General features: G+C 27.9%; 69 protein-coding genes and 1 other RNA gene (2 of these 70 running past the window's edge). 8 read left to right on the plus strand and 62 right to left on the minus strand.

Annotated elements, in window-relative coordinates:
* The 10 genes from ASO20_RS00510 to ASO20_RS00555 form a co-directional block, all read right to left on the minus strand.
* Positions 1–763 carry the 5' portion of a TIGR00282 family metallophosphoesterase gene (locus tag ASO20_RS00510; RefSeq protein WP_085055968.1) on the minus strand. Its footprint begins 29 nt before the window's first position, so only the first 763 of its 792 coding nucleotides appear in the window; the start codon lies at positions 761–763; the stop codon falls past the left edge of the window.
* Positions 764–827: 64 nt separating this feature from the next.
* A complete protein-coding gene (gene recA / locus ASO20_RS00515; RefSeq protein ID WP_232297032.1) occupies positions 828–1,817 on the minus strand; it encodes a recombinase RecA in 990 nt (329 codons plus the stop codon).
* 32 nt (positions 1,818–1,849) lie between these two features.
* Positions 1,850–2,314 carry a CinA family protein gene (locus ASO20_RS00520; protein WP_085056489.1) on the minus strand — a complete coding sequence of 155 codons (465 nt, stop codon included), beginning with the start codon at positions 2,312–2,314 and terminating at the stop codon, positions 1,850–1,852.
* A 7-nt stretch (positions 2,315–2,321) separates the two neighbouring features.
* The gene (gene pgsA, locus ASO20_RS00525; protein ID WP_198140237.1) at positions 2,322–3,023 is read right to left on the minus strand and encodes a CDP-diacylglycerol--glycerol-3-phosphate 3-phosphatidyltransferase; all 702 of its coding nucleotides are present in this window, start codon (positions 3,021–3,023) and stop codon (positions 2,322–2,324) included.
* A 6-nt stretch (positions 3,024–3,029) separates the two neighbouring features.
* Positions 3,030–3,629 (minus strand): DJ-1/PfpI family protein, encoded by a 600-nt coding sequence (locus ASO20_RS00530; RefSeq protein WP_232297034.1) that lies wholly within the window; start codon positions 3,627–3,629, stop codon positions 3,030–3,032.
* A gap of 75 nt (positions 3,630–3,704) precedes the next feature.
* Positions 3,705–4,025 (minus strand): HPF/RaiA family ribosome-associated protein, encoded by a 321-nt coding sequence (locus ASO20_RS00535; protein ID WP_085055971.1) that lies wholly within the window; start codon positions 4,023–4,025, stop codon positions 3,705–3,707.
* Between the two features lie 86 nt (positions 4,026–4,111).
* Entirely contained in the window at positions 4,112–4,606 is a 495-nt protein-coding gene (locus ASO20_RS00540) for a hypothetical protein (RefSeq protein ID WP_085055972.1), read from the minus strand.
* 13 nt (positions 4,607–4,619) lie between these two features.
* Complete coding sequence (locus ASO20_RS00545; RefSeq protein WP_232297035.1) at positions 4,620–5,453, minus strand: hypothetical protein; 834 nt, start codon at positions 5,451–5,453, stop codon at positions 4,620–4,622.
* Positions 5,454–5,566: 113 nt separating this feature from the next.
* Positions 5,567–5,903: RNase P RNA component class B (rnpB, locus tag ASO20_RS00550), an RNA gene on the minus strand.
* A gap of 36 nt (positions 5,904–5,939) precedes the next feature.
* On the minus strand, positions 5,940–6,308 hold the full coding sequence (locus ASO20_RS00555; RefSeq protein WP_085055974.1) for a DivIVA domain-containing protein: 369 nt from the start codon (positions 6,306–6,308) through the stop codon (positions 5,940–5,942).
* Between the two features lie 46 nt (positions 6,309–6,354).
* Here ASO20_RS00555 and ASO20_RS00560 point away from each other — a divergent pair, with 46 nt between their 5' ends.
* A complete protein-coding gene (locus ASO20_RS00560) occupies positions 6,355–6,882 on the plus strand; it encodes a Holliday junction resolvase RecU (protein WP_085055975.1) in 528 nt (175 codons plus the stop codon).
* Here ASO20_RS00560 and ASO20_RS00565 read toward each other — a convergent pair.
* From ASO20_RS00565 to ASO20_RS00710, 31 genes are all read right to left on the minus strand, one after another.
* Positions 6,829–7,575, minus strand: a complete 747-nt coding sequence (locus ASO20_RS00565) for a type III pantothenate kinase (RefSeq protein ID WP_085055976.1) — start codon at positions 7,573–7,575, stop codon at positions 6,829–6,831. The two genes, ASO20_RS00560 and ASO20_RS00565, sit on opposite strands and share 54 nt — an antisense overlap.
* On the minus strand, positions 7,575–7,862 hold the full coding sequence (locus ASO20_RS00570) for a flavoprotein (RefSeq protein ID WP_085055977.1): 288 nt from the start codon (positions 7,860–7,862) through the stop codon (positions 7,575–7,577). The genes ASO20_RS00565 and ASO20_RS00570 overlap by 1 nt, the downstream gene beginning before the upstream one ends.
* Positions 7,863–7,898: 36 nt before the next feature.
* The gene (locus ASO20_RS00575) at positions 7,899–8,621 is read right to left on the minus strand and encodes a zinc metallopeptidase (RefSeq protein WP_085055978.1); all 723 of its coding nucleotides are present in this window, start codon (positions 8,619–8,621) and stop codon (positions 7,899–7,901) included.
* 79 nt (positions 8,622–8,700) lie between these two features.
* The gene (locus ASO20_RS00580) at positions 8,701–8,982 is read right to left on the minus strand and encodes an HU family DNA-binding protein (RefSeq protein WP_085055979.1); all 282 of its coding nucleotides are present in this window, start codon (positions 8,980–8,982) and stop codon (positions 8,701–8,703) included.
* Complete coding sequence (locus ASO20_RS00585; RefSeq protein ID WP_085055980.1) at positions 8,909–10,060, minus strand: NAD(P)H-dependent glycerol-3-phosphate dehydrogenase; 1,152 nt, start codon at positions 10,058–10,060, stop codon at positions 8,909–8,911. The genes ASO20_RS00580 and ASO20_RS00585 overlap by 74 nt, the downstream gene beginning before the upstream one ends.
* A 4-nt stretch (positions 10,061–10,064) precedes the next feature.
* Positions 10,065–10,337: a hypothetical protein gene (locus ASO20_RS00590; RefSeq protein WP_198140238.1), complete on the minus strand. Its 273-nt coding sequence runs from the start codon at positions 10,335–10,337 to the stop codon at positions 10,065–10,067.
* The gene (der, locus tag ASO20_RS00595; RefSeq protein ID WP_085055982.1) at positions 10,313–11,389 is read right to left on the minus strand and encodes a ribosome biogenesis GTPase Der; all 1,077 of its coding nucleotides are present in this window, start codon (positions 11,387–11,389) and stop codon (positions 10,313–10,315) included. Before der ends, ASO20_RS00590 begins: the two co-directional genes overlap by 25 nt.
* 86 nt (positions 11,390–11,475) lie before the next feature.
* Entirely contained in the window at positions 11,476–12,189 is a 714-nt protein-coding gene (locus tag ASO20_RS00600) for a hypothetical protein (RefSeq protein ID WP_085055983.1), read from the minus strand.
* A gap of 64 nt (positions 12,190–12,253) precedes the next feature.
* The gene (ylqF, locus tag ASO20_RS00605) at positions 12,254–13,102 is read right to left on the minus strand and encodes a ribosome biogenesis GTPase YlqF (protein ID WP_085055984.1); all 849 of its coding nucleotides are present in this window, start codon (positions 13,100–13,102) and stop codon (positions 12,254–12,256) included.
* A 2-nt stretch (positions 13,103–13,104) separates the two neighbouring features.
* The gene (locus ASO20_RS00610; protein WP_085055985.1) at positions 13,105–14,994 is read right to left on the minus strand and encodes an NAD(P)-binding protein; all 1,890 of its coding nucleotides are present in this window, start codon (positions 14,992–14,994) and stop codon (positions 13,105–13,107) included.
* Positions 14,994–16,316 carry a tRNA (N(6)-L-threonylcarbamoyladenosine(37)-C(2))-methylthiotransferase MtaB gene (mtaB, locus tag ASO20_RS00615; RefSeq protein WP_085055986.1) on the minus strand — a complete coding sequence of 441 codons (1,323 nt, stop codon included), beginning with the start codon at positions 16,314–16,316 and terminating at the stop codon, positions 14,994–14,996. Before mtaB ends, ASO20_RS00610 begins: the two co-directional genes overlap by 1 nt.
* Positions 16,317–16,349: 33 nt before the next feature.
* A complete protein-coding gene (locus ASO20_RS00620) occupies positions 16,350–17,738 on the minus strand; it encodes a nicotinamide mononucleotide transporter (RefSeq protein ID WP_085055987.1) in 1,389 nt (462 codons plus the stop codon).
* On the minus strand, positions 17,739–18,149 hold the full coding sequence (locus tag ASO20_RS00625; RefSeq protein WP_085055988.1) for a hypothetical protein: 411 nt from the start codon (positions 18,147–18,149) through the stop codon (positions 17,739–17,741).
* A 40-nt stretch (positions 18,150–18,189) separates the two neighbouring features.
* Positions 18,190–18,411: a hypothetical protein gene (locus ASO20_RS03015; protein ID WP_232297036.1), complete on the minus strand. Its 222-nt coding sequence runs from the start codon at positions 18,409–18,411 to the stop codon at positions 18,190–18,192.
* 324 nt (positions 18,412–18,735) lie between these two features.
* Complete coding sequence (locus tag ASO20_RS00630) at positions 18,736–19,908, minus strand: NAD(P)/FAD-dependent oxidoreductase (RefSeq protein ID WP_157061693.1); 1,173 nt, start codon at positions 19,906–19,908, stop codon at positions 18,736–18,738.
* 10 nt (positions 19,909–19,918) lie between these two features.
* Entirely contained in the window at positions 19,919–21,238 is a 1,320-nt protein-coding gene (locus ASO20_RS00635) for an FprA family A-type flavoprotein (protein WP_085055990.1), read from the minus strand.
* Positions 21,239–21,325: 87 nt separating this feature from the next.
* On the minus strand, positions 21,326–21,682 hold the full coding sequence (rplS, locus tag ASO20_RS00640; protein WP_085055991.1) for a 50S ribosomal protein L19: 357 nt from the start codon (positions 21,680–21,682) through the stop codon (positions 21,326–21,328).
* Entirely contained in the window at positions 21,672–22,430 is a 759-nt protein-coding gene (trmD, locus tag ASO20_RS00645) for a tRNA (guanosine(37)-N1)-methyltransferase TrmD (RefSeq protein ID WP_232297037.1), read from the minus strand. Before trmD ends, rplS begins: the two co-directional genes overlap by 11 nt.
* Positions 22,408–22,671 (minus strand): 30S ribosomal protein S16, encoded by a 264-nt coding sequence (gene rpsP, locus ASO20_RS00650; RefSeq protein ID WP_085055992.1) that lies wholly within the window; start codon positions 22,669–22,671, stop codon positions 22,408–22,410. Before rpsP ends, trmD begins: the two co-directional genes overlap by 23 nt.
* A gap of 113 nt (positions 22,672–22,784) precedes the next feature.
* Positions 22,785–23,531 carry a hypothetical protein gene (locus ASO20_RS00655; RefSeq protein WP_085055993.1) on the minus strand — a complete coding sequence of 249 codons (747 nt, stop codon included), beginning with the start codon at positions 23,529–23,531 and terminating at the stop codon, positions 22,785–22,787.
* Between the two features lie 92 nt (positions 23,532–23,623).
* Positions 23,624–24,463 carry a hypothetical protein gene (locus ASO20_RS00660; RefSeq protein ID WP_085055994.1) on the minus strand — a complete coding sequence of 280 codons (840 nt, stop codon included), beginning with the start codon at positions 24,461–24,463 and terminating at the stop codon, positions 23,624–23,626.
* A 74-nt stretch (positions 24,464–24,537) separates the two neighbouring features.
* Positions 24,538–25,863 carry a signal recognition particle protein gene (ffh, locus tag ASO20_RS00665; protein WP_085055995.1) on the minus strand — a complete coding sequence of 442 codons (1,326 nt, stop codon included), beginning with the start codon at positions 25,861–25,863 and terminating at the stop codon, positions 24,538–24,540.
* 45 nt (positions 25,864–25,908) lie between these two features.
* Entirely contained in the window at positions 25,909–26,235 is a 327-nt protein-coding gene (gene ylxM, locus ASO20_RS00670) for a YlxM family DNA-binding protein (RefSeq protein WP_085055996.1), read from the minus strand.
* Entirely contained in the window at positions 26,228–27,214 is a 987-nt protein-coding gene (ftsY, locus tag ASO20_RS00675) for a signal recognition particle-docking protein FtsY (protein WP_085055997.1), read from the minus strand. The genes ylxM and ftsY overlap by 8 nt, the downstream gene beginning before the upstream one ends.
* 41 nt (positions 27,215–27,255) lie before the next feature.
* Positions 27,256–30,096 carry an AAA family ATPase gene (locus tag ASO20_RS00680; RefSeq protein ID WP_085055998.1) on the minus strand — a complete coding sequence of 947 codons (2,841 nt, stop codon included), beginning with the start codon at positions 30,094–30,096 and terminating at the stop codon, positions 27,256–27,258.
* Between the two features lie 65 nt (positions 30,097–30,161).
* Positions 30,162–32,171: a heavy metal translocating P-type ATPase gene (locus tag ASO20_RS00685; RefSeq protein ID WP_085055999.1), complete on the minus strand. Its 2,010-nt coding sequence runs from the start codon at positions 32,169–32,171 to the stop codon at positions 30,162–30,164.
* Positions 32,140–32,883 carry a ribonuclease III gene (rnc, locus tag ASO20_RS00690; RefSeq protein WP_085056000.1) on the minus strand — a complete coding sequence of 248 codons (744 nt, stop codon included), beginning with the start codon at positions 32,881–32,883 and terminating at the stop codon, positions 32,140–32,142. Before rnc ends, ASO20_RS00685 begins: the two co-directional genes overlap by 32 nt.
* The gene (gene plsX, locus ASO20_RS00695) at positions 32,884–33,873 is read right to left on the minus strand and encodes a phosphate acyltransferase PlsX (protein ID WP_085056001.1); all 990 of its coding nucleotides are present in this window, start codon (positions 33,871–33,873) and stop codon (positions 32,884–32,886) included.
* Entirely contained in the window at positions 33,866–35,047 is a 1,182-nt protein-coding gene (locus ASO20_RS00700; protein WP_085056002.1) for a DAK2 domain-containing protein, read from the minus strand. Before ASO20_RS00700 ends, plsX begins: the two co-directional genes overlap by 8 nt.
* Positions 35,048–35,055: 8 nt before the next feature.
* Positions 35,056–35,514 (minus strand): DAK2 domain-containing protein, encoded by a 459-nt coding sequence (locus ASO20_RS00705; RefSeq protein WP_085056003.1) that lies wholly within the window; start codon positions 35,512–35,514, stop codon positions 35,056–35,058.
* Between the two features lies 1 nt (position 35,515).
* A complete protein-coding gene (locus ASO20_RS00710) occupies positions 35,516–35,896 on the minus strand; it encodes an Asp23/Gls24 family envelope stress response protein (RefSeq protein ID WP_085056004.1) in 381 nt (126 codons plus the stop codon).
* Between the two features lie 167 nt (positions 35,897–36,063).
* Between ASO20_RS00710 and rpmB the strand changes: the two genes are divergently transcribed.
* Positions 36,064–36,255: a 50S ribosomal protein L28 gene (gene rpmB / locus ASO20_RS00715; protein WP_085056005.1), complete on the plus strand. Its 192-nt coding sequence runs from the start codon at positions 36,064–36,066 to the stop codon at positions 36,253–36,255.
* Here the strand turns inward: rpmB and ASO20_RS00720 are convergent.
* The 8 genes from ASO20_RS00720 to rsmD all read right to left on the minus strand — a co-directional run bounded on the left by ASO20_RS00720 (position 36,252) and on the right by rsmD (position 42,159).
* Positions 36,252–36,878 carry a thiamine diphosphokinase gene (locus ASO20_RS00720; RefSeq protein ID WP_085056006.1) on the minus strand — a complete coding sequence of 209 codons (627 nt, stop codon included), beginning with the start codon at positions 36,876–36,878 and terminating at the stop codon, positions 36,252–36,254. The genes rpmB and ASO20_RS00720 overlap by 4 nt on opposite strands.
* The gene (locus ASO20_RS00725; protein ID WP_085056007.1) at positions 36,878–37,531 is read right to left on the minus strand and encodes a ribulose-phosphate 3-epimerase; all 654 of its coding nucleotides are present in this window, start codon (positions 37,529–37,531) and stop codon (positions 36,878–36,880) included. The genes ASO20_RS00720 and ASO20_RS00725 overlap by 1 nt, the downstream gene beginning before the upstream one ends.
* 4 nt (positions 37,532–37,535) lie before the next feature.
* Positions 37,536–38,438 carry a ribosome small subunit-dependent GTPase A gene (rsgA, locus tag ASO20_RS00730; RefSeq protein ID WP_085056008.1) on the minus strand — a complete coding sequence of 301 codons (903 nt, stop codon included), beginning with the start codon at positions 38,436–38,438 and terminating at the stop codon, positions 37,536–37,538.
* 3 nt (positions 38,439–38,441) lie between these two features.
* On the minus strand, positions 38,442–39,470 hold the full coding sequence (locus ASO20_RS00735; RefSeq protein ID WP_085056009.1) for a serine/threonine protein kinase: 1,029 nt from the start codon (positions 39,468–39,470) through the stop codon (positions 38,442–38,444).
* A complete protein-coding gene (locus tag ASO20_RS00740; protein WP_085056010.1) occupies positions 39,470–40,201 on the minus strand; it encodes a PP2C family protein-serine/threonine phosphatase in 732 nt (243 codons plus the stop codon). The genes ASO20_RS00735 and ASO20_RS00740 overlap by 1 nt, the downstream gene beginning before the upstream one ends.
* A 294-nt stretch (positions 40,202–40,495) precedes the next feature.
* Complete coding sequence (gmk, locus tag ASO20_RS00745; protein WP_085056011.1) at positions 40,496–41,068, minus strand: guanylate kinase; 573 nt, start codon at positions 41,066–41,068, stop codon at positions 40,496–40,498.
* Entirely contained in the window at positions 41,055–41,564 is a 510-nt protein-coding gene (gene coaD, locus ASO20_RS00750; protein ID WP_085056012.1) for a pantetheine-phosphate adenylyltransferase, read from the minus strand. Before coaD ends, gmk begins: the two co-directional genes overlap by 14 nt.
* 37 nt (positions 41,565–41,601) lie before the next feature.
* Positions 41,602–42,159: a 16S rRNA (guanine(966)-N(2))-methyltransferase RsmD gene (gene rsmD, locus ASO20_RS00755; RefSeq protein ID WP_085056013.1), complete on the minus strand. Its 558-nt coding sequence runs from the start codon at positions 42,157–42,159 to the stop codon at positions 41,602–41,604.
* Positions 42,160–42,206: 47 nt separating this feature from the next.
* Here rsmD and def point away from each other — a divergent pair, with 47 nt between their 5' ends.
* Together def and ASO20_RS00765 are read left to right on the plus strand one after the other, a co-directional pair.
* Positions 42,207–42,749, plus strand: a complete 543-nt coding sequence (gene def / locus ASO20_RS00760) for a peptide deformylase (RefSeq protein WP_085056014.1) — start codon at positions 42,207–42,209, stop codon at positions 42,747–42,749.
* A gap of 8 nt (positions 42,750–42,757) precedes the next feature.
* Complete coding sequence (locus tag ASO20_RS00765) at positions 42,758–44,566, plus strand: ribonuclease J (protein WP_085056015.1); 1,809 nt, start codon at positions 42,758–42,760, stop codon at positions 44,564–44,566.
* Here ASO20_RS00765 and ASO20_RS00770 read toward each other — a convergent pair.
* From ASO20_RS00770 to ASO20_RS00780, 3 genes are read right to left on the minus strand one after another with little or no spacing between them, the layout of a single operon-like run.
* Positions 44,563–44,934, minus strand: coding sequence for a hypothetical protein (locus tag ASO20_RS00770; RefSeq protein WP_085056016.1), 372 nt, complete (start codon positions 44,932–44,934; stop codon positions 44,563–44,565). The genes ASO20_RS00765 and ASO20_RS00770 overlap by 4 nt on opposite strands.
* Positions 44,934–45,719, minus strand: coding sequence for a hypothetical protein (locus ASO20_RS00775; protein ID WP_085056017.1), 786 nt, complete (start codon positions 45,717–45,719; stop codon positions 44,934–44,936). Before ASO20_RS00775 ends, ASO20_RS00770 begins: the two co-directional genes overlap by 1 nt.
* 2 nt (positions 45,720–45,721) lie before the next feature.
* The gene (locus ASO20_RS00780; RefSeq protein ID WP_198140240.1) at positions 45,722–46,096 is read right to left on the minus strand and encodes a Spx/MgsR family RNA polymerase-binding regulatory protein; all 375 of its coding nucleotides are present in this window, start codon (positions 46,094–46,096) and stop codon (positions 45,722–45,724) included.
* A gap of 153 nt (positions 46,097–46,249) precedes the next feature.
* On the opposite strand from ASO20_RS00780, the gene trpS reads away from it, so the two are divergent.
* Positions 46,250–47,266, plus strand: coding sequence for a tryptophan--tRNA ligase (gene trpS / locus ASO20_RS00785; protein ID WP_085056019.1), 1,017 nt, complete (start codon positions 46,250–46,252; stop codon positions 47,264–47,266).
* Complete coding sequence (locus tag ASO20_RS00790) at positions 47,259–48,110, plus strand: Cof-type HAD-IIB family hydrolase (protein ID WP_085056020.1); 852 nt, start codon at positions 47,259–47,261, stop codon at positions 48,108–48,110. The genes trpS and ASO20_RS00790 overlap by 8 nt, the downstream gene beginning before the upstream one ends.
* Before the next feature lie 26 nt (positions 48,111–48,136).
* On the opposite strand, the gene ASO20_RS00795 is transcribed toward ASO20_RS00790, so the two are convergent.
* The 4 genes from ASO20_RS00795 to ASO20_RS00810 are packed head-to-tail and all read right to left on the minus strand — an operon-like array spanning position 48,137 to position 52,239.
* Positions 48,137–49,201, minus strand: coding sequence for a YitT family protein (locus ASO20_RS00795; RefSeq protein WP_085056022.1), 1,065 nt, complete (start codon positions 49,199–49,201; stop codon positions 48,137–48,139).
* Positions 49,202–49,238: 37 nt separating this feature from the next.
* A complete protein-coding gene (gene rmuC / locus ASO20_RS00800; RefSeq protein WP_085056024.1) occupies positions 49,239–50,213 on the minus strand; it encodes a DNA recombination protein RmuC in 975 nt (324 codons plus the stop codon).
* Positions 50,214–50,242: 29 nt separating this feature from the next.
* Positions 50,243–51,505 (minus strand): CNNM domain-containing protein, encoded by a 1,263-nt coding sequence (locus ASO20_RS00805; RefSeq protein ID WP_085056025.1) that lies wholly within the window; start codon positions 51,503–51,505, stop codon positions 50,243–50,245.
* A gap of 38 nt (positions 51,506–51,543) precedes the next feature.
* Positions 51,544–52,239, minus strand: coding sequence for a non-canonical purine NTP pyrophosphatase (locus ASO20_RS00810; RefSeq protein WP_085056027.1), 696 nt, complete (start codon positions 52,237–52,239; stop codon positions 51,544–51,546).
* 93 nt (positions 52,240–52,332) lie between these two features.
* Here ASO20_RS00810 and ASO20_RS00815 point away from each other — a divergent pair, with 93 nt between their 5' ends.
* Positions 52,333–53,337, plus strand: a complete 1,005-nt coding sequence (locus ASO20_RS00815) for a hypothetical protein (protein ID WP_085056029.1) — start codon at positions 52,333–52,335, stop codon at positions 53,335–53,337.
* Here the strand turns inward: ASO20_RS00815 and ASO20_RS00820 are convergent.
* Positions 53,334–53,807 (minus strand): cysteine-rich small domain-containing protein, encoded by a 474-nt coding sequence (locus ASO20_RS00820; RefSeq protein ID WP_085056031.1) that lies wholly within the window; start codon positions 53,805–53,807, stop codon positions 53,334–53,336. The two genes, ASO20_RS00815 and ASO20_RS00820, sit on opposite strands and share 4 nt — an antisense overlap.
* 172 nt (positions 53,808–53,979) lie before the next feature.
* Between ASO20_RS00820 and ASO20_RS00825 the strand changes: the two genes are divergently transcribed.
* A complete protein-coding gene (locus tag ASO20_RS00825; RefSeq protein ID WP_198140241.1) occupies positions 53,980–54,639 on the plus strand; it encodes a phosphotransferase in 660 nt (219 codons plus the stop codon).
* Here ASO20_RS00825 and ASO20_RS00830 read toward each other — a convergent pair.
* The 5 genes in view from ASO20_RS00830 to ASO20_RS00850 are tightly spaced (at most 13 nt apart) and all read right to left on the minus strand, a layout consistent with a single transcriptional unit that may run on beyond the window.
* On the minus strand, positions 54,614–55,012 hold the full coding sequence (locus ASO20_RS00830) for a hypothetical protein (RefSeq protein WP_085056034.1): 399 nt from the start codon (positions 55,010–55,012) through the stop codon (positions 54,614–54,616). The two genes, ASO20_RS00825 and ASO20_RS00830, sit on opposite strands and share 26 nt — an antisense overlap.
* A complete protein-coding gene (locus ASO20_RS00835; RefSeq protein WP_085056036.1) occupies positions 55,006–55,917 on the minus strand; it encodes an ABC transporter permease in 912 nt (303 codons plus the stop codon). Before ASO20_RS00835 ends, ASO20_RS00830 begins: the two co-directional genes overlap by 7 nt.
* Positions 55,918–55,928: 11 nt before the next feature.
* Positions 55,929–56,714: an ABC transporter ATP-binding protein gene (locus ASO20_RS00840; RefSeq protein ID WP_198140242.1), complete on the minus strand. Its 786-nt coding sequence runs from the start codon at positions 56,712–56,714 to the stop codon at positions 55,929–55,931.
* A gap of 13 nt (positions 56,715–56,727) precedes the next feature.
* A complete protein-coding gene (locus ASO20_RS00845; RefSeq protein ID WP_085056039.1) occupies positions 56,728–57,579 on the minus strand; it encodes an ABC transporter permease in 852 nt (283 codons plus the stop codon).
* A 1-nt stretch (position 57,580) separates the two neighbouring features.
* Positions 57,581–57,671, minus strand: the final stretch of a protein-coding gene (locus ASO20_RS00850) for an ABC transporter ATP-binding protein (protein WP_232297038.1). Its footprint extends 767 nt past the window's final position; only the last 91 of its 858 coding nucleotides appear in the window; the start codon falls outside the window, past its right edge; its stop codon occupies positions 57,581–57,583.

The following is a 57,671-nucleotide window of genomic DNA, read 5'->3' on the forward strand; positions in this document are numbered from 1 at the left end:
TAATTAATATTCGTTTAATTTTGATAACTTGGTTTGTTTTATTATCAACACACAATATAATGCAACCCATGATACCCTCACCTATTGCATTCTTAAAACGAATTGGAATGTTAGTTCTTTGTAGACTAATAACTTCATCAGGATTTACACCAATAATTGAATTATATGGTCCTGTCATTCCGATATCAGTAATAAAGGCTGTCCCATTTGGTAAAAGTCTCTCATCCGCTGTTTGAACATGCGTATGAGTCCCATACAATGCTGTTATTTTACCGTCTAAAAATCACGCTAGTGAAATTTTTTCACTTGTGGCTTCTGCATGGAAGTCGATAATATGTAAATCTGAATTATCATTTTTTATTACTTCTTCTATGTAATGATATGGATTATCTGATTTATCAATAAAAGTTTTCCCCAGCAAATTAGAAACACGAATCGATTTATCTTTTCATTTAAAAACTTCTGTTCCTTTACCTAGATAATGAGGACCCATATTTAAAGGGCGAAGGATATTATTTTTTGTGCTTAATAATTCATTGACTTCACGATTCGCTAATATATGATTTCCTGATGTCAAAACATCAAATTTCTTTTCACAACATCATTGGTAATCTTTTTTATCAATACTTTTACCATTCGTCAAATTTTCAATGTTTGCTATTGTAAAATCTATATTATTGTCTTTGCGAATTATGTCTAAGTATTTTTCAATTGTTTCTTTTCCGACATTTCCAAAGATATCGCCAATAATTAATATATTCATAGTGAGTTCATTTCTATTTTATTCTTAATGTAATTATATACACTAGGTAATAAAAAAAATGCGATTAATCGCATTTAATTTCTTGATTTATTTTATTTTTAAATTCCTGGTCATTATTTAAATATTCTTTCAAGCGATCAATACCTTGAGCAATATTCTTATCCATATAAGAAAATCAAGAGCCTTTTTTAACAAGAATTTTCTTAGTAACCGCTTCATTAATAATATCTTCTAAAATATCTACTCCTTCGCCATAATTCACACGCAATGTTGTTGACAAAAACGGAATCCCTACTTTATTTTTTACAATTTTAGCTTTAATATAGTTTCCTGTTACTAATTCAACATCCTTAATCGATTTATCTTTTCTCACATCAATTCGTAGCGAAGAATAATATTTTAAAGCCTTACCTCCAGAAGTAACTTCTGGATTTCCAAACATAATTCCAATCTTATCGCGAAGTTGATTTATAAATATCACAATTGTTTTTGAATTAGCAAGAGCAGCATTAATTTTTCTCAAACCACGAGACATTAAACGCGCTTGAGCTCCCATTTGTTGGTCTTCCATGTTTGATTCTAATTCAACGACCGGTACAAGTGCAGCTACTGAATCAATAATTACTAGATCAACTTGATTATTTTTAACCAAATGTTCAACGATATCTAGAGCTTGTTCTCCACTATTTGGTTGAGCAATAATCATATTTTGTAAATCGACACCAATTGCTTGAGCATATTTTGGGTCTAGGGCATTTTCAAGATCAATGTATGCAACAACTTTATCTTCTTTTTGCGCTTGCGTTACAGCATGTAAAGCGATAGTTGTTTTGCCAGATGATTCTGGACCGTAAATTTCCACAATTCTTCCTTTAGGATAACCTTTTACTCCAATAATATTATCTAGACTTGGAATCCCTGTTGAAACACTTTCAACACTATTATTAGATTTAGCGCCAAGAAAGACAGCCGATCCTTTGCCGTATTTTTTTTCCATCTCTAAAATTACATTATTTAAACTATCCTGATTATTTGTCATATTTGTATTTATCATTTTATCACCAATCAAAATTAGCGAAAAATTGATTAAATTACTTTTTCAAGTCAAATCAAAAAATCATTTAAAATGTTTTCAATAGCATCATTAATTATTGATTCGCGATTGTTCTTATAACTTTTTCGTTCGAAAGAGTTCATTTGGTTCTTATTGCGATCATAAAAAGCGTAGTAATATTTGCCAATCTCGTTGTTTTTTTCACTAATTGGCCCAGCATTTCCGGTCGTTGAAATGTAAAAACGACAATTTACTTGGTTCGCTATTTCTTTAATTATTGTTTGCGCATACTCTTGTGAATAAACATTAATTGATTGATTGTTTAATGTTGTGTTTTTAAAATTCTTTTGATAGATGCACATCGACCCATAAAAAGTTTTTGATGAACCAGGAACTATTCCAATACAATAACCTAGTTTACCGAGTGTAAATGATTCGCATGTAAATACATTTTCATTATGAGTATTTAAAATGTCAAAAATTTTTTGATTAATCATATTAGAATTATTTTTTATTTTTTGCAACTTGTTTTTTAGGTTTTTTCTTTACATTGGTCAAAATATATTTAAAAACTTCTTGCCCGTAATGAAATCCACTAATGATACTAAATAATGCTGAAATGAATAGTGGAATTTGAGTAATATAAATCGCTAATTCAGCATCTTTTCTTGCACCGTCAGGTTTAATTGGTAGTACTTCAACAATGAAAGGTGTCACAAAAAATAAGATTAAAATAGCTATCATTTGTCACACTGTTTTTAATTTCCCAGAGAAATGAGCTGGTAAAATGATTCCTTTTGACGCTAGAAACATTCTTGACGCATCAACAATAGTGTCACGCATGATAAAAATAACAACAATGTAAATCGGCACCATTCTTGGAAAATAATATGCCATCACAATTAATGTTAAATTAATTAATAATTTATCAGCAATTGGATCAAAAAATTTACCAAACGTAGAAACAACATTTCACTTGCGTGCTAAATATCCATCAAGAAAATCGGTAACAGCTGAGAAAGTAAATATTGCGCCTGCCACTATTCAAAAAGTAAATCCATTATCGCCGCTTTTAATGTAATGAAATTCTTCCAATCTTGCAATATCGCTAGCCGCAATAGCTAGGAAAATAATTACTAACAAGAAAGAAATCATTCTTAGAACTGTTAATGCATTCGGAAATACTTGTTTAAAATTGTTCATCATTTAACACTATTCAATAAAATTATCTAAATCGATTTTACCCACTCCAAATAACATTGATCTACCAACTTCATGAGCAACATCTTTGCTTGTCAATAATTCAAGAATCGCTAATCCAAAAACAGTTGCTGAAGCCGGCCCTTTTGCTGTTATGATTTTCTTTTGTTCATTAATAGCTAAATGGTCCTTTGTTATTTTAGCGTTTTTTATGCTGCTAGTAATTGATTCACTAGGATAACATGAAATAGTTATTTCATCAATAATACCGGCACGTGATAAAGCAATTGGTCCTGCGCATATAGCAGCAGTTCATTTACCTAACTCATTATGTTTTTTAATTAAGTTCGTTGCGGCTGGTGACTTAGCAACTATATTAGCTGATTTTCCCCCAGGAACAATAACAATGTCATATATCGAATCAACATTCGCTGTTAGTGTTTCCGTCACAATCGTTACTTTTGAAGCACTAGTAGTCGTTACTTCATCATTAACATTAATTATTGAACATTTAACTCCCCCACGAGTTAATATATCTAATGTCATTATGCACTCGATATCTTCAAAACCATCCCCTACCAAGAATAAAGCATTTAAATTATTTTTAACCATAGATCAACCTTCCATTGAAATTAATACCTATTATTAGTTTAAATGATGAAAGTTTAAAATTTACAAAAAGAAAAATTAATTTTTAAATTTGTTTTTATAGTTTTTATCAATATAGTGTGTGACTTGTGTTTCTGTTTTATTGATAGCATCTAATATAGCCGTACTTAGAACTTGATGATGCCCTACTGAATTAAAATTGTGGTGATTTGCTCTTGTTAGTCATAAACTCATTTTTACTTCGAAATTGTTCTCTTTTAATAATTCGATTTCTACATTTACTTTGTCATCTTCACAAGTAATTTCGTGTTCATCTAATACTTTTTTAACTTTTTCTTTGATGAAATTTGTAGTATCGTTTTGTAAGTTATAGTTTTTTGAATGAATATTAAAAATCATATATACCCCTTTTAATAATCTAATTATACTTAAAAAGGTTTTTGATAAATAAATATTAAATTTTTAACCTAAATAATCACTGATTATTACTGTGATTTTAAAGAAAGTTTCTCGCTCAATCCGCGGTGATAAACCTGCTCGAAAACATGATCAGTTAATCAAAGAATAATTAGTAAACTAATTTCGGTAAAATATAAAGCAATTAGTGTTACATTTAATTCTCAACTAAAATCGTGTTTAATAAGTTTATTATGGAAATCATGGTTTTCAATAACAATGAAAGCTGTTGAAGCGCATGCAATGATAACAAGTATTAGTATGACAAGATAATAAATATTTGACGATAGTTTAGCGCAACGATGTAAACGCATTATCATCACAATAATTCAAAATGTGCCAATGATGGTAAAAATACCACCAGAGATTACATATGATAAAAATCAATGAAAATCTTGAGTGTGAATTTCTTTAAAAAAATTAAACTGCGTAATTGCTTGAATGGTATAAATAATAATGTTTGTAATAAATAATCCAAGTAAAATGATTAAGAATACTTGGTAAATTTTTTTACTATGACCCATGCTTATATTTTAACTAAAAAGTAAAGTTGATTTCATTTTCATTATTAATATCAACTTCTTTCCCAATCAATTCTGTTAAATAAGTTGGAACATTTAACTTAGTTACGTTTAAAATAAATTTATTTAAATCACCATTTGTTAAATTAATTTGAAAATGTTCATTAATTTCAGCAATGTTATTTTGATCAATAATAATCGCTTTTTCTTCTTTAAAAGAATAAATTTTTTGAATAGTTTTGTTGTTTAAAACGATTAAATACTGACAACTTGATAATTTATCAATTGGTACAACTTTAGCAATAATGGCAGCTAGATAAATTTGACTATATTTACTTGGATATAAATTTTTAATTTCGATGAATAAAATGCGTTCAGTAAAATTGTGAACTTGTATTTTTGATTTCTTCGCTAAACGAACGGACGTTGTTTTTTTCATTTCATTTTTAATTGCCATTTTCATAATTTTATGACCGTGCTTTAATAAAAAAATGAAAGTAGCGGTTGCCAATAAAAACAAACCTGTTACAGAAATGGCAGCGATTGCAGCAATTTTATAAATAATATGACCACCCATGTCACTTATTTGAAATAGTGTTGATGCACTAATGTAAGTTGAATATATTGAAAAGAAAACATCTATTGCTAAAAAAATGAAGTTAAATCTCATCATAAAATTATTTTGATTTAAATTCATATATGAAAAACATCACATTACATAAAAAATTATTAAGATAATAAATTGTATTTGTGAAAATTGTACACCAACAGCTTGTGAGCCAATGTAAGTTAAGATTAAACAAACTAGTCCAACAATTGATCAAATAACTCCTGCTCATTTTAATATCATGTAGCCGTTCAATAATTTGTGGATATTTAATTTCATCTTTCACTCCAAAATGTTTTTTAATTATATCACTTGCATAAAAAATAAAAAAACACCCGAATGGGTGTTTTTTTTGCAAACGTAAGCCAGATTCTGTTTTGTTCATCATTTATCTTGTATTGCTACCAACAAACATCGTTAAATTCCTAGTTTGCCTGCCCCTACCATTAATTTGGGTTGCTCGCTTATGGGGTTTACAACGTTCCACCTTAATCATTTCTAATTAAGCTCGTCTCTTTTGCACTTTTATAGACTACTAATGCATAGATATAAATCCTTAGCATATTCGTCAGCCGTCTAAATTACTTTAGCCTAGGTTTATTCTTTAACCTAGCATAAAAACTACTACCATCTCAGGTTGTGCGAGTCTGGACTTTCCTCTGCCTAGTTAAAAGACAGCGATGAACCTTTGCTATACTATTATACTATTTTTGAGTTTTTAGACCAAACCTACTTCTTTGGAATAGGTTTAGTATGAGAAAAAACTATCTCTTCTAATTTTGATAAACGTTTAATTAAATCTAGATTTCCATAATTTCCACTTTGGATGTTTTGTGTGTGATCCATGATAGTATTATTCTCATGAGTCAATTGATTTAAACGTTCACGTAATTCACGGTTATATTTTTCTGCTGTTGCTAATTGCATTTTTAATGAATGATTCAATTCATTCATAATGTGATAATCGTTAATAACGATATCCAAAAAGGCATTAACTTCGCGAACATTATACCCTTTTAGTTCAATAGAAAATTCTTTATTCGTTATATCATCAATTGATAAGTTAGAAACTTGGTCATCTTTAATTGGCACTGACATAATAATCTTCTTTCTATATATTAATAATAATCAACTAATAATAATTATGTTACAAAATGGTAAAAAAATTGAAAAAATGTTTATTAAATTTAAAAATAATGGATTTAAAACTTTAGCTTTATTTAGAGTTAGAGATTACTATGAATCAAATAAAAACCATGAAAATTTCTCAAATGAAATATCTTGTGATTTTATAGGTGTAATGAATGGTATTTTTATTGCTATAGAATTAAAAAGCACTAGTAACCCGATTGGTTTTAATAAATATAAAATTTCTAAAAATCAGCACTCCTTTTTACGGAAAACAGTTGAGTCAAATGGATTAAGTTGTGTATTTATATATTTCGAAAATAAAGATGTATTGTTTTACACAAATTATAATTTTTTTAAAGATTTTAAGGTTCCCCAAAAACTAAACTTTGAGTATTGTTCTAATAACTTTAAACAAATTAATAATGTATCAACTAATCCAACCACTACTTGAGAGTTGGAAAGAGTTATTAAAAAGGAAGTTGTTAAATTAATTTGAAATTTTTTGAATGTTATTTTCGTCAATTGTTTTCATACCATTTAATGTAGCTTGCTCTACATAAATATATTGAGGTAATAATTTTCTAACATAAAAAGCATTTCCACCTGATAAATATACTGGAACATCACTAGCAATATTATCAACTAACGCTTTTATCATCAAAGCGTGTCCATTAATAACACCAATTGAAACAGATTCAATAGTATTCTTTCCAATAAATTTTTCACACGTAGATATATCAATTTTTTTAAGTTGTGAAGCATTCTTAGTTAACGCTTCTAACGACATCATCAATCCAGGAGCAATCACTGTCCCATAAAATTCCTTATCCTTAATAAATGAAATAGTTGTAGTTGTCCCCATATTTACAATTATGCCGCTATTTACTTGATGGGCCACAAAAAATCCTAAAACAAGTAAATCAGTTCCAACTTGATGAGGATTATCTGTGCAAATTCTTATATTAATATTTTCCCTATTTAAATTAACAATTTCTAAAATATTGGAAATTTTTTTAGTTTCTAAAATAATTTTGCTATAAATCTCTGGAACAACTGAACAAATTACTAATCTAATTTCTTGATCATTAGTTAGTCAACTAGGTAAATTATTTCAAAAACCGTTTTTGAAATACTTTTTGTCTTTTGTAGGGATAATGTGATAACTAATTTTCTTATCATTACATGCCATAAATTTAATATTAGTATTTCCAATATCACAATATATTGTTTTCATTAATTTAATTCCTTACAAATCAATTTAGCTAATTCTAATTTCTTTGCTATGGCTGGAACGACTAGTATTAAATCTGCTCATTTAGCATTTTCAATATGTGATTGTGGGTATGATTCTAGATTTGAAATTTCTTTAATTGAGTTTAAGGAAGAATAATTTTTGTAGTTATTTTTAACGCAATCTGTTGTTATTACTCTAATTTCATACCTTGTTTTAAGTAGTTGAATAAGAGTAGGTGTTTTTACTAGAGCAACACTCCCGCTAGCAATAATTAATATTTTTTTCATACTTTATAAAACAACAAAATGCCCTTTGGCCATAAATTATCTACGTGCCAAGGCTGTAAATCTTATTATATAAGCAGCGATTGTTAATATAGTAGAAATAAAAGCGATTACATAAGTCATAGCTGCTCTGTTTAAAACAATTTTTGCCCCTTGAAATTCTTCTTGAGTTAAAAAATTGTTTTGTTTTAAATATTCTTTAGCTCTCTTAGATGCATCAAATTCAATCGGTAAGGTAACTAATTGAAAAATAGCTATACAACCTAACGCAATAACGATTCCCATAATAATAGTTATCATTCCGCTAAAACTAACAAAATTTAAAAAAATTCCTAAAAATAATAAAATAAATAAAAATCATAATACTTTTGAGGCAAAATTAGCTATTGGTAAAATAAGATTTCTGATTGATATTGCTTCATAACCTTTGTGTCATTGAACTGCATGACCAACTTCATGACAAGCAACAGCTTGAGCCATAATACTGTTACCATGATAAACATCAGGTGATAAAGTAATTGTTTTATTTTTTGGGTTATAACAATCTGATAAAAAATTTGTTCCTTGAATTATTTGAACATCATAAATTCCATGTTTTTGCAGCATCTCTATTGCCATTGAATAACCTGTTCTTCCGTTTCTTGCAGTCATTTTTGAATATTTATTAACTGCATTTTTAAACCAAAAGTGAACAAAAATTTGTAGGACAAATGTTGTTAATAATAAAAGCATCGATAACATTTGAGATGATTGTAAATCCATATCGCTTCTCCTTGAATTAAATTAGTAATATTTTACAACATACCGCTATAAAAAAGAAAAATACCGTTTCCGGTATTTTCTAGTTTAATTTTGTTTTAATTGTTTTTGAGAAACTAAACCCTGGAACAATTTTTGACGGAATTGATATCTTTGTTTGTGTTAAAGGATTAATTCCTTCTCTAGCAGCACTTCTTCTTGTTTTAAAGTAACCTAAACCGCCAAAAACAACTTTTGATCCTTCTGTTAAGTGTTTTGATACACTATTTTCTAATGCATCCAAAACTTCTTTAACATCTTTTTTTGTTAAACCAGTAGCTTCTGCTACTTCAGCAATAATTTGATTTGTTTGTATTTTTTTCATTATTTATAACCCTTTTCACTCTTTTTTGATTATAAAATAAAAAAATAGGATTTTTAAATAATGAATGCATTATTTCATGAGGATTTTGATTGTTATATAGGACTTCGTAAATCGCCTCTAAGATTGGAAATTTCTTTAAATGTTTTTTCCCTATCTTTTCTACAATAATTTTACATGCAGTGTAACCTTCAACCGTATTTTGAGTAGCTCATTCGTGGATACTAGTTGAATCGTTTAGTTTACCAAGTTCATATCCTGAACTAAAATTCCGAGATTTTTTGTTAGTTGCTGTTACTAACATATCACCCAACCCAACTAATCCATGTGTTAGTTTTGTCATTAACCCAAAATGTTTTAAAATTGATTTCATTTCGTTTAATGAAAATGTAATAAAAATGGCATTGGTATTATACTCATAATTTAAGCCTCACAAAGTTCCGGAAAATATTGCATAAATGTTTTTTAAAGCGCTTAGCATTAAACAAGCATCAATATCTTTTTCAACAGTCACGTGAAAGTATTTATTATTTGTAAAGGTATTAGCGGTCATTACGGCAAGTTTTGGTGATTCAGACGCAGCACTAATACATGTTAGTTTCTCATCTAGAACTTCTTGTGCTAATGATGGACCAACTAGTGAGACTAAGTTTGCTGTTACATTTTTTGGAGAAACCTCTTTAATATAATGAGAAATCAACGTTCCTGTAGGACTAAAACCTTTAGAAATTATTATAAATGTTAGTTTTTTATCCAACTTATAATTCATTGATCCAATAGCTTCACTTAGTTTTTCTATAACTTCCTTAATAACTTTTGTAGGAACAGCGATAATGATAACATTAGAAAATTTTAAAACATCTACTAATGATGTTGTTGCTGATATATTTTTTGGCAATTTGATGTTTTTTGCAAATTTTTCATTAGTGTTTTGATTGTTAATTTCATTTTTTTGAACTTCATCTAATGTTCACAATAAACATTCGCTTCCATTTTCAGCCGCTACTTTTGCTAATGCTGTTGCTCAAATTCCGGCTCCCAAAAAACTTATTTTGGAAAATTTATTTACGCGTTGACCCATTTAATTACCTTTTATAATTTTTTAACTTCATGTATATCGGAATATACTTAATATCAAAACCTACTCTTATCTTATTTAAAACGAATCGTTCATATGATTCTGGCATTAGTGTCGTATCGTTAACGTAAAGCAAAAATATAGGTGGCATTAATTCTTTTTTAATTACCTTAATTTGATGAATTTTAACAGTTCTTCCCTTAACTTTTGGTGGAGCTTGTAAAAATCCCAAATTCAAAACTAAATGTGATAACTCTAATTCCGAAATTGGTATATTCAAGTTTTGTTTAATGTTATATAACCCTTCAAATATTTTATGAAGATTTTTTTATTGATGGCAGAAGTAAAAAAAACTTGCGCTCAATCGACATAATTTAATTTTACCTTCAATTCTTTTTTAATTTTTTCGATTTCAGCTTCATTCAACATATCAGATTTGTTAACGATAATTAAAAAAGGTTTTTCAGATTCATTAAGTGTTGCTGCTATATCTAGATCCATTTTTGACAATGATTGAGAACCATCAATTACAAAAACTGCAAAATTAGATCTTTCAATTGCTAACTTAGTCTTTAGTATACTGATTTCCTCAATTGAATCTAGTGCTCGGTTCATTCTTTTAATCCCGGCTGTATCAACAAGGGTAAAATGTTTTTTGTCATACACTAAGTCAATATATACACTATCTCTTGTTGTTCCAGCAATTTCCGATACTATTGAACGTTGCTCTTTTACTAATGCATTAGCAATACTACTTTTTCCAACATTTGGTTTTCCAATCAAACAAAAACTAAATTCTGATGTTGGATTCGGTTTTGCTTCATGCTCTTCTAAATAACTTGTAATAGCGTTTAATAGATCTCCAACATTAATTCCGTGAGATGAACTTACAAAAAAAGGTTTGCCAAATCCTAGTTTTTCTCATAAGTATTCTTGTTCTGGATTTTGATCATTTCCATCAAATTTATTAGCAACAATAAAAACTTTTTTATTTGGATATTTTTTTAATAATTTAGCAACGTATTCATCATCGTATACAATTTGATCTTCATATGATGTTAAAAAAATAATAATATCAGCTTCATCAATGGCAAATTGTGCTTGAATATTAATTTCTTTTTGAAAATTCAAATGTTCTTTTAATTGAATACCACCAGTATCGATTAAAATAAAATCTTTATTTTTCCAATTAACTTCACCATAGATTCTATCTCTAGTGACTCCAGGTTCGTCATGGGTAATACTATCTCTTGTTTGAGTTAGTCTATTAAATAATGTACTTTTCCCAACATTTGGTCTTCCTACAATCGCTACTATATTATTAATCATCATTGATTATCTAATCATAGAAATAGCTACAGTTGCAACAACTAAAATTATTCCTAGTGTTGATCATAGATATATTCTGCCGGTATGGTCTAATTTTTTTGGTTTATTTTATCACTCAAAATATTATTTATATCCGCTTTTATATTCATAAATTCTCTAGCAAGTTCATTTGATACATTTTTACTTGTCTGAATTTTACGTTCAGTGCTTCGAACAAGTATACGAACTTTGTCTTCAGTTTCTTTTATTGCTTCTAAAGAAAATTGTTTTGTGCTATCCATTTTGTGAGATGTTAATTCTTGATATAACTTTTTAAGTTCATCTATAGATTTTTGAATTAATAACTCTTCTGAAATAACTTGTGTTTTATTTATATTATCAATTAAAACATCCATTTCGTGATTGCTATCATGTATATTATCTGCAATTCTAATATCACTATCTTCTAGATTTTCTTTTTCTGCTGCAAAATCATAATTTGAATCATCTAGAATTGTTTCATATTTAGAGACAACATTTACTTTATTTGCCTCATCACTTTTACAATCCGTTAAGAATTCTTTTAAATTTGGTAATGCATTATTCAGGTGACCCAATGATTTGTGACATTTCAAGGTGTTAAGTGGTACACTTGTTCCTAAGGCAGCTTTCCCGGTTGGACTAGTGCATTCGTATATTACACCATCATTTTTCGTTAATTCTTCCTCTAATTTATCGTCTAAAGAAACAAAATTATTGTTTTCGCCGTCAAGCGATGCTGCTAACTTAGAAAATTTCTCGCTTCTTGAAACTTTTATCGCCATATTATCTCCTTATATTTCTATACTTTAATATTAAAAAATATTATTTTTTTTATGGAAAATAAAATTATTTAATTGGGGATTCTAAAGAAAAACGAATTTTTTTACCATCCTGTAAAACATTAAAAACATGATTATACAGTCGATCATAATTAATTTCTTGACCTTTTAAATAAAAACCAAATTTTTGTGCAGCAATATTCAATCATTTTAAATAATCATCAAGATCACTAGTCTCACATTTAAAAGTTGCGGCAAATTCTTTTGGGTATTTTTCCTTAAAGAAATTAAATATTTGCTCAACAACTTCTTCAAGCGGTAAAACTTGACGTTTAATAGAATTAATAATGGATAAATTTAGACTAATTTTATCGTTTTCAAATTTCGGTCATAATAAACCAGGTGTGTCACAAATTTCAAAATTGTCATCAATTTTAATATTTTGAAAAGCTTGCGTTAAACCAGGTCTATTTTGAACTCTAGCTGATTTTTTATTAGATAAATTATTTATCAAACTACTTTTCCCAACATTCGGTACCCCGACAACCATAATTTTGTGGTAAGAAAAACGATGTTCTAATTTAATTTTTTTAAGAATTAAAGAACGAACATCAGGTCATATTTTGCGATTCTTTAAGTTAGCAAATAAGTATTGATTAGGGTAATTTTTGTCAAAATATTCTCGTCATAATTTAGTTATTTTCGGATCTGCTAAGTCATCTTTAACAATAACGTAAATTACATGCTTATTTTTTAAAATTTTCTTTAAATCAGGATGAATACTTGATAAAGGGCATCTAGCATCTAAAACAAATAAAAAAACATTAAAAGAGTTAACATTTCTTTTTGTTAGGTCAAAGTGTTTTTTCATGTGACCTGGATATCAATTAATTAAGGTTTTTTTAATATCTTCCAAAATTAGTCCTTAGTTGTTTTTTTTGTTTTTTTAGAGTTTAAAAAGGCTTTACCAAAACATTCTCTCAATACTTTAGAAAAATAAACGGCTCCACCTTTTACACGTATTTTATTACTAGCAACTTGTACTTTCATTGTACTTCTTCCTGTCAATAAATCTTTTAAAACGGCAGAAAACGCTCAAACAAAATATGTTGATTGCAAAATGCTATCAAATGGCATTTCGCGCACAACAGCCGCATTTCTAGTCAATTTAATCTGATAATGATATCTTTCATCTAAAGTAAAACCTATTGTTTTATTTAAATGTTTTTCAACAAATTGATAATTTTTGGCAATGTAGTCAACTAATTGTTTTGGACTATAGTGATCAATCGCTGTATAGCTATCACGCTTACGTAAAGTTACATTAATAGCTGAACATGAAAATGCTGAAGTCAAGATGGCAGAGTTTCCTCTCCCACCAGGAAATCCATCTATATTTGAAGCAATTAAATTTTGCATTGGTGTTGCGAATGGACGTTTATTTCAACCAAATTCATGAGTATGATTTTTCCCGAAAGTTGTATCATTATCGTCGCCAATACGCGATTTAATGTCATTTTGAGATAAAACTTCAATAAATTCGATATTACCTTTTATCAATGGGAAGTAACGAATTAATTGTTTTTCAATTCAAAGACTAATTTCTTCTTTATTAAAGAATTGATTATTCATTTTACAAATTTTAATAAACAATGCTCCTGTTTTTTTATTAGCATCATGAGGATAAATCTCATTTTGATTAAAAATTAAAATCGGACTCTCTTGGTAACCACGTTCCTCTAAAAAATTCCAATTAGACTTTGAACCCAAAGAAAGCATAATGTTATAAACTGGACTAAAAATTTTAAATACTTTAGGATGGTTTTTTAAACCAACTAAGATATAATTTTCGACTAATGCTTTCTCATCATTATTAGCAAAATTACGGTAATTATTTACCCTAGTTGTTTTATTTGTCGATAATAAACTATTTGCAATATTTTTCATACTTGTTCCAGCAACAAAACGACTAGCGTTTATTTTCTTTGGTGAATTATTCATCAATACCAGAAGACTTTTAACTTCATCACCTTTTGTGTTTAATTGCAATGCTTTGGAAGATTTTTTAACGTTGCTGCCTAAAGAAATCATTTGTTCTTCTAAAACACCAATAAATTTTCTAGAATAACCTTCAACAAAATGAAAACCCCCAATTAAATAATGGGTCATATTGTATATGAATATTTTGGCATCTAGTTCGCTATATGGTAAGTAAAAGAAAATTCAAAATGATTCAAAGAAATAACAAATATTATTATCGCGAATAAAATATTTATCAATTACATCTTTTGCTGTTTTAAATTGCTGTGAGTATTCTTGAAAATAATCATATGATTCGTGACATTTTTTTAATTCTTGAAAAAATTCTTCAATCTCTCTTGATGATAATGAATACAGTTGCTTTAATTGAGCAACATTATTTTTTCAATTATTTTGAAAAATAATAGGCGTTTTAGAAGGTAATATTAATTCAAATTTTACTTTAGGTAAGATTGTTTTAATTTTTGTTCCAACTTCTAAATTGTTAAGAAGTTGTTTTGTTTCGGATGACTCACTTAAATCAAGAGGTCAAAAACAATCAAAATTGTACTCATTTTTTTGATGAATCCTTGTATAAGTTTGATAATAGCCACCAAGTGAATCATTTTTGTCAACAATCAACGTTTTTGTTCCCCTTGTAGCGATAATCAAAGCAGTAATTAAACCAGTTAATCCACCACCGATAACAATTGTGTTAAATTTAGTAGTTTCTCTAACTTTTTTAACTTTCTTTTGAACTTGTGATTCATTTTTTAATTCATAAATCATTAATTAATCCTTTCTCCAATTAAATATGGATAGTGTACTCTATTAATTTTCACATTAATAAATTCTCGTTGTTTATTATTTTCACTTCTCGGAATTAAAATCTTTAAGTATTGCGATGAATGACCGAATTGATAATGTTGACCTTCAATAATGATATCTTTATTTTCTAAAATAATCTCAACTGTTTTACCAACAAATTTAACGAAAAAACTATTTTTAAGTTCATCATTTAGTTTATGCAATTCTTTAACACGATTTAATTTAAATTTCTCAGCAATATCATGAAGTTTAGCTGCTGGAGTAAAACGACGTTTAGAAAATGGAAAAATATGCATTTCAAAAAAACCTATTTCTTTTATTTTTTCGATCGATTGCACATGTTGTTGTTCTGTTTCAGTTGGAAAACCAGTTATATAATCCGTTGTAATCGCCACGTCTGGTATGTAATTTCTTATTTTTTTAATTAATTTAATAAATTCTTCAATTGTATAGTGACGGTTCATCGGTTTTAAGACCTCGTTTGAACAAGATTGAACTGGAATGTGGAAATGCTTTGCAATAATCTTACTATTCTTTATAAATTCTAAAACTTCCTCTGTAATTTGAGTTGGTTCAATTGAAGATATTCGTAATCTCTTTAAACCAATAACTTGATTTTCAATATCTGTTAAAAGATTAGCAAAATTGTACGTTTTTAAATCTTCCCCGTAGCCCCCTGTATTTATCCCGGTTAAAACAATTTCGTAAAATCCCTTATTAACTAAATTTTGACATTCACGAATAATTGCTTGAGCATTTTTTGATCGCATGCCACCTCTTGAATAAGGGATGATGCAATATGAACAAAAATTGTTACAACCGTCTTGAATTTTTACAAAAGCTCTTGTGTGATCAGTATAATAATCAACTAGCATTGGTTCAAAGTGTTTTTCGAATAAAATGTTTTTTACTTTGTTTAACTGCATTTCATTCTTAGCATATTTTTCCAAGTACTCTTGAAGAATTAGATAAAAATCACCTTTTAAATGGTTTCCTAAAATAATATCTACTCCATCAATTGCTGCTACTTCTTCATTAGCAACTTGAGTGTAGCAACCTACAGCGCAAATTATTGCTTGTGGATTTTTTTTAATTGCTTGACGAATATATTTACGACTTTTAACATCGCTTTCATTTGTAACTGTGCATGTATTGATAATGTATAAGTCAGCAACATCATTAAAATTAACCTCTTTTAGGTTATTTTTTAATAGATCATTACGGATTAATTCACTTTCGTAAGTATTAACCTTACAACCAAGTGTGTGAATAGCAAATTTCATATTATTGAAATTTTACCAAAATAATGTTTTAGTCTAAAACCAATTTGGTATTTTAATTTTATTCCCTACAAATCAAAATAATACAAATAGTAAAATTGTTGAAGATAATAGGATATTAGCAACGACTGGTTGTAACGGTAGAACAATCAAAGATATTTCTAAAAAAATTAAAAATAATCAATTAATAATTTTATATTTTGAGTGCACATACTCATTTTCTGCCAATCCAAATAGACTTAAAAATAATAGCGAAGTAATTAGGGAAATTATGATAAATGGTAAATATCTCGCATTATAATCAGCAACAATAAAATACCCAATTCATAACATCAGAGCAAGATCTAAAAACAAATATAAAATTAAACGAGTATCTCTAGCAATAAATTCCTTTTTATAACCAGACGCATGGATAACATCTTTCGCTAATTTATTTTTGGAATTTATAATAGGCTTTAACAAGAAAATAGCAAACTTGTGTAAAACAATTAAATAATTTTTACTCAAAATGAAATTAGAAATTCTTTGTTTAAATTTAATTCATTTTTCGGAAAATCCAAAAATATTGTATCAATTTAAAATTCCTAATAATGCAACTCAAATAGAAAAAATCCACGTTATTACTTCATTAATATTAATTGGCAAAGTTCCAGCAAAATCCCTTCAAACTATTGTAAATTTTAGAACTTCTAATGTGTTTGTAAATAAATAAATTATATATTGTTCCGGGATAGCAATAATGTATAGCACTTCACTTACCATTCCCAAAGTTGTATTAAAAGTATCGCTTCCGATTCTTAAAAACGAATTTTCTTCTGGTAAATAATTTCCATTTCCATCCATAAATGGTTTAAAACTATGATCAAGTCAGTTAATTTCATAATAAAAAGGAACTAATAATATTAAAATAAGTCCTAAAATTATTAATTTTCATTTGCGATTAATTTTTAAAATTTTTTCATGTGAAAATGATAAATTATAATTTCGTTTTCAATATCAAAAAGCAACAACAACTGTGGTTGTTGTTAAAATTGCGTATTGCGTATCTCCCATAAAACCAGTGGCATAACTCGTCGGAATGAAGGATAAACATGCAAAGAAGTATCAAAAAAATGATGATATTTTTCCTTTCATCGCTAAAAACATTCCAAAAACGCTTGTAATAGAGGAAATTGCACTTATTGCGTAATACAAATTCAACGACATACTAAATGGCGTGGTTTGTGAAGTTACTTCTTGTAAATTAATAACTAATCCTCAAATAGCTACGCATAAGTATGTTCCTAAAAACAAAAGCATTGCTTTTGATAGCGATAAAATATCTTTAATAAGATAATTAATTCCTAAAAATCAAATATCACCTAAGAAAATATTTTTTAAAATATTACAAGTTATTTTTGGATTAACATATCCAATACACAGCATTTATTTTTTTCCTTTTTTTTTGGATGCTTCTAGAACACTTAGTGTAAAAAAAATCTCAAAAACTACTAAAAAAATAACATAAACAGCACAAAAAATGCATAAGTATCGAACACTTAAATAATCAAATCCAGCATACATACAAAGTCCTGTCATCACTAACATAATTATATGTCCCAGTCATCAATATTTTACTCCAATAGTCATTCATACTAATCATAAAATAACGATTGATAAATAAAATCATCAAAATGAAAAAATGTTTCCTCCATCATAATTTTTTTGCCCTTTTTCTAAAGCAATTAAGATAAAAACCGCAAGAATTATAAACGGAGAAATATATTTAAGCATTCTTAATGTATGTCATATTTTGTTAAATGATGAAACTTTAAACATTTTTGTTAATAATTTCATTCTCTTTAATTTTACATTTTATAAAAAAACAAATTAATTATTATGCTTTTACTTTACACATTCTAAATTTACAAACTAATTCAAAAAACGAAATTCTTCTAAAAACTAAAAAAACAATTTCAATTATTACAAAGACTACTCCAATAATATTGAAAATCAAGGCAGAAATAATAAATTGTAATACTCAATAGGATAATATTTCTGTACGATGGGCTAATCTTCGTTCATCTTGTTTTACCATTTTGATGCCAAATTGTGTCATTCAAAAAGTATTACGGATTAATGATAAGAATACTAAATCAAGAATGATCAAGAAAAATCCAGCAGTAATTAAACATATACAGGCAAAAGGTTTAATTAATATTACATGAGACGTGATGTATCAAAGTGGATTATAATGTAGCAGTTCCAAAAGCCCAATAAGGAAACAACACATTCCAATTTGTGTGAATAAAAAACATGAAAATTTCTTAAAATTTGAAGCATTTGACATTTGCATAACTTTATTAATATACATAAAAACAGAATTAAATGGCGGTAAAAGAACAAAATTTTATTTAAAAATAAAAAAATAAGCAAAATTTGCTTATTTTTTGTAATCATTAATATTAACTTTTTTAGTTATTAATGCTTGGGATAATTTTTGATTATTACATGCTAATCCATATATTACGTTATCATTCTCATCGAAAATTAAGTGATAACCATTATTAATGGTTGGTAAAATAAATTCTTTTGATTTATCATTTTTATTTTGATATCTACCTACAATTGTTATATTGCTCCCGAATATATATGTCATAATCGGCAAAGTTAATGAAATGTATGATTCATCTTTTCCACAAATATGTGATCCTGCAATTTTCCCATGAAGTCTAGCTTCAGCCCACAATTTGCGTAAAGGTTTATTTTCGATATTAGCAACATCGCCAATTGCGTAAATATCTGGTAAATTAGTTTGCATTTTTTCGTTAACAATAATTCCGTTCGACCCGATCTTCAAATCAGTATTTTTAAATAAATCAACATTTGGAACTGTTCTTGAAGAGATTAACATACAATCCGCTTCTAATTTTCTTCCGTCTTGTAGAATCAATTTTTTAAATTCTCCGCGGTTATTTTTAACAACTTCTTTTATGCGGACTTCTGTTACGAATTCAACATTTTTCTTTTTTAAATCTTCAATAATGACTGGTAAAAATTGTTCTGAAAAATTATTAACAAGTGGTCGTGACATATACTCTAAAAGCGTTATTTTTATTCCGTGCTCACCAAGCGAACTTGCTACTTCAATACCAGTTTCTCCAGCTCCATGAATTAATGCTGTTTTAAAATTTTTTTTATAAATTTCTTGAATAACATTAGCATCCTCGAAATTTCTAGTCATGTAAATATGTTTTGCATCTTCACCTGGATAGTTTTCTTTAGCAACCAATACACCTGTTGCAATAATTAACTTATCATAATTAAATGTTTCTGATGATGTTAGAACTTTTTTTGCATTTGGGTCAATTGATGTAACCGTTAATCCTAAATGAACATTGACTTTTTTTTCATCATATCATGCCTGATTATGTAAATAAAAAACGTCACTTTCTGCAACTTTTAGATCACCTATCACATCACTTATCATTATTCGGTTATATGGTAAAACGTTTTCTTTTGAAATTAATGTTATTTGAGCATCTTGATTTAAATTACGGATCGTTTCAATAGCAACAACTGAAGCAACCCCCCCGCCAATAATTAATATATTCATATAATTTAAGTTAATCAAGTTCTTGCATTAAACATGCTTTATGAGAAATAGGTTTGAAAACATCATCTGATTCTAGTAAATCATTAATAATTGCATTACCAATTTTTTCACCATACTTGTGACATTGTTTCAATTGTACCTGACTTGGTTTAAAATTAATTGCCAAACCTTTCATAGTAGCAAATCCTATTTGAGCAAGACGAGCAGTTAAATTAGGAACACCCTCTCCACTTCATCCATACGAACCAAAAGCAGCACCTATTTTGCATTTTTGATTACATGCGGATAAACTTGATAAAATATCGTGTGCTAATGGCAAGGCATCATTATTAATAGTACATGAACCTATAACAACAGCTGATGCTATGGCAATATTTGTTAATATTTCTGGTTTTTTTGCTGCATAATTAGCAACATCAATTGGGTAAGGATAAATTCTTATAGATTTATCTACACTTTTAATTCCTTTTTCAATCTCGGCAGCCATCATTGCTGTGTATCCATATGCTGTGCAATAAGGAATTACAACAATTTTTTTAGTAATTTTCTCTTCTGTTGATCATTCTTTATATTTATTAACAACAAAGTCAATTTTTTCATCTAAAACTGGTCCGTGTCCACAACAAATTAGGTTATAATCCAAACGTTTTATTTTATCAATTGCAAATAGAACATGTTTTTTAAACGGACTAAAAATCGCTGTGTAATAATATTGAAAAGCTTTAAAATAATCGTCTCACTTGTTTTGTGGTAATTTCGACATCAAAATGTCATCAAAAGCATAATGAGAACCGAACGAATCGCAAGTTACTAAAATTTTTTCTTCTTTAATATATGTATAAATTGAATCTGGTCAATGTAACATTGGTACATTTAAAAATTGAAATGTTGAATTTCCAATTTTTAAATCTTTGCCTTCCACTGCTTCAACTGTATTTAAATCATCGATGTTCGTTACTTCTTTTAAGTATTTAATTGTGTTTTTTGAACCAATAATTTTTATATTCGGAATTAATTTTGCTAAATTTTCTACACTGCCTGAATGATCTGGTTCAGTATGGTTAACAAGAATGTATTTAATTTGAGATAAATCATTCCCCACAACTTCCTTAATTTTTTTGATGTACTCATCATAAAATAGTACTTTAACTGTTTCAAATAAAACGTATCCTTCGGAAGTTTTGTAAATGTATGAATTGTAAGATGTACCAAAATCAGTAACCATAATGATATCAAATATTTTAATATCGTGGTCTTGAGATCCTACATATCATAGATTTTCACGAAGTTGCAATGAATGCAAACCATCATGTTTTGTTAATTTTTCCATATATTCCCCTTAATATAATTAACTCTATTATTTATTTTAATACTTATTAAATTTTTTATCTTTAAAAATAAAAAAATAATCTTGCGATTATTTTTTTTGTAAACGAGCTTTTTTACCAGTTAAATTTCTTAGGAAGTACAACTTAGAACGTCTTACTTTATTAGAATTTTTAACTTCAATTTTAGCAATTAATGGCGAATTCAATAAGAATGTTCTTTCCACTCCCACACCGTATGATACCTTGCGAACATTAATTGTTCGATTAACACCTTCGCCGTGTAATTTGATAACAACTCCTTCAAATTTTTGAATACGTTGTTTAGCTTTATCACCTTGTCCTTCCATAATAATTGTTGAAACGATTACATCGTCTCCAACATTTACATCAGTTAGATTAGGATTTTTATATTGTTGTTCAACAATTGACATGATTTTATTTTTCATTACTGTCTCCTTTATGTTTTTTAATTATTTGTTGATATTTTGGTTTGTCTTTAATTTTTTCTCAAAGATCTTTTCTTTTGTTAAAAGTATTTAAAACTGATTGTTCATTTCTTCATTCATCTATTTGAGCATGATTACCACTCAACAACACTGGTGGCACCTCATGTCCCTGAAATATTCTAGGTTTTGTGTAATGTGGATAATCTAATAAATTATCCTCACTAAAGGAATCATTTTCCACAGATTCTGTAGCAATCACGTTCGGAACTAGTCGAATTATCGCATCCATTAATACTAAACTCGCAACTTCTCCACCAGTTAGAACATAATCACCGATTGAAATTTCCTCGTCAAATCACTCTAATGCTCGCTCGTCAATACCTTCATAATGACCACATAAAATCAAAATTTTTTTATATTTAGATATCGATAATGCTTTTTTCTGATTCAAAACATTGCCTTGTGGTGATAGATAAACACGATGATATGCGTGTTGTGGATCTATTTTACTTAATGCATTAAAAATTGGTTCACACATTATAACCATTCCTTTTTTTCCACCAAAAGAATAATCATCAACCTGGTTATTTTTTAAAGAAGTATAGTCACGCAAATTTTCAATTTTAACCGAAACAATATTTTCTTTTATTGCGCGACCTACAATTGAACTTTCAACAAAATTTTCAAAGAACTTAGGAAATAAAGTTAAAACTGTTATTTCCAAACTATTTACTTGTCTTTGTGTCATTAAATTTTTTCATAATTCCGTTTTGAGATAAGATTTTACGAACTGTGTCTGAGGGTTCAGCACCGTTTTTTAATCATTTTAATGTTACTTCTTCACTAATTTTTACATCTTCGTTTAACGGATTGAATGTTCCTAATTGTTCAATATATTCCCCACTTAATTTAGCACGAGAATCGATTGCTACAATACGGTAAACAGGTTTCTTTTTAGCACCCATTCTTCATAGTCTTAATTTAACCATCGATATTCCTTTCTTGTTTAAAAACAAGGACATTTTACTTAATAAAAAAAAATAAGTCAAGTAATTTTACTTGACTTACTTAATATAAATTAGTTTATAACAATTATTCTTGATTAAATATTTAAACCTAAGAATAATGTAATTAAAACAAATGATGCTAATAACAGTGTTGAAAAAATGTTTAGCACAATTGCTATGTAAAAAGCATATTTTTCTGATGGCAATAAATTTGTTGATTTTCTAAATTTCACGAAATTTTCAAAAATTGTGTAAGCATGAAGAGCGAAAGAAACTAAAGCTAATGCAGCTAAAGTTAACAATAATCCTTTTTTAAGTTCAACTGCGTTGATTGTTCCTTCATAAACGCCCAAAACGTCTAACAATCAGAATAACGATAATACACTTATCAATAATCCAACAAAAATAGATAAAATCGATTCTATTAAATATATTGAAGATTTCGCAATTTTGTATTCATTATAAAAATTTCTTGCAGTAATGAAGTACCCTGGAACATTAGCTATAGCTGCAATTAATGCGATTAATGTAGCAGCTGTCGCTGTTGTTGGTAACGGTTTAACATTAGAACTAATAACAACAGTTCCATGTATAAATGATACGATTGCTAAAGCTGCAAAAAACAACGTTAATCATCATACATTTTTCTTTGCAAATCTAATTGCAACAATATCGTGACCTGCTTTTCATTTTTCAACTTCAGTTTTAGATAAAATAACTGAATATAATTTAAAAAAAATTACAACAAGTATTGAAAAAATTCCTTGTAAAAATCATCCCCAATTAGATAAATCAGTGAATGTTTGATTACTTTGTGCCTCAAAAAAATGAGTAATATTCATTTTTAATTTCCTTTCTTTATGGTTATAAATACCTTGTTAATTTTATACAAAAAATGCCATCAAAACAATGGCATTTTTTATTGAAATTAAATTTATGCAAATATATTATGCGACGTCATCGGGAATTCCCATTCAGCCAATAAAATTAACATAAAAACGATAATTGTTGCTGTTAAAACAAGAGCATGAGCAAATTTTGCAATGTGTGTTCATCTATTAACTTTATCAGTTGTTTTTAATGCTTTCATTAGTAACATTAAACTTACAATAACAAATCCAAATGCAGTTAGAATAGCAATTATCGAAACAATAAAAGCAACTAATGTCACATTTGAAACAAAGTTTGGATCTGGTACTGCTAATTTAAATTTATTTAAATCAATAGGAGGTAATAAGCTTGCATCATCAAACTGCAAACTCATTTCAAATCCATAATATCCTCATATAATAGAAATTAATATTAGAAAAACACCTAGTACTAACTCTAATCAAGCTTCGAAAGAAGATAAAAATTTAATTTTTCCTTGTGATGCTCTATTTAAGTAAATAATTGTTCCTGATAAATATAAGCAATTTAAACCAATAAATGCCATAAATACTGCTCCCACAACAAATAGCGTTTTTGCAACTGATAAGTTTGCTGGAATTAAATGAGCAACGGTTTTTCCAATGATAATATCTCCTCTTAATAATTCGATATTAAAACCTTGCATAATACTAATGAATCCTAATAATACAAAAAAGAAGCTTAATCATCTTGCATTATGGATTGATAATTGTGAATATTTCACATCATCTAAATAAACTGTTTTATCTACATCTTTGTTATTACGTAGTTTTATAACTACTTGAAATATATAAGAAATCGCTGTTGTAAACGCACAAAAAATAAGCGCAACTCAACACGATTGTTCAAAATTTTGTCAATTCATGTTTCCCCTTTATATGTTTACACATATTGTTTTAATTATAATTAAAAAAGAAATTAAAAAACAACTTTTTTTAATTATTTAAGTTGATTTAATGGATTATTCGGCATGTTTTTAAATTGCTTCATTAAAGTTTTAGCTTGTTCAAACTGATTCATCAATTTATTAAAATCTTGAGCTGTTTTTCCAGAACCTTTAATAACTCTTTGTTTTCTTGAAGGTTCTTTTAAAAGTTTTGGATTTTTACGTTCTTCTTTTGTCATTGAACTAATTAAGGTTTCAAATAATTTCAATTTTTTTTCAGCTTCATCAAAATCAACATTACCTAATTGCCCCATATTCGGCATATATTTCATAATATTTTTTAACTTACCTAATTTTTTCATTTGTTTTAATTGATCTAGTAAATCTTCAAAATCAAATTTACCATCAATAAATTTCTTAGCATCTTTTTTTTGTTTATCTAAATCAATCGCTTCTTCAATTTTTTCAGTTAATGTTTCAATATCTCCAAGACCCAAAATACGATTAACTATTCTATGAGGATTAAATACTTCTATATCTCCTACTTTTTCTCCCGTACCTGCTAATTTAATTGGTAACTTCATTAAATAGCTAATACTAATTGCGGCTCCACCTTTGGCATTTCCATCTAGTTTAGTAATAAAAAATGATGATAATTCGATAGCATCATGAAATGTTTGAGCTACATTAATGATATCTTGCCCAGATAGTGCATCAATAGTCATAATTGTTTCTGCTGGTTTTACAATCTTCTTAATTTGATGCAATTCATCCATTAATTCTTTATTGGTGTGCAATCTTCCGGCCGTATCGTAAATCACAATATCATAACCTTCATAATGAGATTTATGATAGGCTTCCTTCGCTAAATCAACAGGATTTACTTTCGTTCCTTTTTCAAGAACTTCTATATTTAAGGATTCACCTAATGTTTTTAATTGATCGATTGCGGCTGGACGATAAATATCACACGCCACTAATAAAATTTTTTTAGTTGGATATTTTGATTTTAGATAATTAGCCAATTTTGCTACCGATGTTGTTTTTCCAGTTCCTTGCAAACCAACAAACATAATATTAAGTGGAAAGTTAGAAAGATTTAAATCGTGTCTTTTTTGGTTTAAAATATTGAACAGTTCCTCATGAATTAATTTTTTAATCTGATATTGAGCCCCTGAATTTTTATATAAATCTTTTGACAAAATATCTGAACGTAATTTATCAATAAATTCACGGACAACTTTAATATTTACATCAGCTTCCAATAAACCCGTTCTTATATCTTTTAATAATTGATTTACATCGTCTGGTTTTAGTGTCTTATGTTTCCCTAGTTTTTCTAAAGACTTATTAAATTTTTCGGAAATAAAATCAAACATAATACCTACCCTATTTTCACTAAAAATAATTTTAGCAAATAATTATTAATAAAAATTTTCTAATTTTTTAAGGAACTCATCCTTTGACATTCTATTATCTTTAAATTTATCGACTAAAGCCACAACTGATTCTTGTTTAGACAATATTTTTAAATTATTTTCATAGTCTATTAATATTTTTGTTGTTTTAATAATAGAATCGCTTACTGCATTTTTCGAAATGCCACAAGCATCCGCAATTTCTTGCAGTGTAACGTCATAAAAGTAATATTGTTCAAAATACAAGCGTTGCTTATCCGTTAGAAGTGAATTATATACATCATATATGTTAGTTATATAAACACTTTTTGGTTGCAATAAATTTTTACTCATTTGTCGAACCAAGTCCTGATATTAAATTATAAATATATTCTTTTGCGTTAAATTCAATCAAATCATCAATTGCTTCCCCAACACCTAAATATTTAATCGGTATTTGAAAAGACTGAGCAATTGATAAAACGATTCCTCCCTTTGACGAACCATCCATTTTTGTCAAAATTATCCCGGTTAAACCACACGCTTCATTAAAAACTAAAGCTTGTGAAATTCCATTTTGCCCAGTTGTAGCATCTAATATCAAGAGAGATTCCATTGGTTGATTCGGAAATTTACGTTGAATTATTTTATGAATTTTTTGGATTTCAGCCATTAAATTTTGTTTATTTTCTAATCTCCCAGCAGTATCGCAAATTAAAACTTCTCACTTTTCAAGTTGAGCTTTATCAATCCCGTCAAAAATAACACTAGCTGGATCTTGTTTTGGACTTTTCGGACCCACAAAATTCACACCTAAACGTTCTGATCAAATTTTTAGTTGTTCAACTGCCCCAGCTCGAAATGTGTCAGCTGCAACGATACCGATTTTAGAATATTTTGATTTTAAATTATGTGCGAGTTTAGCGATGGTTGTTGTTTTACCTACGCCATTGACTCCAACAACTAAAATAATGTTAAATTCATTATTTAAACTTAATGATACTTTGTCATTTACCTCTGAAAAACTATTAAATAGTTCTTCAACAATAATCCCTTTTATTTCTTCAATATCTGTAATTTTTTTACGGCGTATTTCGTATCGAATTTTCTCAGTAACTTGATCAACAATATTGACATTAACATCGCTTGTAATTAATATTTCTTCGAGTTCATCTAAAAATTTTTCGTCAACTTCCTTAAAGTTTATAAATAGACTATTAATTTTTTGACTAAAACTAAATCGAGATTTGGTTAAGGCTTTATAAACCTTTTCTTCTCTCTCGTGATTTTCATTTTTTGGTTTAAATTTATTAAAAAGTTTTTTTAGCAACATAATTTAATTGTAAATTAGAAACATTTTAGTTAGAAGGATTTTTATAGAGATGTAACATTAGTTTTATCAATCATTTCTTTAGCCGATTCTAATGAAATACCAACAACTTTACTAATACCTTTTTCTTCCATTGTAATGCCGCATAAACTTTCGCATTTTTCCATTGTTCCAGAACGATGGGTTACAACAATAAACTGTGTGTTTTTAACTTCACGCAAATAATTAGCGAAACGAGTGACATTAGAAATATCAAGTGCCGCTTCAGCTTCATCTAAAATAACAAAAGGTAAAGGTTTAACACATAAAATTGCAAATAATGTTGCCAATGCTACTAACGATTTTTCTCCGCCACTTAATAAATTTAAATTATTAATTTTTTTACCTGGTAAATTAATTTGTAGATCTATTCCCGTTTCTAAAATATTGTTTGGATCAAGAAAATAAATTTTTGCCTCACCATGACCAGCTAATTTTGATAAAGTGGTTGGTAAGTATTTGTTTGTTTCAATAATTATCTGACCAAATTTTTCAACAATTATTTTATCCAAATCACTTAGCGTGTTTAAAATTTCTGACTTAGCCTGATTAATTTCAGTGTATTGTTTTGATAAAAAATCAAAACGAGTTTTTTCTTGATTATACAATTCAATCGAATCAATATTTACTGGTAATAATTCGTTCATTTCATTTTTTAAACTGTGAATTTGATGTGTTAATTCAGATGTAATTTCAATCCCTGATTTTTTAAATCTTTCTAATGCTAATTCGTAAGTAATTTGGTATTCTTCTACTAAACGATTTAAATACGAAGCAATATCTTTATCAAATCCTAGAATTTGCATATTTCCCTCGTGAATATTATGGTTAACTTCTTTTTCTTCGTTTAATAATAATTTATATTGACTCTCTTTCGCAATTAAATTATTAACTAAATAAAGTCTTTCATCATGTAATGAATTTAATGATTGCTTTAAATTCTCTTTTTCACTCAATAATCCATTTATATCGCTATCTAAATTTTTTCCAAGCGATGATTCAAATTTACTTAATTTGAAACTGATTTCTTCTAATTCTTTTTCTAGTAATTTAACGTTTATTAAAAAATTCTGGTTATTTTTTTCATTGTTTTGAATAGTTCCTCTAGCCTCAACTATTTTTACCTGAATTTCTTTTATTAAATTAAGTGTGTCATTAAATTCTTCTTCTAATTTTTTTAAATTTACACTATTGTAGATGCTATCTAATTTTAAATTTCCACCGGTTACCATTCCACTTGGATTAAAAACACTTCCGTCTAAGGAAACAACAAAATATTTTTTATTTAACGTTAAAAAAATATTAGAAGCATTATCAAAAGTATCGACAACAATTGATCTGCCTAATAAATTTTTCGCAAGAACATCGTATTTCTTGTCAAATTGAATTAGGGATGTTGTTACCCCTATATAACCTTGTTGTTTTGATAAAACAAACATTGATTGCTCATCAATTTCTCTTGAAATAATATTATCTAACGGAATAAATGTAACACGTCCTAATTTATTATTTTTTAAAATTTCAATGCATTTTTGTGCAGTTGCTTTTGTGTTAACAACTAAATTTCTTCTTGTTGAACTTAATAAACTACTTACTGCAATATTATACTTTTCCTCTTTTGGTAAAAGTAGATTTTCAACAATATCGATAATACCATTAACAACCATTGAATTTTTTAATAAAAAATCTATCCCGTGTGAATACTGATTTTTGCTATTTAAATTACTAATTTGGAATTGAAGATTAAATTTTTTTTCTTGATTTAAAAGAAGTTTTTGTTCCAATAAAACAATTTCGCGATCTAATATTTCTAATTGATGACGATTAGAATCAATAAAATCTACTAATTCTTTTAATTTTTCCTCTTTTACGGTTCTTTCGTTTTCCAATATTTTTAAATTTCAATCCTCAGAGGAAGATTTATCATGATCGTTTGTTGTTTTAATTTTCTCTAACTTATCAATATTCTTTGTTAATTGTTCTTGTTTTGTAGAAATATTCAAATCAATAATGTCTAATTTGTTTTTTGCTGAATTAATCTGGGCTTCTTGTTTTGTTAATTCGGTAGTCAAATATTCTTGTTTAATTTTCAATTCATTTAAAATTTCTAAAACATTATTTTTTTTCTCATTCAAATTTTTAAGATTATAAGCTAATCAAGATATTTCAATTTGTTGCAAATTATTTTTAATTTCTAAGTATTTTTCTGCTTTTTTTGCTTGTTTTTCTAAATAACCTAGGTGGCGAGAAATTTCGTCAATTATATTTTGTACTTGTGCTAAGTTTTCTTCAGTACGTTCTAATTTTCTAACTGATTCTATTTTTCGTTGGCGGTATTTTGCAATTCCAGCAGCTTCTTCAAAAATAGCGCGTTTTTTTTCTGGCGATGAAGTAATAAATTCTGTCAAATTTCCTTGAGAAATTAGGGCTAAACTATTTTTCGATATTCCTAAATCTCACAATAAATTTTGAATGTCTTTTAAACGAACTTGAATGCGATTAATGTAATATTCATTTTCTTGGTCATCACGATATGCTCGTTTGCAAATTTCCACTTCTTTAGTTTCATAAGGTAGTAACAAATCTTCATTGTCAAAGATTAATTTTACTTCTGCAAAATTTAAAGGTTCTTCTGTTCCATTGCCTTTAAAAATAATATCTTCAGAATCACTAGTACGAAGTGCTTCCTTACTATTTGAACCAAAAACTCATTTAACAGCATCGCTAATATTTGATTTTCCCGAACCATTCGGTCCAACAATTCCGTTAATTCCGTTGTGAAAATTTATTTTTACTGGGCGACCAAACGATTTAAAACCAAATATTTCCATTCTCTTTAAATACATATTATTAAATCCCCACCTTTTGTAGTTTCATTATATATTTAAATTTTTCACAAAATTAAAAATAATTAGGTAATTTTCTTATACTTAAAGAAAAGAACGATTGCAAATAATATCAAATCGCTAATAATCATACTTAATCCAGCTAAAGCCGTTGGAATAATTCCTAATAAACCTAATATGATAGCAATAATGTTGTAAATAAACGACCAAATAATTGCAATTTTAATATATCGATTTGTTGCAGCTAATAATTTTATTAAATAATGTACATTCTCGATTCTATCATTTAATAAAATTACATCACCACTTACTAGCGAAAAGTCATTACCTGAATAAATCGGTAAGAATATTTTCGCTTTATGAGCTGCAAAGGCATCATTAAAACCATCTCCCACATACATAACATTATAAAAATGCTCCTGTTGCAGCATATCTATAATTTCGCCTTTTTCTTTTGGTGATAAATTTGTAAAAATGTTTGATTTTTCTAAAGTGTTCGAAATAGAGCTAGAAACGCTTTTAGAATTGTCACCCGTCAAAATATATACATCATAGTTATCTTTTTGTAAATTAATAATTGTAGAAATAGCGTTCTCTTTTAAATTATCATCAACATCAAAACCAACAACTACTTCATTATCGATACATAGAACATTTTTTTGATTAAAACTATTAAAATTTACGTTCGGATATTTTGAAAGAATATGTTTTCTATCACCAACAACAATTTTTTGTTTATTATATTTAGCCTCTATTCCTGAACCAACTATCTCGCGAACATCTTCAAATTTATACAGATTAGTATAAGAAACGATGTGACAAATAGATTTTGCAATTGGATGATTAGAATACAATTCAATTGAATACAACATATCTAAATATTCTTGATTATCATTTAATGATTCTAAATTAATAATTTTAACACCTGATTTTGTTAGAGTGCCTGTCTTGTCGAAAGCAATACAATTAATTTTGCTAATTTCATCAAGAATAGTAAAATTTTTGATGGCAATATTTTGACGATATCCTTTTCAAACAGCTATTGTTAATAGCAATGGTGCCGTTAAAGAGAAAGCACAAGGACAAACAATAATTACCATAGTCATTCCTTTTAAAAATCCTTGAGCAAAACTGAATCAAATATTCTCATTGTAATATCAATACAAAAACAACATTCAAAATAATAATGATGCAATAAATAGAATTACTTGAATAATAAAAACATATTTTGATGCTTTTTCGGTAAAATTGGTAATTCGATCGCTAGAATTTTTTGATTTAGACAGAACTGTAAATAATTGGGCGATTGAAGAAGCGTTAAATGGGCGAATAACTTTTAATTCTATAGCATTCTCTACATTAACAGAACCGGAAATAATTTCATTTCCTTTTTGATAAATTTGTTCATCTGTATTTCCGGTTCAAATTTTATTATTCATTTTTGCTTTTTCAGAAATTAGCTCACAATCAAAAGGAACCAATCCGCCTTTAGCAACTCGAATAATTTCACCAACTTTAATATCCTCAATCGCCTTAATTTTTGTATCTTTACCATTTATAACTACAATTTTTTTAGGAATAACATTTTCTAGCGCTTCTAAATTTTTATTAGAACTTGCGACAATTTTTGATTCCAAGTAATGACCTAAATTAGCAAAAAATAACAACATTGTTGTTGTATAAAAATATGAATAATTAGGTACATCTCCATTCGTTCTAGAAGATAAATTTTGACCAGTCTGCATCATAATTAAAAAAGTTAATGATGCGATAAAAGAAACAACAGCTGAAAAAGAAATCAAAAAATCTAAACCGATAAATTTTCATGTTTTTCAAACGTTTCATGCACTTTTGCATCAAGCTGGAACTATTAAAAAAAATGTAATACTGCCGGCGAATAATTGTACTCATGGATTCAACAAAGAATCTCGTATTAAACTAACATCATTTACTTTCCCGCCAGATATTTCATCTGCCAAAGCAAATAAAGCAAAAATGCTAGAAAAAATTACTAAACTTCAAAATATTTTAATCCAATGATATTTAACTCAAGACAATTTTCATCTCCTCGTCATTAGACAACTTATTTAAAGCATCCAATGCAGCTTTTTGTTCAGCTTTTTTTCGAGAAGTATCTTGTCCTCTACCTAGTTCATTACCATCATAATAAACACCAACCGTAAACACTACGCTATTACTTTTTTTATTATTTTTACGATTAATTATATTGTATTGTAAAATCTTAGCTGATTTTGTTTGAAGAATTTCTTGCAATTTAGTCTTGTAGTCTTCGACATCAATTTCTTCAATAATTGCTAAAACTTGCGGAAAAAAATTTTTAAGCAAAAATTTTTCTACTTCCTCATAACCTTGATCAATAAAAAATGCTCCTAAAAATGACTCAAGAGTATCTCCTAAAATTTTAGTGTTAATTTCGGATTTTGGCATATTTTCGTGAATGATAATAACATCTTCCAATTTTAATTGTCTTGAAAAACTAGCTAATGTCGGTTTGCAAACCATTTTTGCACGAAGTTTTGTCATTTCTCCTTCAGAAATTTCATAATTATAATATAGAAATTTAGATGTAACAGTTGCTAAGACGGAATCTCCTAAAAATTCTAATCTTTGATAATTAATTCCCATCTTTTTCCCCATAAAAAAAGAACCATGGGTAAACGCTTCGATATATAAATCAAAATTTTTAAATTTAATGTTTTGACTTTCTAAAAATTTAGTTATTTCATTCAATTTCTCTTGTTTATATATTTGAACATTATTTTTCATTTATAAAATGTCTTTCTTTAATTTTTTTAAAATTTCCTTATCTAGGATATTTTTTGCTTGTTCAAACACCGCCTCAAAGGAAATTTCATCACTTGAACCATGCGCTTTTATTATAAGAGAATCAAAACCTATTATCAATGCTCCTCCCGCTTTTCGATGATCGAATTTATTAGCAACATTGGTTAATGTTTTTTTAACTAGTAATCCACCAATTTTTGTTTTTAAATTATTTTCTTTAATAGATAACTTAATGGATTGACCTAAGTATTTCAGAGCACCTTCCATACTTTTTAATGCTATATTGCTAGTTCATCCATCTCCCACTAAAATATCAACCGGTAAATTTACAAGGTCTTTTGATTCTACATTACCGTAAAAATGAATTTTTTTATCCTTTTCTAATAATTCGTGTGCTAATTGAATGTGTTCTAGTCCTTTTCATTTCTCTGTTCCATTACTTAATAATCCGACAGTCGGTCTACTAACCCCATAATAATGTTGATAAAATGATGTTGCCATTCTAGCAAATCCAACCAAACCTTCCGGTTTTACGGTCAAATTAGCACCAACGTCCAAAACTAATTTTGGATTATCGTTTTTTTCGAAAGGTGGGAAAAATGCCATAAAACCGGGGATATATTCAGTGTTTAAACGTTTTAGTTTTAAAAATGTATTAGCTAAAAGTACTCCACTATTGCCAGCTGAAATAGCGATATTTGCTTTTTTAGTTTCTAATAATTCAATAATTTTACTAATAGGGTTGTCTTGTTTTTTACGAAAAGCTAATGGCGTATCAGCGTGACTAATACGAAAAGCAACCAATTCGATGCTCATATTCTTAAGTGGTTCATAATTTTCGAAATCTTCTTTATTACCAACTAAAATGAAATGAAAATTACTATTTTTTTGAGCAAATTTTTTGACAACTTTTAATATTTCCGCTGGTCCATTGTCAGCACCTGTAATATCAACAGCAATGATTTTATGCATTATCAACCTCAAAACCAATTATTGTGAAGTAAACTGGTTGATTTGTTTGAAGGATTTCATGTTCAATATGCAATTTCTTAGCCATTTTTTCAATCGAATCTACTTGTTCTAAATCTAGTTCTTGCCCCATTAAGAAACTCACCATCCCAACATTTTTTGGAATTACTTTATTGGAAATAATTTCTAATGCTTTATCAAATGATTTGCATGAAGCGATAATTTTTTTAGGTTTAACCATAACCAAATAATCATCTTTACGAACTTTCACGTTATCCAAAACAATATTCTTAGCTGCCGTTGTAATAATGCAATATTGTATTTTTTCTAATATTTGCTCACATTCTCTAACAATATCTTCAAATGGCGCTTCTTTATCAATATATTGTGAAATAATAAATGATTCAACCATATTCGTGGTTTTAACAATTTTAATATTCGAGTTTGCTGAATGTTTTTGTGCTTGTAAAGCTACTAAATAGATATTGCTATCATTTGGAAAAATGATGACATTTTCAGCATTTATTGTATCTATAGCTACAATAAAATCCTGTAAGGATGGATTATTTGTTGCTCCACCAGAAATTAAATAATCGATTCCTAACTCTTTAGCAATAGAATATACTCCTTCACCCGAACCTACAGCAATTGTTGCAAATTTTGCTCGCTCTTTTTTAGTGGGTTCTTTTGAATTTTGATTTAAATCAATAATTTGATGCTCCTCAACTTGGTATTGCATATTTTCTATTTTCAATTTATGAAATTCTCCCATGTTTTGAAAATAGGTAATCAGTTCCCCCGGTTTAAAAGTATGAGCATGAAATTTTAATAAATTATCCATCGCAACGATAACAATTGAATCGCATCCTTTTTTTTCTAAATCGATTTCAATTTGTTTTTTATCAAAAATGAAAGTATCTTTCATTTCCAAAATACCTTCTGAACAATAACCAAATTGTTGATTATCTACGTTATGATTTTTAGCATTTTCACTTTGATTAGTAACATTTCCACTTGCTAGTTCAACGGTTTCTCCAGCAAAGTATTTTTGAAATCCGACAAAAACTTGATGTAAACCCATTCCCCCCGAATCAACAACATCCGCTTTTTTTAATAATGGTAATAAATTAGGTGTATTTTCAAGCGATTTGCGACTTTCTTTTACAAGTAATTCCAATAAATCATTTATTTTTTTGGTTTTTCCTTGTTTGCTGCTGCTGATGTCTCGCGAATAACCGTCAAAATTGTCCCCTCAATAGGTTTTAAAACAGAGCTATAAGCTTCTTCTACTCCACGAGCTAATCCTTCGCATAAATCAGAAACTGTTAATTCTTCTAACAAATTTAAGTCTTGCAAATTTAGTGATATTCCATTAAAAATTTGGCTAAAAATAACTCCAGAATTCCCTCTCGCTCCTAGCAATAAACCTTTAGCAAAATCATGAGTTAAATCTTGAATCGTTTTAAAATTTTTATTTTCGATTAATTTAATTCCATTAGTAAATGTTAAAAACATATTTGTCCCTGTGTCGCAATCTGGTACAGGGAAAACGTTTAAATTATTAATTTGTGCCACATGATGTGAAAAATGCTTATAAGCAAAAATTAACATATCATAAAATTGATTAATAGAAATTTTATTCATATTATGCACCAAAATCCTCAATATAAATGTGAATCTTCACAATTTCTAAATTTAAATGTTCTTTTAACTCATAAAGAACTCGTTCAGTGATGCTTGACATAATCGAATGCACATTCACATTTAATTTCAAAATCACATGAATATCTAAATTGTAAATTTTAGTATTTTGATCTCACTTAACATCGATACTTTTCTTTTTTCATGCTTTTTTTAGGGTTGTACTAATACTTTTAGTTTGATCAAAATCCGATTTATTTAAAAATAATTTAAAATCAGCCAACCCTTTCACACCAGGAATCTCAATAATACATGAATTAATTAATTCGAAAATTAACTTTTCGTTTATTTGTAAAGTCCCTAATTTTAAATTAGTTTTTAACATAGATCCCCTTTATCTATTTCAAATAGCTAAGAATATTTACAAAAACATTCTTTCCTATTAATTATAAATTAATTTTTAATTTTTTATTTCCTATAAAATATAAAGTATGTTAATATTTATTAATGGAAAGTCAACTTACACTAGTTGCTTTAAAAAAGGAATAGAAGATGTCGAGAAAATGTGATCTAACTGGTAAATCATTTATGTCTGGAAACAATAGAAGTCATGCTATGAACGCAACAAGACGTAAATGACAAGCAAACTTACAAACTAAAAAACTAGTTATTGATGGACAAACTGTAAAAATTAAAGTTTCAGCAAGAGCTTTAAAAACATTAAATAAATCAAAAACTAATTAATCGATTGTTTCAATAACAAGTATTGATCCACTCTTAGAATGAATGCTAAATGCATTCATTTTTTTATTTTCTAATTGATTTGAGATTGATGCATCACTATTGGTAACTTTTTTATCAACTCAATTTCAATATAATCCGTCCGTTGTAATTAAGTCATCACTGAATGGAAATAAAGAAATATAGTGAAAAGTGGGATAAATTTGATTTTTACCCTTTTTTATTACATAGACACGATTATTTGCACTATAAAGAGTAATATTTAATTCTTTGTTTTTTTTTAAAAAATTTAAATTGTTAATGCAATGATCTCATCGATTACCATTTTTTGTAATAATGTGAAATTTATTAAATCCTTCATTCAATGCATATTCAAAGCATTCCTCTAAATCAGTTTTATCTTTGTCCCAATTCAGTTTTTTAACATTAGATAAGCTGGAATTAACAAAATTTCATTCCAAAGTAGTCAATGAATCGAAATCACCAATTGAATACACTAAATTTAAATTATTTTGAATTGCGTATAAAACTCCACGTTCAGTAGCAATAATTGGTGCACCACAATGAATTATTTTCTTCAAATAATCATTAATTTCAGAAGTCGCTAAAATGACACATTCTTTCATTAATTATCGAACTCCATCAATGCATCTTTGTAATTTGAAGCCTTTCAAATATAAGAACCTACAACAAAAGTGTTAGCTCCTAATTTTTTAAGTTCTTTAGCGTTAGTTGGATTAATTCCGCCATCAACAATTATCTCAAATTCTAAACTTTTAGCTTCACGATATTTAGCAATTTTTTCTACACGTGCATATGTTGATTCTTGAAAAGGTTGACCACCATAACCAGGTTCTACACTCATAACCATAATTGAGGAAATTTTTGGTAAATATTCATATATTTGTTCAATATTGGTTTTAGGATTAATAACTATTCCTGGTTTAATTCCTTTAGCCTTAATATCTGTAATAAACGGTTTTATTTCACGGTAATACAGAGATTCGAAATGAAACATGAAGGTAGTGATTCCTGTTTTTTCGTAAAACGGGAAATCTCTTATTGGGTCTCGTACCATTAAATGGCAACCTAAATCAAATTTTTCTTTGTACATTTCACATATGTCTTTGACATATTTTGGACCATACGACACTTGTGGAACAAAATTACCATCCATAACATCTAGGTGCAAACTTCTAAAACCCGCTTCATATAGGTTATCAATTGTTTCTTTTATTTTTAGATAATTTATATCTAATGTCGACACGCTAATATTCATAATATTATTTTAATTTATTTCGGGGTGAAAACTTAGTTTGATTTTGCTTTTCATCCATAATTAATAAATAACTTTGATAAAAAAATTCCGGAATTTTATTGCCAACTTGTTTTTTAATTTCACATCCAGGTTCATTTGTATGGGTACAATTAGCAAATTTGCATTTATCTATGTGTTCGCGAAATACAAAATATCCTTTCGCTAATTCTTCTTTTGAATATTCATTCAAGTCAATCAACGAAAAACCAGGTGTGTCTATTATTCAAACATTCTTTTCGATTTTAATTAATGAGGAGTGGCGAGTTGTGTGTTTACCTTGTTTTAATTTTTCAGAAATAGCACCTATTTGAAGATTCAATTTCGGATAAACATTATTAATTAAAGTTGTTTTTCCAACTCCAGATTTACCTGTAAACAATAACTTACCATTTCCAAAATATTTTTTTAATTTAGATCAAGATTGATTTTTTAAATTTGAAATTGAATGAACTTTATAACCCATTTTTCGATACATTTTCATTCATATGTCGATTATTAATTCATGCTCTAAATCATTTTTTGAAGCAATGATTACTGGTTTCAAATTATTAATTTCAAATTGAAGCAACAATTTATTAACAAAATTCGGATCAAAATGAGGTTCTAAAAAACTCATGATAATAAAGATGTTATCAATATTTGCAACGTTTGGACGTTCAAAATTATTTTTCCTTTCTTCAACATCGCTAATAATTGCCTTGTTATTATCAATAATTGTTGCCTCGACAAAATCACCAACTTTTGGAGTAATATTTAATCGCATTTTGCCTCTTAAAGTAGCCAAATATGTTTTTTCATTCATTATGTTTTCAATTACATAAAAATTATTAAGAAACTGTATTACTAAAAAGTCAAAATTTTTGTTCATAAATTATTTCTTTCCCAAAATTAATACAATAATAATTCCGGCAAAAAGTGCAACTAATAAAATCATCATTAAAGAAATAACTCTTTTTGTTCCTAAAAACGGCATAGCTGCTTCAGATTTACGAGAAAGTTTTCTCCTTCACTTTAGTGGAATGTTATTTACTTCGTGTTTATCTTTTACTTCTGCTATTAAATTATTTTCCTTTTTATCGAGAATTATTTCTAAATCATTAATTACATCATCAATATTTTTATATCGATTATTCAAATTTTTTGCAGTACATTTTTGGATAAAAAAATCAATCTTATTAGGAATATTTGGGAATCGTGTGTTAACTGACGGAATTTTTCTTTTAATTTGGTCACGTAAGATATCATACATATTAGCTCTAACGAACGGATTTGAACCTGTAATCATCTCATATAGAATCACACCTAATGCATATATGTCAGTAGCTTTAGAAATACTATCTTTGTCAGTGATTGCCTCAGGAGCCATATATTGTACGCTACCTATAATAACATTCGCTTTAGTTAAAGAATGATTTGCCCCTTCTAAAATCGAAATACCAAAATCTGCAATTTTAATTGTTCCATCTGATTTAATTAAAATATTTTCTGGTTTTAAATCGCGATGTACAATATTGCAATTATGAATAGCCTTTAGACCTTTCGCTATTTCATATAGAATTTGGCAAGCCTCATAATAATGAAAGTGCGATCTTTCCCTAAGAACTTGTTTTAAATTTTCTCCATCAACAAATTCCATAACAATATATTCATATAATCCCTCGGAAAAATAATCATATATATGAACCAAATTATTCGAACTTGATGAAACTGCACTAATAATTTGCGCTTCATTTTTAAAACGAATTAAATTTGTTTCAATTGTTTTAATGTCCTCGATTTTCAAACGTTTTAAGGCAACATGACGCCCATAAATAACGTCTTTTGCTAATAAAATAGTGGCCATCCCGCCTTCACCAATGGTATCTACTATTTCATATCTTCCTTTGATTAGATTTGTCACTATTTATCCTCTTTTAGAGCGATCATCAAAATTGTTGCATTATCATTAGTGCGATTTTGCACATAAGTAATCAATTCATTCGTTTTTTCTTTGGTTGTAGTTGGTCTCATCGCCGTTGCAATAAGTGATGTTTCAGAAATAAAATTATAAAAACCATCGCTACATAACAAAAAATAACCAGGTTGATTTGTAATTCTATATAAATCTACAACATACTCTTTTTTTGGACCTAACGCACTAACTAATGCTTGAGAATTCACATCTAAAATTAGATCTAATTCTATTTTTTTAGTTTTTGCATAATTTTCTAAATTTTGATCTTCTGTTAGTTGTTTAACAAAAACATCATTTATAAAATATGCTCGGCTATCACCTATGTTAAAAATATAGGTCATCTCGCTAAAAATTAAACATCCTACAAGTGTTGTTCCCATGTCTTGAGTCTCGGGGTGAGTTTGACCATAGTTTTCTAATCTTTTATGAACTTTATTAATTGCGATATTAATTCAACGTTCAATATTTTTAAAATCATTTTTACGTGCTTTTAAGAATTCTTCTTTTAGATATTCGAGAGATAATTGACTTGCTATTTCACCATTACAATGACCACCCATACCATCACACAAAGCAGCAAAAATGATTCCATCTTGATTAGCGGCAAATGTTGCAGCATCCTCATTGTGACTTCTACTGTTACTTTTTTCTGTGGCAATACTATATTCTATTTGCATGATAACCCCAATAATATATATTAAGTTTAAACCATTTTAAGAGGTAAAATACTTAATTACATTTTAATTTGTTAAATATTATTTTTTCACTGAACTCAATAAAAAATAAATAAAATAACCGCTACACTAAACAATAAAATTGCTCCAATTAATAACAATAAACCTCATATTTTCGACCCTATTTTAAATTTGTGACGAGTAAATCGAATATATATATAAAATAAATATGTAAAAGTAAAAATTATTAAAAAAATAATAGCAGATAAAAGAAAAATTTGTTTAATATTCACGGAATTAAATACCTAATTCTCTACTAATAATCTCGTATACTTGTTTTGCAGCAACATTCAAATCTGAGTTAATAACAACATAGTCATACCTATCTTGTTCATTCATTTCGCTACGCGCTTTATCAAGACGTCTTTTAATATCATCCGGTGTATTGGTTTTTCTTGCAACTATTCTATTTTCTAATTCTTCAAATGAGGGAGGAGCTAAAAAAATTGATACTTTATTTTTAATTTTTCTATTAAGTAAAACTTGTGTTGCTCCTTGAACTTCAATTTCTAGAAAAACATCTATCCCGCTATTAAGTTTCTCTTCTACTATGCTCAACGGAGTTCCATAATAATTTCCTGAAAATTGCGCATATTCTAAGAAATCATGATGTTCTATACGTTTTTCAAATTCTTCTTTAGTTACAAAGAAATAGTCTATTCCTTCTTGTTCTCCAGGTCTAGGTCCGCGAGTTGTCATTGATACAGAGTATCAAAAATTAATATCGTAATTTTGCAATATTTTATGACGAATCGTCCCTTTTCCGACGCCACTTGGTCCACTTAAAATTATTAATTTACCTTTTTTCACTAGACAATTCCTTAATTTTCCTTAGCATGGCTTGCTCTACCATTTTAGGAACTAAGTGTGATATTGGCTCTTTGTAATGAGCAATTTCTCAGCAATATGAACTTGAAATATGAGCATTTTTTGATGAACATAAAATCAAAATTGTTTCAATAGTAGAATCAAATGCTATGTTATTATGTGATAACAACATTTCTCTTTCGATATCATATGAAGTTCTAACTGAGCGAACTAAAAATTTAACACCTAATTTTTTTGCATGTTTAATTGTTAAAACATTATCAAGTTTTATGACTTCAACGTTTGGTAAATTTAATGATTCCACAACATCTTTAGTTAATTCAAATCTTTCTTCAATTGAAAATTTTGTTTTCTTTTGAATATTATTAGTTACACATACATATAATTTATCAAACATCTTTGATGATCTTTGTATCAAATCGATATGACCGTTGGTGATTGGGTCAAAACTCCCAGCAAATAAACCTATTCTATTCATATATACTTCATTTTATTATCTAGTTTTTATTATATGTTTAATTTTTAATTATCAAAACTATTATTTTCACATTACCGTAATTACGTTCAGTTGCAATTTTATATTTTGTTTCATCAATTACAATTTTATTGTCACGAAATGTTTCGATACAAATTATGCCATTTTGATTTAATAGCTGATATTCATAAATTTTTTCTAAAATTTCTTCAAAACATTTTAGAATGTATGGTGGGTCTAAAAAAATAATATCAAATTTAATTTTTTGACGATTAAATAATTCTAATGCTCGTTCATATGACATTAATAAATATTCAATAGTTTTTTCGTCAAATTTACAATTTTGAACATTGCCTTTGATAACATCCATTGCCTCTAAATTTTTTTCAACAAAGTAGCCCTTTTTAGCACCTCTACTTAAACATTCAATGACTAAAGCACCACTTCCAGCAAATAAATCTGCCACTTGTCTATCTTCAATATTAAATTGTATAATGTTAAAGAGATTTTCTTTTACTCGGTCTATTGTTGGTCTAGTCGAAGTGCCTTTTATGGATACTAACTTCTTACCCCGAGCTATACCTGATATTACTCGCATATATCCACCTCACTACATCTATAATAAATTATTGCAAAGGAAAAAATATGAATTTACCTAAAAAAATCATTAAAGAACATGAGTTTTTAATTAGACAAAAATCAGTCGATGTTGAATTCCCATTAAAAGCAGAAATGCTAGATGTAATTGAAAAAATGATTAATTATGTTGATTTGTCGCAATCAATCGAATTAGCTCGTAAATATAATTTGAAACCCGCAATTGGTATAAGTGCAATTCAAATCGGTTTCCCAAAGAAAATGTTTTATATTAATAATGCGAACTTTACACTTTTTTTAATAAATCCGACAATCATTGAACATAGTTACAATAAATGTTATTTAATAAATGGCGAAGGATGCTTAAGTGTCGATAAAATTGTTAGCGATAATAAAGTTTACAGATATAATAAAGTTAAAGTTAAAGGTTTTAATTACATTGAAAATAAAAATATAACAATGGAGTTTGAAGGTTTTGATGCCATCGTTGTTCAACATGAAATTGATCATTTAAAGGGAATCTTATTTACAGATTACATCAACAACGAATTTAAAAATAATCCAGGCAACAATCCTATCCCAATAGAATAGAAGGAAATATGAGAATAGAAAACGAAAAAATAATTGAAAATGAAAATGATTTTGAAACCAATCTTAATCTAGAAAAAGAAAACAAAGAAACTCACTCAAAAAAACAATACAAACAAAACAATAATAAAATATCAACAATTTGAACATCATTAGGTGGTTTACAAGAAGTTGGTAAAAATATGTATTGTATTGAACATGAGGATGAATTATTCATTGTAGATGCAGGAATGAAATTACCAAGTAAAAACGAATTAGGAATTGATTGCATTATTCCTGATTTTTCTTACTTAAGAAGAAATCAACATCGTATTAAAGCTCTAATTATTACGCATGGTCACGAAGATCATATAGGTTGTATCTATTGATTATTAACTAATGTAAATATTAACTATATTTATGCTCCAAAAATCGCTATTCATTTGATTTTTGCTAAATTACATGACTACGAAATGAAAGTAAAAATGCCAAAAATTCGTGAAATTTCCACAAAATTAAAAATTAACACAAAACACTTCCACATTTCTTTTTTCCGCCAAAATCACTCAATCCCTGATGCTTATGGTGTTGCCTTAAAAACAGTTAACGGAACAATCGTCTCGACTGGTGATTTTAAATTTGACTTTACCCCTCTTGAGGAAAAAGCGAGTTATTATGAAATGACACGTTTAGGTCATGAAGGTGTCGATATTTTAATGAGTGATTCAACTAATTCAATGGTTGATGGTGTTACTATTAGTGAGCAAAAAGTTATTAATGCTATTAGAAATATTTTTGTGAATGCAAGCAGTCGATTAATTATGAGTACTTTTGCAAGTAATATTTGAAGAGTCCAACAAATTATTAAAGTGGCATCTGAATTTGATCGTAAAATTTTAGTCTTTGGTCGTAGCATGGAAAAAATAGTTAAAATTAGTAATAAAATTAATTATATCGGTGATGATATCGACACAAATAATTTAATTATTAATTCACGTGCAGCAAAAAGTTTATCGCCTGATAAAATTTTAATTTTGTGTACTGGTAGTCAAGGTGAATCAAATGCTGCATTGAACCGCATTGCTAACGGAACTCATAAAGAAATTAAACTAATTCCTGGTGATACTATTGTGTTTAGTAGTAACCCGATTCCAGGTAACACATATAATGTAGAGATATTAAGTAATAAATTAACAAGAATGGGTGCAAAGATTATTCGCAATTCTGCTGCTAATTCATTACACACAAGTGGTCACGCTTCAAAAGAAGAACAAAAATTAATGTTAAATTTAATTCAACCTAAGCATTTTTGTCCAGTACATGGAGAATATAGTATGTTGGTTGCTCATGCTAAAACAGCTATTGAATGTGGTGTTCCAACCGAAAAAACATTCATTCTATCTAATGGTGACCAATTACACTTATTAAATAAAAAAGTTTTTGTAGGTAAAAGAATTGAAGCTGGCGATATTTATGTTGATGGTAAAGATTTAAATAATGAAAAAACATCAATTATTGGCGATAGAACTGTCATGCTAAATAATGGAGTTATAGCAGTAATTGTTTTACTAAATCAAATAAACAATACATTAGAAAAAGATCCAATTTTTATCAAAAATGGTATTAAATTTAATAATGAATTTGATGAGCAAGAAGTTATTGAAACGTTAAAAGAAAATCTATATGAAGTACTAACCGATATTCGCCCTACCTTCCAAAAAATTAAAAATGTGATTAAAGAAAGTATTGCTAACGAAATTTTCAAAAAAACTAGTCATAATCCTCTGATCATACCAGTTGTAGTAAGTCGAAAAAACACAAATAAAATTGAAAGTAACTAGATTTTTTCTAATTCTTTTGCATAAGAAAATGCATCTTTTCTAAAAAGAACGATAACTGTTTTATTGAAATTATGGATTTCTTTAACATCGATATTTCTTTTGACTAATTTTTCAAAATGAGTGGTACGAACCGGTTTCTTTAAAAAGAAAATTATTTCATATTTTGTAAATGATCAATCAGAAACATTACTTTTTCCGTGACATATTTTAAGCAAATCGTCAATTAGTTCGCGATTTTCCGGAACTGTGACTTCAAATAAATATTCTAAACTATGAATTTTATACTTAATTGAACCAACTAGAAATAAAACTACAAGAATAGCGAGCAATTCTAAAATGACAACTAGCATTAATACATTAGCTAACATTACAAAAATGCTCCTTTTATTTTATCTAAATGTGTTTTATTAAAATTTTTGTTTTGCAACATTTTGACACATTTTTCACCTGTAACTATTTTAATTTTTTTAACGTTGCTTTTTTTAATTTGTAATCCGTCACATGTAAATAGTAAATCTGTAAAGTTACCTTCTAATAAAATTTCCGCTTTATTACCTAAAATTAAATGCGAATCTAAAACTTTTAAAGCTTTATTATTAACTGGAACGATATCTTTATAAACATAATTATTGGTTAAAAGAATTGGCCCATAATATGATTTATTGAAACCCGTACTACCATATCGTGAAGAAAAATAAAAACCACTACTACGAATATTTTTATATAAATTCTCGCTATCAATATCAATTTTATATGTAACGGTGTTAATGCTGGTCATACCTTTAATTTCATTAACGGCATAATATGGATTTTTTTCATCATCAAAATAAATAGATATTAACGGAATTTCTTTGACTTGTGATTTTTCGCATGAAGAAACTATTTCCTTAAATGTTTCATGAAAATTTTCATTTTCGTGAAATTCGACAAAAAAACCTAATGTGGCTTCGCAAGCAATGGGGATAAAGATCGCGTTATCTACATTTTTTCTCTCACTAAAAACTGCATGCAAAAATGTTCCATCGCCACCTAAACAAAAAATAAAATCCTCTGATAAGGATTTTATTATGTTTGAATTATTTTCAATAATTTTTGAAATGTTTTTTTTGCTAGTTTCAGTGGCATTTTTGGAAAAATATAATTTCCCAATCATGATTAATCTTCTTTTGCAAATATTTCAATTTGTTCTGCTTTAAAACCTACTAAAACACGATTTTTGTCTTCTTGTAAAATAATAGGTCTTTTTAAAATACCTGGGTTTTCATGAATTAAGTCGATCATTTGTGATGAAGTCATTTGTTCTAAATTAACATTTAATTTTTTCAATGAACTGCTTCTTTCAGAAAGAATATCTGAAAAACCATTATCAGAGCAATTGACAATTTTTTTAATGTCTTCTTTTTTAATTCCTCTCATAATTATGTTTTTTTCAACAAAAGGCACTTGTTCTTTTTTAAATCATTTTTTTACTTTACGACAACTAGTACAACTAGGTGACATATAAATTACGATGTCTTTCATGTTCGACATATTTTTCCCCTTAATGTAATGGTTGATGTTAAATTGCATTAATGCTAAACCACTCACATAGTTATATTATATACAAATTTTTCTTTTTCTCGTATCGAAGCAAATTTTTTTTCTAAATAAAAAAATGAAAATAATTTATCATTAAATAAGAATATGGAAAACACAAAAAAAGTTGTTGTAAGTGGTATTACTGCGACAGGAAAATTAACCATCGGTAATTACATTGGAGCTATCAAAAGTTTTATTGAATTACAAGAAAATAACGAATTGTATATTTTTGTTGCTAATATGCATGCAATTGTGAATCCAATTGATAGTGCGGAATTAAAAAGAAATACATTAGACATTGCTGCACTATACTTAGCATGCGGACTTGATAATAATAAAGCTAGTATATTTATTCAAAGTGATGTTCATGAACATGCTGAATTAGGTCATATGATGTTATGTTTATCAACCATGGGTGAATTAAATAGAATGACACAGTTTAAAGATAAATCTCAAAAATCAATAACAAAAAACGGAACTGAAAGCATTCCAACTGGCTTATTTACCTATCCAACTCTTATGGCTGGTGACATTCTACTCTACCAACCAGATCTTGTCCCGGTTGGTAGAGATCAAAAACAGCATATTGAGTTAACTCAAGAATTAGCAAAACGTTTTAATAACAGATTTGGTAAAACGTTTAAAGAATTTAATCATTTTATTCCAAAGAATGGAGCTAAAATAATGAGTTTGGTCGATCCAAGTAAAAAAATGTCAAAAAGTGACGAAAATCAAATGAGTAGTATTTATTTATTAGATGATTTACAAAAAGCTCATAAAAAAATTATGTCAGCTATAACAGATAACGAAAATAAAGTTTTATACGATATCGAAAATAAACCAGGTGTTAGTAATTTAATTACAATATATGCTAATTTGACAAACAAATCAATTAATGAAATTATCGAACTTTATAGCAATAAAGGTTACAAGGAATTTAAAACTGATTTAGCAGATATAGTTGTTAAGTTTTTAGAAAAACTACAAAATAAATTTAATGAATTTCGCAAAGAAGAAACTATTAATAAAATTTTAAACGACGGAGCAATACACGCAAGCGAAAGAGCGTCAAAAACATTGCAACTTGCAAAAGAAAGAATGGGATTAAACCGACATGGATAAAAGTAAACCTTGATTAATATGCATTGATTTAGATGGTACAACAATTAAAAGCGATGGTTTTAGTATTAGTCACGCCAATAAATTGGCTATCAAAAAAGCTAAGGAACTTGGACACATTATTTGCATAGTGTCAGGTCGCCCGCCACGTAGTGTTATCGATATTTACAACTCTCTTGAGTTAAATACATTAATTTCATCATATAATGGAGCATTTATTTATGATCCCAAAAACAATGATAATGTCATTGCATCAATTGGAATAGATGCCAAAGTTGTTTATGAAATTATCAATAACCCATTAATTAAAGAAAAATCAAAAGCAATACTATTAGAAAAAGATAATGTTCCTTATCTTAATACAATTTCTCACGAATTGTTTGAACAATGTCAACTTTATAATTCACTTTTGATTGTTGATGACTTAAACAATGCTTTAAAAGATTGTAAAAATATTAATGCGTGTTTAATTGAAACATTTAATAATGTTGAATTCGAAAAATATTCACAAGTACTAGATAAATATAAAAATGAAATTATTTATAGAGAGTGGCCAAAACCAGGTTTAAAATCGGTAGTTATAGATATTACAGCTCCAAAAGCTCATAAGGGTAATGCAGCTGAAATTTTAGCATCATTCTATGATATACCTCGCGAAAGAACAATTGCATTTGGGGACGGTTCAAACGATTATGAAATAATAAGTTGAGTAAAACATGGCGTTAAAATGAAGAATGGCAATAAAACTCTTGATGTTGTATGCAATGATGTAACAGACTATACAAACAATGACGGGGGCGTTGGAAAATATTTAAATAAATTTTTCGATTTAAAAATTGAATTTTAAAAAAAGACTACGAGATGTAGTCTTTTTTAATCTAGTGTGTATGGCGTGAAATGTCCATAAACATTTTCCATCTTAGAGATTGTAATAAAACAATCTGGCAAGTGTTCTTGAATATTTGGAACTAAAATCGAAGATTCGTATAGAGTCATTACCATAATTAAAATAGATTGTTTTTCACGTGAGTGACCACCAATTGCTTCCAATTTTGTGTAAGTAAAACGAGTATTAGATTCTTGAATAACTCGTTCCACTACATCGATTTTATTAGTAAAAATTTGAACATATATTTTCTTTTGTTTCGGAAAATAACGGTCAACAACGCCATATGTAACTAATTGGTACAATATTGTTAAAATTAATTTATCCACTATGTTTAGAAAATTAGGATTTTGAATAGCTGTCACAATCAACCCACCAACAATAACAAATGAATTACAAGTAATGTTCATTCTACCAATAGGTTTTCCTCTATTTAGCGAAAGATAATAAGAAATAATATCAAAACCAGCTGAACTAGCACCAACATTGTAAACAATAACTTGTCCTATCCCAAAAATAATTCCAGAAATAATTGCATAACCCATATAAAACAATAAATTTAGCGAATCAGAATTGCTTGAAGAAATTTCAAAAATTTGCGCTTTATCAAAAATATCGTTAAATGAAGGATTTAAAGAGAATATGATTTGAATAATCAATTGAATTACTAGGTAAATTGATGTGTAAAATGTAAACCTTTTACCTAACTTAATTCAAGCAAAGATCAAAAAAGGGATATTAATAATCATAGCAGAAGCATACACTACTAAAGCATTGGTATTTGGATCTCTAAAAAATTGCCCAATAACAAAAGATATACCAGTAACACCCCCGGCAATCGGGTTTCTTGGAAAGATAATATTTTGTAAAAAAAATCGGTAAGAAATAAAAAATAAAATTGAAGCTACCAACATTCCAATAACTCTATAAACATTAAAGTAACCATTTAATCTTGGTCGGTTTAAATAAAATAAAAATGGATTATTACGAACATTAAATTTTCTTTTTTTACTTGATTTATTAACTGCACTAACTTCATTACGTTTATTCATATTTTATATAGTCATTACTCGCTTTATATATTTAATTTTATTCCTCAAAATTGGCTAAATTTCGAACACTCTTTTGTATTTTATCATATGTAATTTGTAATTGTCCTTGCAGGTCCACAGTTTTATTAATATTATCTTTCAATTTATCAAATCTTTCATCAAAAGTTTTATGGTGTTGATTTAGCTCTTCCAAATGTTGTTGAAATTTTTTGATATTCTTTTTGACATTATATGCTTCAGTTGTTCGACGAATTAAGTCTAATATTGCGAATAATGTTGTTGGAGATGACAATACAACAAATTGTTTTCTTGCATAATCCAACAATTCCTGACTAGAACATATTCTTACATAATATGATTCAGAAGGAATAAACATAATAGAAATAATAGCGCTTTCCTTACCTTCATTTAAATATTTGGCAGTTTCAAGTATGCGAGCTTTAACTGCTTTTTTAAATTCATCATCTGTAACGTCACGTTGATCTCAGTCAGTTACATTGGAAATAAATTTACTATCAATAGCAACAGGTCCAAGACCGTTTCCTATCTCGATAACCGCATCCGCAATTTTTGTTCCAATTTTACCTTGAAATTTAAAAGGTGTTGAAGTTGTATTTTGACTTTGTTCAAATATTGTTTCTAAAATATTTTCCAACAATAATTCGCCAAAACGCCCTCGCCTTTGTTTATCGTGAAAAATACGGTCTAATTTACTTAAAGTTGCGGCATTTTCACTAGTTTTTTCTAAGATGTTTTTTGTTTGTGCATCTGATTGATTTATACTTTTTTGCAATTCCTTATTTAAGTTATCGATGACCCTATTTATATTATTAGATGTATTACTCAAAACCCCTAAAGATTTATGGATTTCATTTAATTCATTTTGATTATTAGGAATAATAGCTGAAGGGGTAAATGTATTTTTATTATTTCCAAGTTTGATAATTAAAAAACTAATTAATAAAATAAATAATATTAAAACAACTACAATAATTATTTCGAATGTTGACATGATTAAATTATAGCAACAATTAAAAAATATTATATTGATTTTTTGAAGTATTCATCTTGTAAAAACTCAGCATTAAAATAATTCTTTTTTTCATCATTTATATATGTAAAACGAATATTTTCATATATAAATGATTGATTTGATTTAGGTTTTTTACCATGATTATATTCGGTTATTCAAGAAAATAATGTTTTCATGTTTGTTTTAGGAATTTTATTATCTTTAAAATGTTCATTAAATAAATGAATTAATTTAGTATTTGAAGCAATTTTAAATTCTTCATCACCATACTCAACAATATTAGGACGATCCTTCTCATCGTATATTTTTCCAAAAAGCATCTCTACAGCATCTTCGAATGTAATAATGCCAATAGCTTTTTTGCGATAATCTTGAACAATTAACATATGTTGGTGATTTTCTCTCATAATTTCAAATGCTTCTTTTAAAGAAAGATCAATATTTATTCTAATCGGCTTTGTAGCAATATTACTTAATGAGACATGTGAATCATTTTCATAGTAGTTTTCATAAAAATCTCTAGCTAAAATAATTCCAATCGGTTCTCCGTCTTTCAAGGAAATTAAAGGGTAGCGTGAATATTGAGATTCTCTTAAAGTTTTAATTATCTGTGGGAACTTCATTTTGTTATTCAATGTCACTGCATCTTTTATAGGAATAACAAAATCATGAATTTTCTTATCATCTCATGCTAACGCATTTCTAGCTAATAACCCTTCAGAAGCCTCAATAGAACCTTCTTTTTCTGAAAGAGTAATTCATTCAACAAGATGTTTTTCGGTAACTTTTTTATGTGTTTTAATTTTTCCCTTTACACTTCAATCCACAAGTGAAGCCGGTAAAAATAAAATAATTCTATTAAAAGCAATAAATGCTCAAAAATTAAATAAAAATTTTTCCGGAATTTCACGAACAAAAATTTTTGGAATGATTTCTTGAACTAGAAGTAATATCGTTGTTCCCCCAATTAATAAAGATGATGCTAATGGTCGATCGGGGAAATGCGCTATTGAAAAAGATGTCATTATTGCAGTTGCTAAAATTCCTGCTAAATTATTTCCAAGTATTGAGCATGTAATGTAAAAGTTGTAATTAGCAATAATTAATGTGACTTTGCGCAACTTCTTTTTATATTTAGGATTTTTCTTAGCTAATACACGAGCATTAGCTAAATTGAAAGAAGAAATGGCATTTTCAGCTGCACAAGAAAAAGCACCATATAATACTAAAATCGAGAAAGCCACTAATGAAATAATGGATAGTGAATTCATACTAAAATTGTATACTTTTTTGTGTTATAAAATATTAATTATTTTTCTGATTCTTCTGACTCAGCTAAGATTGTGTCTTTTTCTAATTTTTTTTGATAGTTTTTACTATATCATTCAATAAATTCAATAAAAGTTTTAGATCTATGAGAATGTAAAGATTTTTGCGCAGTAGTTAACTCTGCAAAAGTTGCCTCTAATTGTGGAAAATAAAATATTGGATCAAAACCAAAACCATTTCTGCCATTAGACGGTTTTTGCGCAATAAAACCAGTTACTTCTCCACGAAATTGTTTAATAAAATCTCTTGCTGGATCGTAAAAAGTTAAAACGCAAATGTACTTTGCTTGTCGATCGGTAATACTTTTCATATTAACCATTTCCACTATTTCTTTATTTCTCTGTGTTTGAGTTTTGTGTTTATTTCATGTTGCTGTATGCACGCCTGGGATATTCCCTAAAATTTCAACCTCTAATCCACTATCTTCTGAAATTACAGGTACATTTAGTAGTGTTCCATAATGAACCGCTTTAATACGAGAATTTTCTTCGTACGTGTCACCAACTTCATCTGGAATATCTAACTTTTCTGCTTGTTCCTTATCTAAAACCACTCCTAGTGACGCATCCAAAAAATCCAATTTTACTGGTGATGCCAACAAATTAATGTGTTGATTTCAAATATGTTCCACTTCTTTAATTTTATTTTTATTACTTGTCGCGAATAAAATATTCATTAATGATTCTCCTACTATTTTTTAAGTTTTCTTATTATATAATTAGTATAACTATTTATAGGGTTTAATTAGTTAATTAAGCGGGGGGTTTGTATGAAAAAAAGAAATTATTCAAGAATCAAAAAAAGTGCGAAATTAATACCAATTTTACTAGGAACTTTTAGTGCAAGTGCACTTTTTTTAGCAGGATGCTCAAGTGAACAAAAAAAGGCACTTGGTTATAACTGAACTAACGTGACTTCATGATCTGATTTTACAAACATTTTTAATAGACAACCCAAAGACGGGGACCAAAGTAAAGCGATAAACGGTTTCTTATTGTACATCGGAACTTCCTCATGTCCTTATTGTCGTGCAGACCGTGATGTTAGTGAAGACGATATGGATAATTTTTTAACTGAATCAGATAAAAATAGCACAGATTGAACACAAAAATACTTAGATTCTTACCCTCAAGGTAATGGAACTTTAAATGACTTGGCAAAACAATATCAAACATATTCTATTTTTATTGATGGTTTTAATATCGAAGATTCAAATGGTTTTGAAGGTGGTATTGATACTCCAACAAGTCCATGATATTGATTATATAACTTAAAACAAAATAGCTTAGATTGAACATTCGATAAAACTAATCATAAATATTCATGAAGTGCTATAACTCCACCATCTACCCCACCAACAGATAATGAAAAAAGAGGTTGAATGACGCACAAGGATGGAGATAATCAAACGGGAAGTTATGTAACAATGAATGACTTATATTGATCAGCTTCTAGCCCTGATTCATCAGTTAAATGACCAACAACGTGAAATAAAACTGCTCCAAGTGATGGAAAATATTACCAACATTGACCAATGCTATTATTTATTAATCGTGCAAACCCTGATGAACCTTTTAATGTAAAGGCAATTACAACAGGTTATTATAAAGAAAATCAAATTACGGCTCTAAAAACTCAACAAAATATATATCTCGATAAGCCAATTAGTCCTTATTCAAGCAATTTAGAGAAGAAAACAACCATTAATGCTGTTGAAAATAGTTACAACATTGAACAAAACCTAAATTGTATAGATAAAAATAAAAGACCTTAATGGTCTTTTTTATTTTTCATTTTAAGAGCGGTCAAAGGAATAACATTTTCCACTAACTTCTTTTGAATAAAGTCTCGCTTACTAATACGATGTGGGATTGAACAATTACTACAATCTTTAATATTTTCATCTATAATTCGAAAATTTCCACCACAATCCTTCCCTAGCATGTAAAGTGGGCAATAGCAAAATAAACAATTAAAATCGTCTAAATCTATTTCTTCATGGCAAGGAAAAAACGGACATTCGAAATTTTGGACATACTTGTAATGATCATTATCACCAACTTTTTGGCTAATAATTACATCAATTTTTTCTTTAGACTTTGCTCCGCCCTTACAACAATCTAGTTTTGAACAAGCAACAGAATCTTGGTTTTGACAACCGCAACTTGAATCACAATTGCAAGAATTTTCTTGTTTGGAACAATTTTTTGTAATGCACGAAGCACAACCATTTTTATTTTTCATGTTTTGCCCAACTCTCTATTGTCTAATTTTTAATATTATAATATTTTTATGAGCAAAGAAATAATTTCACTTACAAACGACATACATGTTCTGGATGAAATAATACATAAAAAACTAAAAAAATCTATTATCAATTATTAATGTGGAACGTTCTAATAAAATTCAAAATCATTTGATTAAAAAATCCTATCCATTATTAATTTCTTCAAAAATTGAAAATGGATACTTAATAACTGAAGGAAAATACCTTCATAATGCAAATCACATTCTATGTATGGATGAAGAAATTTTAATTAAAACTTATAAGAAAATAGATGAACTTCATCAAATTGAAACTGAAAATTTGAATATTTTGCCATTCCATTTTTATAATGAGTGATTTGAAATGGCTGATGGTATAAAAAATATGTGAATCCCTTTTAATCAGTACTTAGATTGAATTAGAAATTTTCATAACCGATATTTTAAAACATCTAATTTAGTTATTTGTCATAATGACTTGCATCCAGGTAATATATTGATTGATCAAGACATACAAGAAAACATTTATCTTATTGATTGAGATTTCGCTATATATAGTGATTTATATATGGATTATGCCAGCGTGATTGTTGAAAATTTATTAGCTTGCCCGATTGGTATGGAAACTTTTCTAAAATACAATAAGAAATTACACTTAAACGAATATAAAATGAATTGCTTCATTCGTTATCAAGTTCTATACTGATTAGCGTGAGCCAATCTTTGCTACGAAAAAACATTAGAGATAAAATATAAGGAAATTTTTCAACTATTTCAAAGATTTTTTAGCCTTTTCAGTTATGACGATTAGCAATGTACATTACACAATAATTTACAACAATAATAGATACAATGATCGAAACAAAACAAATTACCGTATATCACACAAATGATAAGTTCAAATAAGTAACATTGAATAATACTACAACAGTTATAGTAATCGGAATTGAAAAACTAAATTGGTCATAGTTAGATAATCCTAGGCGAAAACTTAAAAATGTGGTAATTAAAGCTCAAAGAACTAGCGATACTGATGTAATAATGCGATATTCCACTGTTAATTGCATAATTGCATGTGTTTGAGCACCAAATAGCACTCAAACAATAATTCCTGGAATTAGCGATTGAAATAACGTTAAGATTACAGATGTTTTAATTGGTGTATTTAATCTATTTTTTATCATTTTCACAATTTATATGTTAATCCCATGAATAATGCAGCTATTCCTACATTTATCGGAATTAATGCTCATGCTGGCATATTATCTGGATAAATTGAACCAGCTGTAACGAATGGATTTGATGATGGAACATATGTAATGTCGTTTATATGAGCATTAGTAAATATACCGTCACCTCCATATAATATGGAAATATTTAAAATTTCTAGAAAATAACGAGTTGGCATAAAATAACTAACAACATTTAAAATTGGAGATTTAGTAATTAATGGCATCGGTAAACCAGCTCCGCTCAATAATATTGAAGGAAAGTAAATCATCATACAAATCCCTATTCCGGATTGTTGGGTTTTAGTAAAACTAGCGCAAAATAAACCAATCGACATTCCAACAATGATAACTAATAAAAATCCTGTTAACATTGAAAATATTGCGCCCGCTCCGTAAGTTACTGGAATAGCAGTTGTTCCTTTAAAATGTTCTAAATGTTTAAATGATTCAATAATTTGATAATTAAAAAAAGCTAAAGATAACGCTATTATTCATATTGCTGAAGCAACAGTTATCAAAAACCCTAAAATAACCGGGGCAAGAATAAAATCTATTTTACGAATCGGAGTAATAGCAATTCGTTTAATAATGATTGATTCCTTAAAACCTAAAAGGTTCATCGGCATAGATGTAATGGTTACACTTGCAGCAGATAATCCAACAATTCCCATTATCGTTGTTAAAAAAGTTTCATATTGATTTGGCGTTGGAGTTGGTCCTCATTGAACTCTTTGAATTTCTCCCATTATTAATAAAATCATTAAAGGAAAACCGAAGGCAAAAAAAGGCCCTTGAAAATTTCTTCTTCAACTTTCAAAAAATAGCTTTGTAATTAATCAACTTTTATGCAAAGACATAACTTCTCTCCTTAATATTCAAAATGTGTGCTAATAAATTTATCTAGCGATTTATACTTCTTAACAATATTTTCAATCGAGTCATCTTCAACAACATTACCAATACCTTGTTGATTTCTCCCAAGTAGAATGATGCGGTCACATAAATAACTCAATTCTTCCACGTTGTGAGTGATTAAACACATTGTTCAATTATATTTTTCTGATAAATCTTTAATTAGTTTTTTAATTTCGGTTCTAGCTCCAAGATCTAATCCTGTTGAAACTTCATCTAAAATTAAAAATTTTGGGTTATGCAAAATTGACAACAAAATATTAACTCTTTGTTTTTGTCCACCGGAAATTCTTTTAATTCTTTTTTTCAAAAGTTCATCAATTTTTAATGTTTTAATTAGTTCTTGAATATCTATATCTTGATTATTGTAAATTGCAGCATAGAAATCTATTAACGATTTAACAGATAAATCTGCTGGATATGTACATTCTTGAAATTGAACGCCCAAATTTTGCATGAAATCAACATGATTTTTAAAATTACGCATCACTTGACCATCTGTTTGCTGTTGAACGCCACAAATAATGTCAACAATTGTTGATTTACCGACACCATTAATTCCAATTAGAGCTACTTTTTCACCCTCATGGATTTTAAAATTAACATCTTCAAAAATAGTTGTAGATCCATAAACTTTTTTTAGATTAGTAACTTCTATTAAAACTTTGCGGCTATTTTTTTCTACTTTGGTAGTTTGAGGAACTTTTTTTTCTTTTTTAGGAAAAAAAATTTTATTTTTCATTTTTTTAAGCATTTTATCTATCCCAATTAAACGATTTTACAGCTATTAATATAATAACAATTGTTGAAGCTGGAGGGATAATGTAACCTCATCATTCTAAATTTATTTTCATATCAACTAGTGTTTGATGTGGAATATTAGCTGGTAAAAATGATAATGTTAGCATTCTTTGTAAATATGTTGTTGGAAGTATTTGACTAATTGTTGTCATAGTTGAACCTAGCGATTCTGCTGGTATAAATTGCCCTGACAAGAAAGCAGGTAACATATAAAACAAGAATCCTAACAAGTTTGCCATAGATTGATTTTTTGAAAGAGCTGATATTAGTGCTCCTAAAGAAACCATAAATAGAATATATAAAAGAATTGCTCCAATAAAATATCCAATATTAAAATATCCCGAAGAGGCGTTAAAAATATTGCTACCAAATCAATCATGTGAATAAATAGCGAATGACATACCCATAACTCAAAATACCTGAGTAATATTAATAACTACATTAAAAATAATAATAGACATAATTAAATCAAGTTTTGAAAGCGGACTTAGAGATATTCTTGCTAATAAGGAAGATTTACGAAATTCAACTATACGTTGAGGCATGTAATTTAAAGAACCACTGGTCATAGTAATCCCCATTACAGCAGAAGTTGCCATAATTGGCCCCAATCCTTTTTCATTTGGATAAAAAGAACCTAATAAAAACAAGAATAATAGTGGCATTCCATAAATAAACAAGAAACTAGATTTTTGATTAAACATGGCAATTAATAGCAAGCGAACACTTGCTACGTAACATTTATATTTAGTGTGAAAACGTGAACTGCGTTGGTTTGGTTGTTTTCCTAGTGATACATTTTCCATATTACTCTGCTCCTATCTCAATTTCGTTCCCGTATTTATCAAAATATTTGTCAACATACACCTGTAACGAACCATGTTCTTTTATTATTTTT

It is taken from the genome of Mycoplasma sp. (ex Biomphalaria glabrata) (genome assembly GCF_001484045.1).
In the GTDB taxonomy this organism is placed as follows: domain Bacteria; phylum Bacillota_I; class Bacilli_A; order Mycoplasmatales.